The 54,458-nt window shown below is 69.3% G+C and carries 55 protein-coding genes, 1 tRNA gene and 5 pseudogenes (2 of these 61 running past the window's edge); 29 read left to right on the forward strand and 32 right to left on the reverse strand.

Going from position 1 to position 54,458, the window contains the following annotated elements:
* The 3 genes from ACZ6ZQ_RS25665 to pyrE all read right to left on the reverse strand — a co-directional run.
* A protein-coding gene (locus tag ACZ6ZQ_RS25665) for a MalY/PatB family protein (protein ID WP_469770858.1) crosses the window boundary here: on the reverse strand, positions 1-1,057 show its 5' portion. It extends 134 nt beyond the left edge of the window; only the first 1,057 of its 1,191 coding nucleotides appear in the window; its start codon is at positions 1,055-1,057; its stop codon lies off the left edge, out of view.
* A gap of 70 nt (positions 1,058-1,127) precedes the next feature.
* Complete coding sequence (gene fbaA, locus ACZ6ZQ_RS25670; protein ID WP_469770859.1) at positions 1,128-2,150, reverse strand: class II fructose-bisphosphate aldolase; 1,023 nt, start codon at positions 2,148-2,150, stop codon at positions 1,128-1,130.
* Between the two features lie 178 nt (positions 2,151-2,328).
* The gene (pyrE, locus tag ACZ6ZQ_RS25675; protein ID WP_469770860.1) at positions 2,329-2,868 is read right to left on the reverse strand and encodes an orotate phosphoribosyltransferase; all 540 of its coding nucleotides are present in this window, start codon (positions 2,866-2,868) and stop codon (positions 2,329-2,331) included.
* A gap of 168 nt (positions 2,869-3,036) precedes the next feature.
* On the opposite strand from pyrE, the pseudogene ACZ6ZQ_RS25680 reads away from it, so the two are divergent.
* Positions 3,037-3,252: pseudogene (locus ACZ6ZQ_RS25680) on the forward strand (maleylpyruvate isomerase N-terminal domain-containing protein); the annotation flags it as partial.
* Positions 3,253-3,341: 89 nt separating this feature from the next.
* Here ACZ6ZQ_RS25680 and ACZ6ZQ_RS25685 read toward each other — a convergent pair.
* Together ACZ6ZQ_RS25685 and ACZ6ZQ_RS25690 are read right to left on the reverse strand one after the other, a co-directional pair.
* On the reverse strand, positions 3,342-4,214 hold the full coding sequence (locus ACZ6ZQ_RS25685) for an MOSC domain-containing protein (protein ID WP_469770861.1): 873 nt from the start codon (positions 4,212-4,214) through the stop codon (positions 3,342-3,344).
* A gap of 109 nt (positions 4,215-4,323) precedes the next feature.
* Positions 4,324-5,094 carry a methyltransferase domain-containing protein gene (locus ACZ6ZQ_RS25690; protein WP_469770862.1) on the reverse strand — a complete coding sequence of 257 codons (771 nt, stop codon included), beginning with the start codon at positions 5,092-5,094 and terminating at the stop codon, positions 4,324-4,326.
* Here ACZ6ZQ_RS25690 and ACZ6ZQ_RS25695 point away from each other — a divergent pair.
* Positions 5,093-5,653, forward strand: coding sequence for a MerR family transcriptional regulator (locus ACZ6ZQ_RS25695; protein ID WP_469770863.1), 561 nt, complete (start codon positions 5,093-5,095; stop codon positions 5,651-5,653). The two genes, ACZ6ZQ_RS25690 and ACZ6ZQ_RS25695, sit on opposite strands and share 2 nt — an antisense overlap.
* Here the strand turns inward: ACZ6ZQ_RS25695 and ACZ6ZQ_RS25700 are convergent.
* The 5 genes from ACZ6ZQ_RS25700 to ACZ6ZQ_RS25720 all read right to left on the reverse strand — a co-directional run bounded on the left by ACZ6ZQ_RS25700 (position 5,595) and on the right by ACZ6ZQ_RS25720 (position 10,276).
* On the reverse strand, positions 5,595-6,395 hold the full coding sequence (locus tag ACZ6ZQ_RS25700; protein ID WP_469770864.1) for an aldose epimerase family protein: 801 nt from the start codon (positions 6,393-6,395) through the stop codon (positions 5,595-5,597). The genes ACZ6ZQ_RS25695 and ACZ6ZQ_RS25700 overlap by 59 nt on opposite strands.
* A 27-nt stretch (positions 6,396-6,422) precedes the next feature.
* Entirely contained in the window at positions 6,423-7,460 is a 1,038-nt protein-coding gene (locus ACZ6ZQ_RS25705; protein WP_469770865.1) for an SRPBCC family protein, read from the reverse strand.
* 70 nt (positions 7,461-7,530) lie between these two features.
* Positions 7,531-9,063, reverse strand: coding sequence for a polyamine aminopropyltransferase (locus ACZ6ZQ_RS25710; protein ID WP_469770866.1), 1,533 nt, complete (start codon positions 9,061-9,063; stop codon positions 7,531-7,533).
* An 84-nt stretch (positions 9,064-9,147) separates the two neighbouring features.
* Entirely contained in the window at positions 9,148-9,666 is a 519-nt protein-coding gene (locus ACZ6ZQ_RS25715; RefSeq protein WP_469770867.1) for a DUF2617 family protein, read from the reverse strand.
* Between the two features lie 367 nt (positions 9,667-10,033).
* Complete coding sequence (locus ACZ6ZQ_RS25720; protein WP_469770868.1) at positions 10,034-10,276, reverse strand: hypothetical protein; 243 nt, start codon at positions 10,274-10,276, stop codon at positions 10,034-10,036.
* Positions 10,277-10,391: 115 nt separating this feature from the next.
* Here ACZ6ZQ_RS25720 and ACZ6ZQ_RS25725 point away from each other — a divergent pair, with 115 nt between their 5' ends.
* The gene (locus tag ACZ6ZQ_RS25725) at positions 10,392-11,582 is read left to right on the forward strand and encodes a pyridoxal phosphate-dependent aminotransferase (RefSeq protein WP_469770869.1); all 1,191 of its coding nucleotides are present in this window, start codon (positions 10,392-10,394) and stop codon (positions 11,580-11,582) included.
* Between the two features lie 255 nt (positions 11,583-11,837).
* Positions 11,838-13,055 carry a mannosyltransferase family protein gene (locus ACZ6ZQ_RS25730; protein WP_469770870.1) on the forward strand — a complete coding sequence of 406 codons (1,218 nt, stop codon included), beginning with the start codon at positions 11,838-11,840 and terminating at the stop codon, positions 13,053-13,055.
* Between the two features lie 26 nt (positions 13,056-13,081).
* On the opposite strand, the gene ACZ6ZQ_RS25735 is transcribed toward ACZ6ZQ_RS25730, so the two are convergent.
* Together ACZ6ZQ_RS25735 and clpB are read right to left on the reverse strand one after the other, a co-directional pair.
* The gene (locus tag ACZ6ZQ_RS25735; RefSeq protein WP_469770871.1) at positions 13,082-13,627 is read right to left on the reverse strand and encodes a type III secretion system chaperone family protein; all 546 of its coding nucleotides are present in this window, start codon (positions 13,625-13,627) and stop codon (positions 13,082-13,084) included.
* Positions 13,628-13,768: 141 nt separating this feature from the next.
* A complete protein-coding gene (clpB, locus tag ACZ6ZQ_RS25740) occupies positions 13,769-16,360 on the reverse strand; it encodes an ATP-dependent chaperone ClpB (protein WP_469770872.1) in 2,592 nt (863 codons plus the stop codon).
* A gap of 121 nt (positions 16,361-16,481) precedes the next feature.
* Here clpB and ACZ6ZQ_RS25745 point away from each other — a divergent pair, with 121 nt between their 5' ends.
* On the forward strand, positions 16,482-16,895 hold the full coding sequence (locus ACZ6ZQ_RS25745; protein WP_469770873.1) for a pyridoxamine 5'-phosphate oxidase family protein: 414 nt from the start codon (positions 16,482-16,484) through the stop codon (positions 16,893-16,895).
* Positions 16,896-17,008: 113 nt separating this feature from the next.
* Here ACZ6ZQ_RS25745 and ACZ6ZQ_RS25750 read toward each other — a convergent pair whose 3' ends face one another.
* Positions 17,009-17,329, reverse strand: a complete 321-nt coding sequence (locus ACZ6ZQ_RS25750; protein WP_453668623.1) for a (2Fe-2S)-binding protein — start codon at positions 17,327-17,329, stop codon at positions 17,009-17,011.
* Between the two features lie 298 nt (positions 17,330-17,627).
* On the opposite strand from ACZ6ZQ_RS25750, the gene ACZ6ZQ_RS25755 reads away from it, so the two are divergent.
* Positions 17,628-18,638, forward strand: a complete 1,011-nt coding sequence (locus ACZ6ZQ_RS25755; protein ID WP_469770874.1) for a helix-turn-helix transcriptional regulator — start codon at positions 17,628-17,630, stop codon at positions 18,636-18,638.
* Positions 18,639-18,851: 213 nt separating this feature from the next.
* Here ACZ6ZQ_RS25755 and ACZ6ZQ_RS25760 read toward each other — a convergent pair whose 3' ends face one another.
* The 4 genes from ACZ6ZQ_RS25760 to dnaK are packed head-to-tail and all read right to left on the reverse strand — an operon-like array spanning position 18,852 to position 23,030.
* A complete protein-coding gene (locus tag ACZ6ZQ_RS25760) occupies positions 18,852-19,313 on the reverse strand; it encodes a heat shock protein transcriptional repressor HspR (protein WP_453667316.1) in 462 nt (153 codons plus the stop codon).
* 4 nt (positions 19,314-19,317) lie between these two features.
* Positions 19,318-20,493 carry a molecular chaperone DnaJ gene (gene dnaJ, locus ACZ6ZQ_RS25765; RefSeq protein WP_469770875.1) on the reverse strand — a complete coding sequence of 392 codons (1,176 nt, stop codon included), beginning with the start codon at positions 20,491-20,493 and terminating at the stop codon, positions 19,318-19,320.
* A 30-nt stretch (positions 20,494-20,523) separates the two neighbouring features.
* Positions 20,524-21,177 carry a nucleotide exchange factor GrpE gene (gene grpE / locus ACZ6ZQ_RS25770; RefSeq protein ID WP_469770876.1) on the reverse strand — a complete coding sequence of 218 codons (654 nt, stop codon included), beginning with the start codon at positions 21,175-21,177 and terminating at the stop codon, positions 20,524-20,526.
* Positions 21,177-23,030, reverse strand: a complete 1,854-nt coding sequence (gene dnaK, locus ACZ6ZQ_RS25775) for a molecular chaperone DnaK (RefSeq protein WP_469770877.1) — start codon at positions 23,028-23,030, stop codon at positions 21,177-21,179. The genes grpE and dnaK overlap by 1 nt, the downstream gene beginning before the upstream one ends.
* A 356-nt stretch (positions 23,031-23,386) precedes the next feature.
* On the opposite strand from dnaK, the gene ACZ6ZQ_RS25780 reads away from it, so the two are divergent.
* The 6 genes and pseudogenes from ACZ6ZQ_RS25780 to sulP form a co-directional block, all read left to right on the forward strand.
* Complete coding sequence (locus tag ACZ6ZQ_RS25780; RefSeq protein ID WP_469770878.1) at positions 23,387-23,917, forward strand: sugar transferase; 531 nt, start codon at positions 23,387-23,389, stop codon at positions 23,915-23,917.
* Positions 23,918-23,998: 81 nt separating this feature from the next.
* Complete coding sequence (locus ACZ6ZQ_RS25785; RefSeq protein WP_469770879.1) at positions 23,999-26,269, forward strand: (Fe-S)-binding protein; 2,271 nt, start codon at positions 23,999-24,001, stop codon at positions 26,267-26,269.
* Positions 26,270-26,472: 203 nt separating this feature from the next.
* Positions 26,473-27,621, forward strand: coding sequence for an FG-GAP repeat domain-containing protein (locus ACZ6ZQ_RS25790; protein WP_469770880.1), 1,149 nt, complete (start codon positions 26,473-26,475; stop codon positions 27,619-27,621).
* A 103-nt stretch (positions 27,622-27,724) separates the two neighbouring features.
* On the forward strand, positions 27,725-28,642 hold the full coding sequence (locus ACZ6ZQ_RS25795; protein ID WP_469770881.1) for a Yip1 family protein: 918 nt from the start codon (positions 27,725-27,727) through the stop codon (positions 28,640-28,642).
* A 713-nt stretch (positions 28,643-29,355) separates the two neighbouring features.
* The gene (locus tag ACZ6ZQ_RS25800; protein WP_469770882.1) at positions 29,356-30,378 is read left to right on the forward strand and encodes a polyphosphate kinase 2 family protein; all 1,023 of its coding nucleotides are present in this window, start codon (positions 29,356-29,358) and stop codon (positions 30,376-30,378) included.
* Positions 30,275-32,860, forward strand: a pseudogene (gene sulP, locus ACZ6ZQ_RS25805) (sulfate permease); the annotation flags it as partial. The gene ACZ6ZQ_RS25800 and the pseudogene sulP, both read left to right, overlap by 104 nt.
* A 119-nt stretch (positions 32,861-32,979) precedes the next feature.
* On the opposite strand, the gene ACZ6ZQ_RS25810 reads toward sulP, so the two are convergent.
* The 3 genes from ACZ6ZQ_RS25810 to ACZ6ZQ_RS25820 all read right to left on the reverse strand — a co-directional run bounded on the left by ACZ6ZQ_RS25810 (position 32,980) and on the right by ACZ6ZQ_RS25820 (position 34,453).
* On the reverse strand, positions 32,980-33,489 hold the full coding sequence (locus tag ACZ6ZQ_RS25810) for a phosphoribosyltransferase (RefSeq protein WP_469770883.1): 510 nt from the start codon (positions 33,487-33,489) through the stop codon (positions 32,980-32,982).
* Positions 33,490-33,495: 6 nt separating this feature from the next.
* Entirely contained in the window at positions 33,496-34,071 is a 576-nt protein-coding gene (gene dcd / locus ACZ6ZQ_RS25815) for a dCTP deaminase (protein ID WP_453667923.1), read from the reverse strand.
* Between the two features lie 181 nt (positions 34,072-34,252).
* Entirely contained in the window at positions 34,253-34,453 is a 201-nt protein-coding gene (locus tag ACZ6ZQ_RS25820) for a hypothetical protein (RefSeq protein WP_469770884.1), read from the reverse strand.
* Positions 34,454-34,674: 221 nt separating this feature from the next.
* Here ACZ6ZQ_RS25820 and ACZ6ZQ_RS25825 point away from each other — a divergent pair.
* The 5 genes and pseudogenes from ACZ6ZQ_RS25825 (at position 34,675) to ACZ6ZQ_RS25845 (ending at position 37,202) form a co-directional block, all read left to right on the forward strand.
* Positions 34,675-34,748, forward strand: a tRNA-Gly gene (locus ACZ6ZQ_RS25825).
* Between the two features lie 177 nt (positions 34,749-34,925).
* On the forward strand, positions 34,926-35,432 hold the full coding sequence (locus ACZ6ZQ_RS25830) for a hypothetical protein (protein ID WP_469770885.1): 507 nt from the start codon (positions 34,926-34,928) through the stop codon (positions 35,430-35,432).
* 88 nt (positions 35,433-35,520) lie between these two features.
* Positions 35,521-35,718: pseudogene (locus ACZ6ZQ_RS25835) on the forward strand (glycosyltransferase); the annotation flags it as partial.
* Between the two features lie 84 nt (positions 35,719-35,802).
* Positions 35,803-36,579: pseudogene (locus ACZ6ZQ_RS25840) on the forward strand (serine hydrolase domain-containing protein); the annotation flags it as partial.
* A 398-nt stretch (positions 36,580-36,977) separates the two neighbouring features.
* Positions 36,978-37,202 carry a twin-arginine translocase TatA/TatE family subunit gene (locus tag ACZ6ZQ_RS25845; RefSeq protein ID WP_469770886.1) on the forward strand — a complete coding sequence of 75 codons (225 nt, stop codon included), beginning with the start codon at positions 36,978-36,980 and terminating at the stop codon, positions 37,200-37,202.
* Between the two features lie 127 nt (positions 37,203-37,329).
* Here ACZ6ZQ_RS25845 and ACZ6ZQ_RS25850 read toward each other — a convergent pair whose 3' ends face one another.
* Together ACZ6ZQ_RS25850 and ACZ6ZQ_RS25855 are read right to left on the reverse strand one after the other, a co-directional pair.
* Entirely contained in the window at positions 37,330-38,355 is a 1,026-nt protein-coding gene (locus ACZ6ZQ_RS25850) for a hemolysin family protein (protein ID WP_469770887.1), read from the reverse strand.
* Complete coding sequence (locus ACZ6ZQ_RS25855) at positions 38,352-39,686, reverse strand: hemolysin family protein (RefSeq protein ID WP_469770888.1); 1,335 nt, start codon at positions 39,684-39,686, stop codon at positions 38,352-38,354. The genes ACZ6ZQ_RS25850 and ACZ6ZQ_RS25855 overlap by 4 nt, the downstream gene beginning before the upstream one ends.
* A 366-nt stretch (positions 39,687-40,052) precedes the next feature.
* On the opposite strand from ACZ6ZQ_RS25855, the gene ACZ6ZQ_RS25860 reads away from it, so the two are divergent.
* On the forward strand, positions 40,053-41,096 hold the full coding sequence (locus ACZ6ZQ_RS25860; protein ID WP_469770889.1) for a sporulation protein: 1,044 nt from the start codon (positions 40,053-40,055) through the stop codon (positions 41,094-41,096).
* A gap of 362 nt (positions 41,097-41,458) precedes the next feature.
* A complete protein-coding gene (locus ACZ6ZQ_RS25865; protein WP_469770890.1) occupies positions 41,459-41,998 on the forward strand; it encodes a redoxin domain-containing protein in 540 nt (179 codons plus the stop codon).
* Between the two features lie 132 nt (positions 41,999-42,130).
* Here ACZ6ZQ_RS25865 and ACZ6ZQ_RS25870 read toward each other — a convergent pair whose 3' ends face one another.
* A complete protein-coding gene (locus ACZ6ZQ_RS25870) occupies positions 42,131-43,060 on the reverse strand; it encodes a M56 family metallopeptidase (protein ID WP_469770891.1) in 930 nt (309 codons plus the stop codon).
* 4 nt (positions 43,061-43,064) lie between these two features.
* The gene (locus ACZ6ZQ_RS25875; protein ID WP_469770892.1) at positions 43,065-43,496 is read right to left on the reverse strand and encodes a BlaI/MecI/CopY family transcriptional regulator; all 432 of its coding nucleotides are present in this window, start codon (positions 43,494-43,496) and stop codon (positions 43,065-43,067) included.
* A 148-nt stretch (positions 43,497-43,644) separates the two neighbouring features.
* On the opposite strand from ACZ6ZQ_RS25875, the gene ACZ6ZQ_RS25880 reads away from it, so the two are divergent.
* From ACZ6ZQ_RS25880 to ACZ6ZQ_RS25900, 5 genes are all read left to right on the forward strand, one after another.
* Positions 43,645-44,220, forward strand: coding sequence for a TerD family protein (locus ACZ6ZQ_RS25880; protein WP_469770933.1), 576 nt, complete (start codon positions 43,645-43,647; stop codon positions 44,218-44,220).
* Between the two features lie 39 nt (positions 44,221-44,259).
* Positions 44,260-44,841, forward strand: a complete 582-nt coding sequence (locus ACZ6ZQ_RS25885; protein WP_469770893.1) for a TerD family protein — start codon at positions 44,260-44,262, stop codon at positions 44,839-44,841.
* Between the two features lie 93 nt (positions 44,842-44,934).
* Positions 44,935-45,390 carry a tellurite resistance TerB family protein gene (locus ACZ6ZQ_RS25890; protein ID WP_469770894.1) on the forward strand — a complete coding sequence of 152 codons (456 nt, stop codon included), beginning with the start codon at positions 44,935-44,937 and terminating at the stop codon, positions 45,388-45,390.
* 719 nt (positions 45,391-46,109) lie between these two features.
* Positions 46,110-46,457 (forward strand): transcriptional regulator, encoded by a 348-nt coding sequence (locus tag ACZ6ZQ_RS25895; protein WP_469770895.1) that lies wholly within the window; start codon positions 46,110-46,112, stop codon positions 46,455-46,457.
* On the forward strand, positions 46,454-47,125 hold the full coding sequence (locus ACZ6ZQ_RS25900; RefSeq protein ID WP_469770896.1) for a nucleotidyl transferase AbiEii/AbiGii toxin family protein: 672 nt from the start codon (positions 46,454-46,456) through the stop codon (positions 47,123-47,125). The genes ACZ6ZQ_RS25895 and ACZ6ZQ_RS25900 overlap by 4 nt, the downstream gene beginning before the upstream one ends.
* A 47-nt stretch (positions 47,126-47,172) precedes the next feature.
* On the opposite strand, the gene ACZ6ZQ_RS25905 is transcribed toward ACZ6ZQ_RS25900, so the two are convergent.
* The 6 genes from ACZ6ZQ_RS25905 to ACZ6ZQ_RS25930 all read right to left on the reverse strand — a co-directional run bounded on the left by ACZ6ZQ_RS25905 (position 47,173) and on the right by ACZ6ZQ_RS25930 (position 50,967).
* Positions 47,173-47,997 carry a methyltransferase domain-containing protein gene (locus ACZ6ZQ_RS25905; RefSeq protein ID WP_469770897.1) on the reverse strand — a complete coding sequence of 275 codons (825 nt, stop codon included), beginning with the start codon at positions 47,995-47,997 and terminating at the stop codon, positions 47,173-47,175.
* Positions 47,997-48,224 carry a zf-HC2 domain-containing protein gene (locus ACZ6ZQ_RS25910; protein ID WP_385423717.1) on the reverse strand — a complete coding sequence of 76 codons (228 nt, stop codon included), beginning with the start codon at positions 48,222-48,224 and terminating at the stop codon, positions 47,997-47,999. The genes ACZ6ZQ_RS25905 and ACZ6ZQ_RS25910 overlap by 1 nt, the downstream gene beginning before the upstream one ends.
* Positions 48,221-48,433 (reverse strand): sigma factor-like helix-turn-helix DNA-binding protein, encoded by a 213-nt coding sequence (locus ACZ6ZQ_RS25915; RefSeq protein ID WP_469770898.1) that lies wholly within the window; start codon positions 48,431-48,433, stop codon positions 48,221-48,223. Before ACZ6ZQ_RS25915 ends, ACZ6ZQ_RS25910 begins: the two co-directional genes overlap by 4 nt.
* Before the next feature lie 19 nt (positions 48,434-48,452).
* Positions 48,453-48,740 (reverse strand): RNA polymerase sigma factor, encoded by a 288-nt coding sequence (locus ACZ6ZQ_RS25920; protein ID WP_469770899.1) that lies wholly within the window; start codon positions 48,738-48,740, stop codon positions 48,453-48,455.
* 896 nt (positions 48,741-49,636) lie between these two features.
* Positions 49,637-50,185 carry a carbonic anhydrase gene (locus tag ACZ6ZQ_RS25925; RefSeq protein ID WP_469770900.1) on the reverse strand — a complete coding sequence of 183 codons (549 nt, stop codon included), beginning with the start codon at positions 50,183-50,185 and terminating at the stop codon, positions 49,637-49,639.
* A 575-nt stretch (positions 50,186-50,760) separates the two neighbouring features.
* Positions 50,761-50,967 (reverse strand): hypothetical protein, encoded by a 207-nt coding sequence (locus ACZ6ZQ_RS25930; protein WP_469770901.1) that lies wholly within the window; start codon positions 50,965-50,967, stop codon positions 50,761-50,763.
* Between ACZ6ZQ_RS25930 and ACZ6ZQ_RS25935 the strand changes: the two are divergent.
* Positions 50,911-51,070: pseudogene (locus ACZ6ZQ_RS25935) on the forward strand (IS110 family transposase); the annotation flags it as partial. The gene ACZ6ZQ_RS25930 and the pseudogene ACZ6ZQ_RS25935 sit on opposite strands and share 57 nt — an antisense overlap.
* A gap of 24 nt (positions 51,071-51,094) precedes the next feature.
* A complete protein-coding gene (locus ACZ6ZQ_RS25940) occupies positions 51,095-51,247 on the forward strand; it encodes a hypothetical protein (protein ID WP_469770902.1) in 153 nt (50 codons plus the stop codon).
* 59 nt (positions 51,248-51,306) lie between these two features.
* Here the strand turns inward: ACZ6ZQ_RS25940 and ACZ6ZQ_RS25945 are convergent, their stop codons facing one another.
* Positions 51,307-51,588, reverse strand: coding sequence for a MafI family immunity protein (locus ACZ6ZQ_RS25945; RefSeq protein ID WP_469770903.1), 282 nt, complete (start codon positions 51,586-51,588; stop codon positions 51,307-51,309).
* A gap of 337 nt (positions 51,589-51,925) precedes the next feature.
* Here ACZ6ZQ_RS25945 and ACZ6ZQ_RS25950 point away from each other — a divergent pair, with 337 nt between their 5' ends.
* Positions 51,926-52,471 (forward strand): GNAT family N-acetyltransferase, encoded by a 546-nt coding sequence (locus tag ACZ6ZQ_RS25950; protein ID WP_469770904.1) that lies wholly within the window; start codon positions 51,926-51,928, stop codon positions 52,469-52,471.
* Between the two features lie 138 nt (positions 52,472-52,609).
* Entirely contained in the window at positions 52,610-53,065 is a 456-nt protein-coding gene (locus ACZ6ZQ_RS25955) for a hypothetical protein (RefSeq protein WP_469770905.1), read from the forward strand.
* 175 nt (positions 53,066-53,240) lie between these two features.
* Here the strand turns inward: ACZ6ZQ_RS25955 and ACZ6ZQ_RS25960 are convergent, their stop codons facing one another.
* Complete coding sequence (locus ACZ6ZQ_RS25960) at positions 53,241-53,999, reverse strand: DUF6928 family protein (RefSeq protein ID WP_469770906.1); 759 nt, start codon at positions 53,997-53,999, stop codon at positions 53,241-53,243.
* Between the two features lie 336 nt (positions 54,000-54,335).
* On the opposite strand from ACZ6ZQ_RS25960, the gene ACZ6ZQ_RS25965 reads away from it, so the two are divergent.
* Positions 54,336-54,458, forward strand: partial view of a hypothetical protein gene (locus ACZ6ZQ_RS25965; RefSeq protein ID WP_469770907.1) — the 5' end (the start) only. 192 nt of this gene lie beyond the right edge of the window; only the first 123 of its 315 coding nucleotides appear in the window; its start codon is at positions 54,336-54,338; the stop codon falls past the right edge of the window.

A 54,458-nucleotide genomic window follows, 5' to 3' on the forward strand; every position in this document is an offset into this window, starting at 1 on the left:
GTTCGATCAGCTCCCGCTGCAGCGCGTCGTCGCTCACCCCCAGCGCCCGCAGGTCGACCCACGCCAGATACCCGGCCTGCGGCGGCTCCCAGCCGAGCGCGGGGAACGCGGAGTCCAGCCGCTCCGCCAGCATCGCCAGATTCCCGGCGACGTACCCCCGCGCCGCGTCCAGCCATGCCGCGCCCTCCCGGTACGCGGCGATGTGCGCGGTCAGCGAGAGCACCGACGGCGAGGCGAGCCCCTCACCCGTCTCCATGCGGCGGATGAACGCCGCACGCTCCTGCGGATCGCCGATGATCCCGTACGAACCCGTCAGCGCGGGAAAGTTGAAAGCCTTCGACGCGGACGTGATCACCGCCCATCGCCCGTCACGCGCGAACCGTGTCCACGGCAGATGGCAGTACCCGTCGTGCACGAAGTCCGCGTGGATCTCGTCGGATATCACGGCGACGCCGTACGCCTCCGCCAGCCGTGCCGTCTCCACCAGCTCGTTCTCCGTCCACACCCGCCCCGTCGGGTTGTGGGGCGAGCACAGGATCAGGACCTTCGCGTCCGGCCGGGCCAGCTCCCGCTCAAGACCCACGGGGTCACCCACCGGCACACCGCGCAGCTCCCGTCCGAGACCGGTGACCGCCTTGCGGAAACCGTCGTACGTGGGGGTGTGCACGACCACGCCGTCACCGGGCTCCGTCCACATCCGCAGTAGCTGTGAGAGCTGGTTGAGCACCGACGGCCCGTACACGATCCGCTCCCGGTCGAGCGTGGTGCCGTACCGCGTCGCGTACCACTCGCGTATCGCCTCGCGGAAGTCGCCCAGCCGCCAGTCCGTGTACCCGAACACCCCGTGTGCGAGGCGCTCCCGCAGCGCGTCCAGCACCTGCGGCGGCGACGGAAAGTCCATGTCGGAGATGGTGAACGGCAGCAGCCCGTCCACCCCGAAGCGATCGGCGACACCGTCCCACTGCACAGACGCGGTACCGCGCCGGTCGACAGCACTGTCGAAGTCGTACTCGTGGTCGTAGCCGCGCTCGTAGCCGTACTCGTAGCCGTGCTCCACGATGATCCTCCGAAGGACATACCGAGGGCCCGGCACCGAGGTGGTGCCGGGCCCGTCGGACCATGAACGCTTACTTGAGCTTCGTGCCCGTCGAGCGCAGCGCCGCACACGCCTCGGTCACGCGCTTCGCCATGCCCGCCTCGGCCAGCTTGCCCCAGCTGCGCGGGTCGTAGGTCTTCTTCGAGCCGACCTCGCCGTCGACCTTCAGCACACCGTCGTAGTTCTTGAACATGTGGTCCGCGACGGGGCGGGTGAAGGCGTACTGGGTGTCGGTGTCGAGGTTCATCTTCACGACGCCGTTCTCCAGCGCGGTGGCGATCTCCTCGGCCGTGGAGCCGGAGCCGCCGTGGAAGACGAAGTCGAACGGGTCGGCCTTGCCGTACTTGGCGGCGACGCCGGCCTGCAGGTCCTTGAGCAGCTCGGGGCGGAGCACGACGTTGCCCGGCTTGTACACACCGTGGACGTTGCCGAAGGACGCGGCCAGCAGGTAGCGGCCCTTCTCACCCAGACCGAGCGCCTCGGCGGTGCGGATGGCGTCCTCGACGGTGGTGTAGAGCTCGTCGTTGATCTCGTGGGTGACGCCGTCCTCCTCGCCACCGGTCGGGGTGATCTCGACCTCAAGGATGATCTTGGCGGCGGCGGCCTGGGCAAGCAGTTCCTGGCCGATGGCCAGGTTGTCGGCGAGGGTCTCGGCGGAGCCGTCCCACATGTGCGACTGGAACAGCGGGTCCTGGCCCTTGGCGACGCGCTCGGCCGAGACCGCGAGCAGCGGACGTACGTAGCCGTCCAGCTTGTCCTTGGGGCAGTGGTCCGTGTGCAGCGCGACGGTGACGTCGTACTTGGCGGCGACGATGTGCGCGAACTCGGCGAGGGCGACCGCGCCGGTCACCATGTCCTTGCTGTACTGGCCGCCCAGGAACTCCGCGCCACCGGTCGAGATCTGGATGATGCCGTCGCTCTCGGCCTCCGCGAAGCCGCGCAGCGCAGCGTGCAGGGTCTGGGACGAGGTGACGTTGATGGCCGGGTAGGCGAACTTGCCTGCCTTCGCCCGGTCGAGCATCTCGTTGTAGACCTCGGGGGTTGCGATGGGCATCTGTCCGCTCCTTGTGATGTGCGGTTTGAGTTGCTTGGCCCTGACCTGGGGGCGACGTCATCGTCGCACCTATCTTTCCAGACGCCGAGAGGGGCTCCAGGGGTGAAGGCGGGACGTTTCACGTGAAACTCCCGCCGCTCAGAGAAACCGCAGGTCAAACTGTGACCGGCGCCGGGTGTCAGTCGAGGTCGAGGTCCGCGAGCCGGTAGCCGGTCAGATAGCTCAGCCCGGCCTCGGCGATGGCACCGGCGGCGCCACGGTCCACGATGGTCGCCACGGCCACGACCTCACCGCCCGCCTCGCGAACCGCCTCGACCGCGGTCAGCGGCGAGCCGCCGGTCGTCGAGGTGTCCTCGACGACGAGGCAGCGACGGCCCTTGACGTCGGCACCCTCGATCCGACGCTGCATGCCGTGCGCCTTCTGGGCCTTCCGTACGACGAAGGCGTCCAGGCGCTCACCGCGGGCGGCCGAGGCGTGCAGCATCGACGTCGCGACGGGGTCGGCGCCCAGCGTGAGGCCGCCCACGCAGTCGTAGTCCAGCTCGTTGGTCAGATCGAGCATGACCTGACCGACCAGCGGTGCGGCCTCGCCGTCCAGCGTGATCCGGCGCAGGTCGATGTAGTAGTCGGCCTCACGACCCGAGGAGAGGGTCACCTTGCCGTGCACCACGGCCTTGTCCTTGATCTGCTGGAGCAGCTCAGCGCGTACGTCAGTCATGCTCAGCAGCTTAGGGCCTGTCTTCCGGATCTTGCCGGGCTCGCGTGCCCTGGCACCGCACCTCGCCGCGTTGTCGCGCTTGCCGCGTGGCTGCGAAAACCGCTGTCCGGTTGCCGGAGCACGGTGATACGCACCCGGAGTGGAAAGACTCTGGAGTTCCCCGATCTGCTGCGGCTGATCGACGAACGGTCGACCGCCTTCCGAGCCGCGGTCGCCTCCGCGCCCAGCCTCGACGTGCAGGTGCCGACCTGCCCCCAGTGGACGCTGTTCGATCTGGTGCAGCATCTGGGCGAGGGGCGCCGCAAGTGGGCCGCCATCGTCGCCGCAGGACCTGCCGACGCTCCCCCGGCCAAGTCCGCAGGGGGCACCTCGGCTGCGCCTCGGGGACTCCCTGAAGGTCGACGGCGACCGGCGTCTCTTCGACCAGCTCCTGGCCTGGGACCCGGATGAGTAGGACGTGACCCTGCGCCTTCTTACAGTTCGGCCTCGCCCCACTCCTGGACGACCACCTCGTCGCCGACAGACAGCTTGCCCGGCCGCACCACGGAGAACTTCGCGCCGAACACCACGCCTCCGCTCGCCGCTCGCCGGTAGCTTGCGAGCGTACGCAGCGGCTCCCGCCCCTGCCGCGCCCCGGCCTCCTGGTCGACCAGGGTGACCGCGCAGCGCACCGCGAGCTTGGCATAACCCAGTTCGGCCCCGCCGATCCTGATGCCGCGCGCGCGGTCCTCGGCGTGCGGTACGGCCGCCCAGTCGCCACCGTCATGGCCTTGGCCGGGGCCGCTGTCGACGACAATGTTCGGACGGAAGCGGTTCATCGGCAGGGGCGGGGAGCCGCGCTCGGCCATCCGCCGGTTGAGGAGGGTGAGGGAGGACCGGGACAGCAGGTGTACGGCGCTGCTGTCGGCGTAGCCGGAGGGGCCAGGGGTCAAGCCGTCGGCGACCCGGTCGTGCTCCGGGGGAACGCGGACCAGGCGGCTGGGGGTGCCGAGGACCTCCGAGAGCCAGGCAGCGGCTTCGTCGCCCTGGTCAATCCCCTGGAAGGCGGCGCCGAACAGGTCGACGTCGCGTCGCGGCGCGGACGTGGTGACGTTGAGGCGCACCGTGCCGTAACGGCCCGTTGTGTCGGTCGAATCGAGCGTGAGCCGGCTGCCGTCGGCGCTGACTGCGGGTCGGACCAGGGCGAGGCGGGGATGGCGGCGCTGGGTGCGGTAGACCCCGTCTTCGCTGATCACCATGAAACTGCGGTCGTGCGCGAGTCCCGCCGGGGTGAGGAGCGCATCGCTTGTCGACGTGCCCGCACATCCCTTGACGGGGTAGCAGATGAGTTCTACGACGTCGGCCATGTGCCGCCTCCTTCGATCGACGGCCAGACTAGAACGCCAGTCCTGATGGGGTGTTGTCATCAGTCTCGGAGTGATCCAACTCCTTTGAAGGTCATTTCGTCAGGAGTTCTCAGGCGGAGGCGGAGGCCACGAAAAACGGAATGGCGACGAGGAAGCGGCCGGCCTCGGCGCGTCGGCGCTGTTCGGCGAGCCACTCGTCCGCCTGGTCGCGGCCGACGGCGCCGCTGGCGCAGGCCGGCTCGGCGAGCCTCGCGAGCAGTGACAGCGTCGCGGGGTCGGTGAACACGCTGGTGTGCACCTCGACCGTGACATCGTCGAAGCCGCCGGCCAGGAGCAAACTGCGGTACTGACGGCCGGCGCGGGGCGTGCCCAGGAGGTCGGCGCGGGCGTGCACGATCGTGCGGGTGAGCGCCGCGTCATCGGAGTCGATCATGATGGCGTCCCAGTCCTGACCGACCAGGACGATCCTGCCGCCCGGGCAGAGGACCCGTCGTGCCTCCGCCACCGCGCGCCCTGGCTCCTGAAGCACGTGGAAGACCTTGTCGGCACGGTAGCCGCGCACGCTTCCGTCGGCGAACGGCAGATCCTCCGCCCCCGCCTCCCGGAACTCGGCCTCCGGCCACCGCTCCCGGGCCGCCGCCAGCATCCACGGGCTGGGATCCACGCCCACCGCGTGGACGCCGCGTTCGGCCAGCTCGGCGACGACTCGTCCGGCGCCGCAGCCGACGTCCACGACGGTCGAGCCCGGGACGAGAGAAAGCAGTTCGTAGGAGCGGGCCCGCAGCCGAGTGGCGCTCGGCATCCGGTCCGCAGCGTCGAGGACGGCCAGCAAGTCTTCGGTGTCGCGGTGCTCTTCCACCGCTTCGTGATCCTTGGACATGGACCTCATGCTGCGACTTAATGTCGGCATGAAGTCAAGCGAAGACGGCGGCGCCGGCACGTTGAGCATCGGCGCCGTCGCGGCACGGTTCGGCCTGGCCACGCACGTGCTGCGACATTGGGAGGCGATGGGCCTGCTGCACCCAGGACGGGACGCCGGCGGGCGCCGGCGCTACGGTGCGGACGACCTCACCCGCGTGGCGACGATCCTCATCCTGAAGGAGGCCGGCCTTGGCCTGAACACCATCAGGACCCTGTCCGCAACCGTCGACCGCGCCACCCGGCACGAGATCCTGCGTCCTGCGGCCGAGGAGCTCCGGTCGAGAATCGCAGCGGCCCAGGCCTCATTGGATCTCATCGAGGGCGGTCTGAGCTGCGAGTACGAGGACGTCACCCAGTGTCCGAACTACCGGCGGCTCATCGCTGAGCGGGCAGGCTCCCGAAGTCCGGCCGGAGAGCCAGTGATCAAGGCCGTGGCACCAACCTCCCCGGACAGAACACCTAGGCGAGCCTCCGCCAGCTCCACGTCGTGGCGACTTCCAGGGGGTCGATGGGCGTGACCAGACGCGGGAGGGTGTTGAGCCCGTTCGGCGGGCCGGACTGCGGCTCGACGCAGACCGCATCCTCCGGCTCGTCGTAGACGACGACCCACTGGGCGCGGCTCTTCACGGTGAGTTCCAGGTGCTCCGGCCAGGTGAGGGTGACGTCGACGCCGTCCTCCATGCCGAAGCAGTCGTCCCAGGGCCCGGGAGTGGGACCGATCCGGTGCCCGGTGGGGAGGTGGTCCTCGCCGCGCTCCTCCTGCCAGTCGGGGATGAAGTCCAGCCGGACCGGCTTGCCGCCGGGGAAGGCGTTGCGCAGGAACCAGGGGTGCCAGCCGGCCTGGGCGGGGAACGACACGTCGTACGTCTCGATGCCGAGCTGGAGCGTGAGGGAGTCCTCGGTCAGCACGAACATCTGGGTGACGATTCCGGTGTACGGCCAGGGATCGCCGAGTACGTAGGTGAACACGGCCTCGGTCGGACCGGTGCGGGCGGTACGCCAGGAAGCGTCGCGGCCGGTGCCGTGGATGGCGTGCGGCGGCGAGTTGACGGGCAGCTCGTGGGTGACGCCGCCGGTGCTGAAGCGGCCGTTCGCGGTCCGTCCGCACCACGGCACCATCGGGAAGCAGCCGTAGTGCTCGCCCTGCCGCAGCAGCTCGGTCCCGCCGATACGGAGACTGCTGATGCGGCAGCCGTTCGCCGGGTTCACGGTCAACTCGACGTCTCCGGCGGTGAGCCGGACGCTCTCTTCGCTACTCACACCCGAACCCTACTGGCCCTGTGGACGCTACCTGCGGCGTCGCAGGGCACGTCCGACCACCACGGCGGAGGCGATCGCGAGCGCGGCGGCCGGCGCGACCCAGCGCAGCGTGCCGCCCGCTGCGGCGGCCTGCGGCGGCGGAACCGGCGCGTACCGCCCGCGCGGCGGCGCGTGGTCGACCTCTTCCGCGCTCCGCCCGATCATCGTCCGCCGCGCGTGTGCCGCCTCTGCCGGGGGCTCGTCGCCCGCACCGAACCCCTCATCGGCGAGCGGATCCAACGCCGACGACGGCACGTCCACATCGAACACGGACGCGGCGCTGTCGTCCTCGTCGCCCTCGTCGCCTGCGTCGCCGGACGTGCCGTCCACCGACGCCGCAGCCGCATCATCCGCCGTGTCGCCGGCCTGCGCCGACTCGTTCGTCGCGTCCATCGCCTCCGCCGCCTCCGCCGTCTCCGCGCCGGAGTCACCCACGGACGAGCCGGGCAGGTCGCCCTGCGCCTCCGTCGTAGCGTCGGCACCGGCCCCGTGCTCCGCCGTCCCTCCGGTGGGGCCGGGCTCCGCGTCCCGCGTCGAGGTGTCGCCCTCGGGCGTGCCCGAGACGTCGGGTGCCTCGTCGCCACCGCCCGCGTCCGGGACCGGTCCCGCGGACACGAGGGAGGAGGTGAAACGGTCGAGGAGACGTGTCGCCGCCTGCTGTGCCGTGGCGGGGGCGGCCTCCGCGAGGCGGCCGTCGGCGTGGGCCGTTCCGGTGAATGTGAGGGTCGTGCCTCCCTCGACCGGGGTGAGGCGGAGCGTCAGGGCGAGCTTGGCGGAGCCCGAACCGCGGGCCTCGGTTCCCTCGCCCTCGACCGCGAAGTCGCCGCCTTGCTCGGTGATCCGCAGGGCGCCGCGGTAGGTGATGGTGTGGCCGCCCACGCGGATCTTCAGCCGGCCGGCGAGCGGGCCCGCCGACGCGTCGGCGTCCTGTTGGAGCCCGGGCACGCAGCGCGCGACGCGCGCGGGGTCGGCCAGCGTCTGCCGGAGGGTCTCTGCCGGAACCGGAACGAACACCTCATGCTCCATGGGAACCGAGCCTACTCAGCCCGGGCCCGGACGGCGCCCTTCTGCGCGGAACCGGCACAGTTCACGGCGCTCACTCGGCGTACCGCGGGCGCAGCAGCGTCGACGGCGGCACACCCCGCGGCCGTTCGTGCTCCATGCCCACCACCCCGGGCCCCGGCGCCGGCGACGGGGTGCCACGCACCGCGAGGACCCCGAGGACGAACCCCCGGTCGGGCCGGCCCGGTGCGCGGTACGGGCGGGTCGCGAACCCGGCCGCGCGGATCGTGGACTCCACGGTCCAGTACGTACGCGACCGCTCCGCGGGCGGTCCGGCGTGCACCGCGAGCCGCCCGCCCTTCGCGAGGACACCCGCCGCGAGCCCGTAGAACTCCTGTGAGTACAGCTTGGTGCTGGCTGTTTCGCCCGGGTCGGGCAGGTCCGAGATCACCACGTCGTACGCGCTCTGCGCCGCCTCGGGTCCCCTCAGCCAGCGGAAGGCGTCCGCGTACACGACCTTGAGCCGTGGGTCCCGGTACACATGCCCGTTGAGCGCCGCCAGCGCCGGGTCCGTACGGGCCAGCCGCACCATGCCGGGGTCGAGCTCGACGACGGTCACCGACCGCACTCCGGGGTGCCGGAGCACTTCGCGCGCCGCCAGCCCGTCACCCCCGCCGAGGATCAGCACGCGTGCGTGCGGTCCCCGGCTCATCGCGGGGTTCACCAGCGCCCTGTGGTGCCGGCCTTCGCGGCCCCCGCTGACCTGCAGCCGGCCGTCCAGGAAGAGATCGACCGGACCGTGCTCCGCCCCGGTCAGCACGACTTCCTGCACCTCGGTCCGTACGGCGACCCGCACGGGCTCGCCGTACACCGCCCGGCGCGCGGCCGCCTCGAATTCGGCGACCAGCGCGGTCGCGGTGGCCAGGACGGCCAGCACCGTCAGATTCGCCGCGAGCAGCCACCAGCGCTCCCGCGCCGACAGATCCCGCCGGAACAGCCACAGCACGAGAGCCCCGCCCGCCACCGCGTTCACCGCGCCGGTGAGCAGTGCGCCCGTGAGCTGGCCGAGCCACGGCAGCAGCAGGAAGGGAAAGGCGAGCCCGCCGACGAGCGCGCCCACATAGTCCGCCGCGAACAGATCCGCGACCGTGCCCGCGGCATCCTCGTCGGCCCGGCCGCCGCGCCGGGAGGCCCGCTGGATCAGCGTCATCAGCAAGGGGATCTCCGCGCCGATCAGCACGCCGATGGCGAGCGAGAACCCCACCAGCGCGTACCGCGCCTCGCCGAGCCAGGCGAACGCCGCGTACAGCACGAGCGCCGAACAGCCGCCGATCAGCGCGAGCGCCGCCTCCACCAGACCGAAGCCGACGGCCGCGTGGCAGCGCATCCGCTTGGCGAGCAGGGAGCCGAGCCCCATCGCGAAGACCATGACGGAGAGCACCACGGAGGCCTGGGTGACCGAGTCACCGATCAAGTACGAGGCGAGGGCCACGAGTTCGAGCTCGTACACCAGTCCGCAGGCGGCGCAGACGAAGACCACAAGGAGGACGAGGAACCGGCCCGCCCCCGGACGGACGGGCAGCCGCACCCCGCCCTGGACCGGTTTTGTCATTGGCGGGTCGATCATGTCGTAACGCTACGTCACATATCCGTCGCATCATGTCACCCACACGGGTGCAACTGCCGCAAAATGCCGCAGAGATGCATGGACTCAGCGCGCAGCGGGCATTCGTGCGCCGACGCGTGTACGGGTCACGACGAGCTGACCCTCCTGCGGATACGCGTGCCAAGTCCGCCACCGCACCTGGCCTTCGAGCCGCTGTGCCACCATCGCCGTGAACGCGTGCGGCGAGCCGGGAAACGTACCGGCGAGCCCGTTCGGATGGTCCGCGACCAGCGCGAGGAGCTCTTGCGCGCGCCCCGCGAACGAGCCCTTCGACAGCATCTCGACGCGCGCCGCGAACTCGTAGTCCCACTCCCCGAGCCGCTTGGCGATCCCCAGCGGCAGCGGAGTGCTGCTGCCCGGCATGCAGGCGACGGTCTCGGAGCAGGTGCCGTGATCCTCCTCGAGCAGCACCTGATGGGAGGCGCCCAGAAGTCTCAACTGCAGCTTTGCACCCGCCAGTTCGAGGTCGAGCGCGGCAAGGGCGGGCAGCGGCTCCCGACCCAGCGCCCAGGCCAGATCGGCCGCGCGGGTATCGGTGTAGGAGGTCTTCAGGGTCGTGAGCATGGGTCGGCTCCGCAAAGCACGCGTAACGGGATTGACAGGGCGATCCGGGGCGCCCCGGAGGATGCACAGAGGAGATGGGGATCGCCTGCTCGGGTCCACTGGAGGCCCGAGGGCTGGATGTTCTCAACAGCGAGGGAATCATGAAGTGCGCGGCGCTCACAGCGCTTTTACCCAACTTGACGTGCTTTCCATCCCCTCGGGGGCCTGACGGTTCAACTGTTCAACAGAAACCCATCGAGACGGTGCACAACCGCGCCTGATACGTGCATCGCGCGTCAACAGAAAGGCGCCCGACGGGAGTTCGTCCCGTCGGGCGCCTTCGGTCGGGCGGACCGGCTGCCCCGTGTCAGCCGCCTCCGCCACTGCCTCAGCTGCCGCCGCCCCCGCCGCAGCCGCCCCCGCCGCCACAGCTGCTGCCGCCACCACACGACGACGAACCGCCGCAGCCACCCCCACCGTCGCCGCCACCCCCGGCCCACCAGCTGCTCCCGCTGCTCCCGCTGCCTCCGCTGCGCCGCCCCGACCTCTTCCGGCGGGCGCTCCTGACCGAGGCGGCGTTCGCCAGCACGACGATCGTGATCAGCACGAGCGCGATGAGAATGATTTCCATCGACCTCACCTTTCCTTCGTCCCCCGAAGCGAGGCTGCTTCTGGTGTGCCTGGGGGATGCCCTCGGCCATCCGGGCCCAAAGCAGACTTGAGCAAGTCCAGAGGTTGCGCGCAGGATGGCCGCCATGACCTCCAGCGCGCGCCCCCTCCTCAACCGACGCCTCGCCGAGTTCGGGACGACGATCTTCGCGGAGATGTCCGCGCTGGCCGTGCGGACGGGCTCGATCAACCTCGGGCAGGGCTTCCCGGACACCGACGGACCGCAGGAGGTGCGGGAGGCGGCGGTGCGCGCGCTGCGCGACGGCCGCGGCAACCAGTACCCGCCCGGCCCCGGCGTGCCCGAGCTGCGCACCGCGATCGCCGGTCACCAGCAGGAGCGGTACGGCCTCGGCCACGACCCCGACACCGAGGTGCTGGTCACGGCCGGCGCGACCGAGGCGATCGCGGCCGCGCTGCTCGCCTTCGTCGAGCCCGGCGACGAGGTGATCGCGCTGGAGCCGTACTACGACTCGTACGCCGCGTGCATCGCGATGGCGGGCGGGACACGCGTACCGGTGACGCTCCGCCCCCGGGACGGGGCGTACCACCTGGACCTGGACGAGCTGCGGGACGCCGTCACCGACCGCACGCGCCTCATCCTGCTCAACACCCCGCACAACCCGACCGGGACCGTCCTCACCCACGAGGAGCTGGCGGCCGTCGCGGCGCTCGCCGTCGAACGCGATCTGCTGGTCGTCACCGACGAGGTGTACGAGCACCTGGTCTTCGACGGCGCGCACACACCGATCGCGTCCTTCCCCGGGATGCGCGAGCGCACGGTCACCATCGGCTCGGCCGGCAAGACGTTCTCGTTCACCGGCTGGAAGGTCGGCTGGGTGACGGCGTCCGCTCCGCTGGTGGGCGCCGTGCGCTCGGCCAAGCAGTTCCTCACGTACGTTTCGTCGGGACCCTTCCAGTACGCGGTCGCCGAGGCGCTCGCGCTGCCGCAGACGTACTTCGACGGGCTCCGGGACGATCTGCGCGCCAAGCGGGATCTGCTGGCCTCGGGGCTCGCGGCGGCCGGATTCGAGGTCTACCGGCCGGCCGGGACGTACTTCGTCACCACCGACATCCGCCCGCTCGGCGAGGACGACGGCTTCGCGTTCTGCCGCGCCCTGCCGGAGCGCTGCGGGGTGGTCGCGATCCCGAACGCCGTCTTCTACGACCACCGCGAACAGGGCGCGCCCTTCGTGCGGTTCGCCTTCTGCAAGCGGGTGGAGGTGCTGGAGGAGGCGGTCTCCCGGCTGAAGGGTCTGACGGCGGGCTGAGGGCCCCGGGCCGGGACTGCGGGCCGGAACTGCGGGCGGGGACCGGGCGGGCCGGGGCTGCAGGCAAGGACGCCAGGCAGGGACTCCGGGCCGGGGCGCCTTGTGGATCGGCCCGGCGCGATCCGCACCGGCACCCGTAGCGGCCGACCAGGCCGCTGTCACGGCGACACGCGTGCACGCGGCGGCCCGCGGGCGCATTCCACCCGGGCGGCTGCCCAGCGCTCGCGCCGCGTACATGCGCCGACGATGGTCGGGTTGAACGATCACGCGCGCGCACGGAGGTGCCCCCTGTCCGCCGAGACCTGCGACAAGACAGCACCGCCCGTCGACGCCTCCCGGTCCGTTCCGCCGCTGCGTGCCGCCCTGCTCCGGGCCGCCCCCGCGCTCGGGCTGTTCGCGGCGGCCCGGCTCACCGGGATGGTGCTGCTGGCTCTGTGGGCCTGGCACATCGGCCAGTCCCCCCGGGCGCTGCTCGCCACCTCCTGGGACTCCGACTGGTACGCCCGTATCGCCGCGCACGGCTATGGGCGGACGCTGTACTGGCCGGACGGCGCCGTCCAGTCCGACCTGGCGTTCTTCCCGCTCTACCCCGGTCTCGTCCGGGCCGTGACGGCGCTCGTCCCGGTGGCGGGGGGCACGGCGGGTCTGGCGCTGTCGTGGATCGCCGCGGGGGCCGCGGCGTGGGGCATCTACGCGGTCGTCGAGCGGCTGCACGGCCGGACCGTCGCCACCCTCGTCGTGCTGCTGTGGGGGCTGCTGCCGCACTCGATCGTGCTGTCCATGGCGTACACCGAGCCACTGTTGACGGCGTTCGCCGCGTGGTCGCTGTACGCACTGCTGACGGGCCGCTGGATGTGGGCCGCCACGCTGGCGGCGCTCGCCGGACTGACCCGGCCCAACGGCATCGCGGTCGCGGCGGCGGTGTGCGTCATGGCGGGGCGCGAGCTGTGGCGGCGGCGCGGCACGGCCGCCGGCCGGGCCAGGATCTGGGCGGCTGCCGTGCTGGCGCCCGCCGGGTGGCTCGGCTATCTGCTGTGGGTGGGGGTGCGCAAGGGCGATCCGCTCGGCGGGTACTTCGCGGTGCAGAGCGGCTGGACGTCGCGGTTCGACCTGGGGCGCGGCTCGCTGGAGGTGGTGCGCAGCATCGTGACCGAGCCCGCCTACTTCGGCTTCCCGATGGCACTGGTGATCACCGGTGCGGGCGTGCTGCTCTTCGCCCTGTTCACGCTGGACCGGCCGCCGCCGGCGCTGTTCGTGTACACCGCGGTACTGGTGGTGATCACGGTCGGTGGATCCGGCTTCTTCGAGTCCAAGCCGCGTTTCCTGCTGCCGGCGTTCCCGCTGCTGCTGCCCCTGGCGTCCGCACTGACGAAAGCCCGGCCCAGGGCGGCGATCACGGTGATCGTCGCCCTGGCCGGGCTGTCGTTCAGCTACGGGGCGTACGTCCTGACGCTCGCCCCGATGGCGCTGTGAGTGCTGCTGAGGGCTTCGCGGCCCGCTCAGGCCTCGTCGGCGGGCTTCTCGTCCGCCGGCTTCTCTTCGGCGGTGGCCAGACCGAGCTGCTCCGCCAGCCACTTGTCGAACTCGATCGCCGCGCGCACCCAGCTGACCGTCGAGGACACGAAGTGCTCCAGGCTGACGCCGGTGCCGATCAGCATCTGGGCCTCGCCGATGAGACGGACCGAGGCGGGCTCGCCCTCCTCCTCGTGGGTGTGCGTGTAGACCTTCGGCCACAGCGTGCGGCGGTTCCAGTCGTCGATCGCGTCGAGGATCTTCGCCCGGTCCTCGAGCGCGTGGGGACGGTCGTAGAACGTCCGCACCGAGAAGACCTGCTGCTCCTCCTCGCCGCGGAACATGAAGTACGTACGGAACTCCTCCCACGGCGCCGCGAGGTCACCCTCGTCGTCGACGACGTACTTCAGTTCCATCTGGTCGAGAAGCTGCTTGACCAGGTCCTGGTCGGGGATGACCGGGCCCGCCGGTCCTGCGGCCTGAGGCTGGGGCTGGCCCCCGAAATTCGGAATCGAGGACGGGTCGATGCTCACCGGGTGTTTCCCTTCGTACGGATACGGCCATCCTCCCCCATCCCGGGCGGGGGGTGGCAACCCCCGCCGGGCCTTCGGCACGACGTGTCCGGATCTCTGCGCCGGGCCGGGGCGCGGGACGGAGCCCCGCGCCCCGGGGCGTCACTGTGCGGGGCCCACGATCAGGCCGTTCTCGAAGCGGTCCACACGGACCGTGTCGCCGTCCTCGATCTCGCCCGAGAGGATTTCCTTGGCGAGGCGGTCGCCGATCGCGGTCTGGACGAGGCGGCGCAGGGGCCGCGCGCCGTAGGCCGGGTCGTTGCCCTCCTCGGCCAGCCACTCCAGTGCCTCCGGGGTGACGTCCAGGGTCAGCCGGCGCTCGGCGAGCCGCTTCGCGAGGCGCCCGATCTGCAGCTCGGCGATGTGCACCAGCTCGTCCTTCGACAGGGCCGAGAAGACGACGATGTCGTCCAGCCGGTTGAGGAACTCGGGCTTGAACGAGACCCGCACGACCTCCAGGACCTGCTGCTTCTTCTCCTCCTCGCTCGTCAGCGGCTCGACCAGGAACTGGCTGCCGAGGTTGGAGGTCAGGATCAGGATGGTGTTGCGGAAGTCCACCGTCCGGCCCTGGCCGTCGGTCAGCCGGCCGTCGTCGAGGACCTGCAGCAGGATGTCGAAGGCCTCGGGGTGCGCCTTCTCCACCTCGTCGAGCAGCACCACGCTGTACGGCCGGCGCCGCACCGCCTCGGTGAGCTGGCCGCCCTCCTCGTAGCCGACGTAACCGGGAGGCGCGCCGACCAGGCGGGCGACGCTGTGCTTCTCGCCGTACTCGCTCATGTCGATGCGGACCATCGCCCGCTCGTCGTCGAAGAGGAAGTCCGCGAGGGCCTTCGCCAGTTCGGTCTTACCGACACCGGTCGGGCCGAGGAAGAGGAAGGAGCCCGTCGGGCGGTCGGTGTCGGCGATACCGGCCCGCGAGCGGCGCACCGCGTCCGACACGGCCCGTACGGCCTCGGTCTGGCCGATGAGCCGCTTGCCGAGCTCGGACTCCATGCGGAGCAGCTTCTGGGTCTCGCCCTCCAGCAGCCGGCCGGCGGGGATCCCGGTCCAGGAGGCGACCACGTCCGCGATGTCGTCCGGGCCGACCTCCTCCTTGACCATGGTGTCCTTCGCGGCCTCGTGCTGGGCCTCGGCCTCGCTGGCCGCCTCCAGCTCCCGCTCCAGCGTGGGGATCTCCCCGTACAGCAGCTTGGACGCGGTGTCGAAATCACCGTCGCGCTGGGCACGTTCGGCCTGGCCGCGCAGCTCGTCGAGCCTCTCCTTCAGCTCACCGACACGGTTGAGGGACTCCTTCTCCTTCTCCCAGCGTGCGGTGAGCCCGCGCAGCTCCTCCTCCTTGTCGGCGAGGTCGCGGCGCAGCTTCTCCAGGCGCTGCTTGCTCGCCTCGTCGGTCTCCTTGGAGAGCGCGAGCTCCTCCATCCTGAGGCGGTCGACGGAGCGCTGCAGCTCGTCGATCTCGACCGGCGAGGAGTCGATCTCCATACGGAGCCGGGACGCGGACTCGTCGACGAGGTCGATGGCCTTGTCGGGCAGGAAGCGGGAGGTGATGTACCGGTCGGACAGGGTCGCGGCGGCGACCAGGGCACTGTCCGCGATCTGCACCTTGTGGTGGGCCTCGTAACGGCCCTTGAGTCCGCGCAGGATCGCGATCGTGTCCTCGACCGTCGGTTCGGCGACCAGCACCTGCTGGAAGCGCCGCTCCAGCGCCGCGTCCTTCTCGATCCGCTCGCGGTACTCGTCGAGCGTCGTGGCGCCGACCATGCGCAGCTCACCGCGCGCGAGCATCGGCTTCAGCATGTTGCCCGCGTCCATCGCGGAGTCGCCGCCGGCGCCCGCGCCGACGACGGTGTGCAGCTCGTCGATGAACGTGATGATCTGGCCCTCGCTCTCCCTGATCTCGGAGAGGACGGTCTTCAGGCGCTCCTCGAACTCGCCCCGGTACTTCGCACCCGCAACCATCGCACCCAGGTCGAGGGAGACCAGTCGCTTGTTCCGCAGCGATTCGGGGACGTCGCCCTTCACGATCCGCTGGGCGAGGCCCTCGACGACGGCGGTCTTGCCGACGCCGGGCTCACCGATCAGCACGGGGTTGTTCTTGGTGCGGCGCGACAGGACCTGGACGACGCGGCGGATCTCGTGGTCACGGCCGATGACGGGGTCGAGCTTTCCGTCCCTGGCCGCGGCCGTGAGGTCGGTGCCGAACTTCTCCAGGGCCTTGTACTGCCCCTCGGGGTCGGGTGTGGTCACCCGGCGCCCTCCTCTTGCCTTCTCGAACGCTTCCTGAAGCTTCTCCGCGGTGGCGCCCTGCCGGGACAGCACCTCGCCCGCTCGCCCGCCCTTGGCGGCGACACCGATGAGCAGATGCTCGGTGGAGAGGTAGTCGTCGCCGAGCTCCTTGGCGCGCTGCGCGGCGTCGGCGATGACGGCGAGCAGCTCGCGGTTGGGCTGCGGCGGGGCGACGGTGGACCCGGTCACGCTGGGCTGGTCGGCGAGCACCCGCTCCGCCCCGGACCGTACCGCGGCCTGGTCCGCGTCGGTCGCGGCCAGCAGATCGGTGATGTTCTCGTTGTCCTGGCCCGCGAGCAGGGCCAGCAGCAGATGCGCGGGGGTCAGGTCGGGGTGCCCCTCGGACACGGCCCGGGTGGTGGCGGCGTTGAGCGCGTCCCGGCTCCTGTTGGTCAGCTCTGCGTCCACGTGCGGTCTCTCCTCCTCCGAATCGCCTTTGACTCACACAACCTACATAAAGTTGAGTCTATTCCACTCAAGGCGCTGTCCAGGGTAGTACGCCGAAGCCGCCCGCAGGTAGGTTCCGGGCATGGCCATCGACCCGCGACACCCCGACACGTCCTATCTCAGCTTCTGGCGCGAGTACCACATGTGCACGCTCACGACCCCGCGCCCCGACGGCAGCCCGCACGTCGTCGCGGTGGGTGTCACCTACGACCCGGAGGGCGGCGAGAAGGGCATCGCCCGCGTGATCACCAACAAGCACAGCCACAAGGTCGCGAACGTCCTGGCCGCGGGCCCGGAGGGGGCACGGGTCGCCGTCTGCCAGGTGGACAAGGGCCGCTGGGCGACCCTGGAGGGGCGCGCCACGGTCCGTACGGAGCCGGAGGTGGTCGCGGACGCCGTCGCCCGTTACGCGGATCGCTACGGACGCACCCCGGCCCCGAACCCGGACCGGGTGGTCATCGAGATCGCGCTCACCCGCGCGATGGGCCGGGCCTGACCCGGGGCCCCGGAGAAAGCGCAAAGCACAGCGGCGCCATCGTGTTTCAGGTCCACGATGGCGCCGCTGTGTGGGGGAAGCGCCTGAGCGATCTTGAACGACGGGGGAACCGCTCAGGCACTGCGGGGGGTGGCGGTGGTGGTCTCTGGCTCGACCAGCTGGTGGTCCCGCTGATCGAGATTGACGAAGATCATTCCGTACCTGATGGCGCAGCGAACGGGTCGTGGGGCCCCCCGGGGCCGGCGAAGGCACCGGTAGGCGCGGACGTCCTCGTCGTCCTCGCGGGCGACGACGATCGGCTCCCCGAAGAGAGTGACCATCAACGAATCACCACGGTGGGGGATGGCCGTGACGAGATCGATGAAGTGCCACCCGGATCGGTACGCGGTCGCCATCTCACGCCGGAAGACACGGTCGTCCGGGGGAACGCTCATGCGTCGGTACCAGCCGGAGCGATGTCCCATGAAGGCTCACCTGGAGCCGCGATCACCTTGAGCGCCGGTGCAGTGTCCCACGAGGGCTCCTCGCTGCCGCCCAGAGCACCGAGAGCACCGAGAGCAGCCGCAACGGCTATAGCGCTAAGTGCGCGAACCATCCTGGTCATGACCGATCTCCACCTCTTTTGGTCCTTACCTCCTCCCCCGCGCCTAAGACGATGGCTCACTCAGAACGCTTCCACCAGCGGAGGCAGGCATCATGTTCCTGTAATTCAGGACCCTGAGGGGGGTGCAAATGATGTCAAAGAGGGGCGATCACCGACATCAGCATGGTCCGGATGAGCTCTGCCCGGCCGGCAAGGACCTCTACGCGGCCGCTCTGCGCACGGGACGGACAACCCGGTCCGAGATCGGGGCCGCTCCCTGCCTCGTCGATCTCGCACTGTTGCACCCGGATCCGGACGATCCGGAGCTGTTGCGGCCGGTCGCTCCGTCCATCGCGCTCAATCAGCTGATACACCCAATAGAGCGGGAGATCCAGCAGCGGCGACAGCGCACTATTGCGCTGGCCGACACGTTTGAGCCATTCATGGCCATCACCGCCCAGGATCCGCCCTCGACCAGCGCGATCACCGTTCTCGAGGGCCTCGAACTCATCAACGCGACGCTCGACCGCGTGACGTCCGAGTGCACCGAGGAGATGCTCACGGTGCAGCCGGGCAGCGGTCGCCGACCGCACATCCTGCAGGAGGCCCTCCGCCGCGTCGAGCCCCTGCTCGACCGTGGCATCCGAATGCGCACCCTGTACCAGCACACGGCCCGCCACCACTCCTCGACGCTGGCCTATGTGGAACGGATCTCCCCGTTCGGCCTCGAGGTGCGCACCCTCGAGGAGATCATCGACCGGCTGATCATCGTTGACCGGAAAGTTGCCTTCGTACCCGCGCGCAGCGACCGCCGTGTCGCCCTCGAACTACGACACGAGGGCCTCGTCCAGTACCTCGTCGGCGTCTTCGACCAGTTCTGGCTGCACGGCATACCGTGGGAAGAGGAAGTCGTCGCGTACGCCCCCGTCCCGGACGGCATCAGCGGCGTCCAGCGCTCCATCGCCAAACTGCTCATCGAAGGCCATGTCGACGAGGCGATCGCGCGCCGCCTCGGCATGAACGTCCGCACCTGCCGCGCCCACATAGCCAAGCTCGCCTCCTCCCTCGGCAGTGGTTCGCGCGCGCAACTCGGCTATCTCATCGCCCAGTCCGGAATCCTGGAGCAGGACCAGTCCACCCCCTGCCCGGAAGAGGCCTGACGGAGAGGCCCGGCAGGACGAGGCCGTCTGCGCCACGGCCGCCGCCATCGGCGCGGCCACTGCCGGACTCGCCACAGCCCTGGCAGACCGTCCCCGGCGGCTATGTCACCGCCACCGAGCCCGGGGAGCCGGCGCCGGAGGAATGAGCCGGACGGCACACAGCACGACGGCCCTCCCCGCGATCGCGGGGAGGGCCGTCGTCCGACCGGACTGCTACTGGTCGCGCTTCGGCCGCCACACCACCAGTGCGCTCGTCTGCTGCACATCCTGGTACGGCACCAGATCGCGCCGGTACGACGCGTGCACCTGCGCCTCACGCTGCTGCATCGCCGCCGCCGCGCTCTCCACCGCCGCCGAGAGCTCCGCAACGCGCTGCTGGAGCGCCGCGACCTGGTTCTCCAGCTCGATGATGCGCTTGATACCTGCCAGGTTGATGCCCTCGTCCTGCGACAGCGCCTGCACCTGCCGGAGCAGTTCGATGTCGCGGGCCGAGTAGCGCCGGCCGCGCCCGGCGGTGCGGTCCGGGGAGACAAGACCGAGGCGGTCGTACTGCCGCAGGGTCTGCGGGTGCAGACCGGACAGCTGAGCCGCGACCGAGATGACGTACACCGGCGTCTCGTCGGTCAGTTCATAGGCCCTGCTACCGAATCCGGGCTGTCGACGTCGACCGTCCATCGCGTCATGCTCCCTTCGCAGCCTGGAACAGTTCTGCCCGCGGATCCTCGCCCTCAGTCACCTTGCGGTAGGCCTCCAGCGCCTCACGGGCCTCGTCCCCGAGGTCCTTCGGCACCGCCACCTCCACGGTGATGAGCAGATCGCCGCGGGTGCCGTCCTTGCGGACCGCACCCTTGCCACGGGCCCGCATCGTACGGCCGTTCGGCGTACCGGCGGGCAGTTTCAGCGTGACCGGGGGGCCACCGAGCGTCGGGACCTTCACCTCGCCGCCGAGCGCCGCCTCCGCGAAGGAGACCGGCACGGTCACGGTGAGGTTGTCGTCCCTGCGGCCGAAGACCGGGTGGGAGTCGACATGGACCACGACGTAGAGATCGCCGGCCGGTCCGCCGCGCTCGCCCGGGGCGCCCTTGCCGCGCAGCCGGATCCGCTGGCCGTCACTCACCCCCGCGGGGATGCGGACCTGCATGGTCCGGGACGACTTGGCGCGGCCACTGCCGTGGCAGACCTCGCAGGGGTCCTGGGCGATGAGCCCGCGGCCCTTGCAGTCCACGCACGGGTCGGTCAGCGAGAACGAGCCGCTGCCGCCGCGCGAGACCTGGCCGGTGCCGACGCAGGTCGGGCACACGCGCGGTGTGCCGTTCTTGTCGCCGGTGCCCGAACAGGCCTTGCAGGGCTGCTGGCTGGACATCCGGAGCGGGACCGTGGCCCCGTCGACGGCCTCGGTGAAGCTGAGCGTCACCTCGGACTCGATGTCCTGGCCACGGCGCGGCTGCGTACGCGTCCCGGTACCGGCACCACGGTTGAACAGCCCGCCGAAGACATCCCCGAGTCCGCCGCCGAAGCCGCCGGCACCGCCCCCTCCGCCCTGGGTGCCCCCGAAGAGGTCACCCAGGTCGAAGTTGAAGCTGCCGCCGGCGCCGGGCCCGGCCCGGAAGCCACCGTTGCCGAAGAGGGAACGCGCCTCGTCGTACTCCTTGCGCCGCTTGGGGTCGCCGAGCACGTCGTTGGCCTCGGAGATCTCCTTGAAGCGCTCCTCGGCCTTGGCGTCGCCCTTGTTGGCGTCCGGGTGGTTCTCGCGGGCGAGCTTCCGGTACGCCTTCTTGATCTCCGCGTCGGTGGCGTCCTTGGGGACGCCGAGGACCTTGTAGTAGTCCTTCTCGACGAAGTCCTTCGTGCTCATCGACGTCCCTCCTTCCGGTACGTCACTGCGTCAGCCCTCGTCCGGGCCACCGCTCTCCTCGTCCGGCGCCTGCTCCGCCTGGTCCTTCGGCTGGGCCCCGGGCTGGGGCTCGGCCACCGCGACACGGGCGGGGCGGATGGTCCGCTCGCCGATCCGGTACCCCGGCTGCAGGATCGCGACGCAGGTCGTCTCGGTGACGTCCGGCGCGTACGAGTGCATCAGGGCTTCGTGGATCGTCGGGTCGAAGGGCTCGCCCTCCTTGCCGAACTGCTGCAGGCCCATCTTGGCGGCGACCGTCTCCAGCGATTCGGCCACCGACTTGAAGCCGCCCACCAGTTCGCCGTGCTCCCGGGCGCGGCCGATGTCGTCGAGGACGGGCAGGAGCTCGGTCAGGAGCTGCGCGACGGCGATCTCCTTGACCGTGATCCGGTCCCGCTCCACGCGGCGACGGTAGTTCTGGTACTCGGCCTGGAGCCGCTGGAGGTCCATCGTGCGCTCGTTGAGCGCGGTACGGACCTGGTCCAGCTGGGCCGTCAGGCCTGCCTGAGCTGCGGTCTGTGCTGCGTCCCCGGCCGGGGCCGCCCCCTCCTCGACGGAGGGGGAGGCGGCCTGCGCCGCTTCGTCGGGAGTGGCGCCGGAGGGGACGTCGGGCTTCTCCTCGAAGCCCGGGGTCTCCTCCGTCATCAGGCAGCGCCGCCCTTCGGCTTCTCGTCGTCGACGATCTCGGCGTCGACGACATCGTCCTCGGCCTGCGCACCGGCACCGGCGCCCGGTGCGTCGGCACCGCCCGCGGCCTGCTGGGCCTGCGCGTCGGCGTACATGGCCTGGCCGAGCTTCTGGGAGACGGCCGCGACCTTCTCGGTGGCGGTACGGATCTCCGCGGTGTCCTCGCCCTTCAGCTTCTCCTTGAGCTCGGTCACCGCCGTCTCGACCTCGGTCTTGACATCGCCCGGGACCTTGTCCTCGTTGTCCTTGAGGAACTTCTCGGTCTGGTAGACGAGCTGCTCGGCCTGGTTGCGGGTCTCGGCGGCCTCGCGGCGGCGGTGGTCCTCCTCCGCGTACTGCTCGGCCTCCTGGCGCATCCGGTCGACCTCGTCCTTGGCGAGCGAAGAGCCGCCGGTGACGGTCATCTTCTGCTCCTTGCCCGTGCCCAGGTCCTTCGCGGTCACGTGCATGATGCCGTTGGCGTCGATGTCGAAGGAGACCTCGATCTGCGGGACGCCGCGCGGGGCCGGCGGAAGGCCGGTCAGCTCGAACATGCCGAGCTTCTTGTTGTACGCCGCGATCTCGCGCTCGCCCTGGTAGACCTGGATCTGCACGGACGGCTGGTTGTCCTCGGCCGTCGTGAAGATCTCGGACCGCTTGGTCGGGATCGTGGTGTTGCGCTCGATGAGCTTGGTCATGATGCCGCCCTTGGTCTCGATACCGAGGGACAGCGGGGTCACGTCGAGGAGCAGGACGTCCTTGACCTCACCCTTGAGGACACCGGCCTGGAGGGTGGCGCCGATGGCGACGACCTCGTCCGGGTTCACACCCTTGTTGGCCTCCTTGCCGCCGGTCAGCTCCTTGACGAGCTCGGCGACGGCCGGCATACGGGTCGAACCACCGACGAGAACGACGTGGTCGATCTCGGAGAGCTGGATGCCCGCGTCCTTGATGACGTTGTGGAACGGCGTCTTGCAGCGCTCCAGCAGGTCGGCGGTCAGCTGCTGGAACTGGGCGCGCGTGAGCTTCTCGTCCAGGTGCAGCGGGCCCTCGGCGGACGCCGTGATGTAGGGAAGGTTGATCGTCGTCTCGGTCGAGGACGACAGCTCGATCTTCGCCTTCTCCGCGGCCTCGCGGAGACGCTGGAGAGCCATCTTGTCCTTGGACAGGTCGACGCCGTGACCGTTGGCGAACTGCTTCACCAGGTAGTCGACGACGCGCTGGTCCCAGTCGTCACCACCGAGGTGGTTGTCACCGTTGGTGGCCTTCACCTCGACGACACCGTCGCCGATCTCCAGCAGCGAGACGTCGAAGGTACCGCCACCGAGGTCGAAGACGAGGATGGTCTGGTCGTCCTTGTCGAGGCCGTAGGCCAGGGCGGCGGCCGTCGGCTCGTTGACGATGCGCAGGACGTTGAGGCCCGCGATCTCGCCGGCCTCCTTGGTGGCCTGACGCTCGGAGTCGTTGAAGTACGCCGGGACGGTGATGACCGCGTCCGTGACCTTCTCACCCAGGTACGACTCGGCGTCCCGCTTCAGCTTCTGCAGGATGAACGCGGAGATCTGCTGCGGGTTGAAGTTCTTCCCGTCCAGCTCGATCTTCCAGTCCGTACCCATGTGGCGCTTCACGGACCGGATGGTCCGGTCCACGTTGGTGACCGCCTGACGCTTCGCGACCTCTCCGACGAGCACCTCACCGTTCTTGGCGAAGGCGACGACGGACGGCGTGGTCCTGGCGCCCTCGGCGTTGGTGATGACGGTGGGCTCACCGCCCTCCAGAACGCTGACGACGGAGTTAGTCGTGCCCAGGTCGATGCCGACCGCACGTGCCATTTCGATTCCTCCAGTGGGCTGGACTTGAGAACTGCACTTCCCGGGGACCGTGACATCGGCGACTTCGCCGCCGGCACCCGGACCCCAGCCGGCAAAGACATTGCGGCTGAGGCACCCACCCGGCCTTCCGGGGATAAACCTGAGCGGGACACGCTCAAGGATGCATCACAGACCTCATCGAGTCAACAGACCTGAGTCAAGGCGACTCAACTATGGTGCGCCGCCTCTGAGGCACCTGCCCGGCGCGGCCTGCGCTCTCCCCCGCCCCCACCGTGCCATCGTTCTACAAAGCACGCGAAAAGTTCACAGACGCGGCAGATATCGACAGAGAACGACAGAACGGTCAGGTGAGAGCCGTGCACGCCGTGCAGCCCAAGCGCCTTCTCGATCTGACCCTCGGCACCGCCCTGCTGATGCTCGCCGCACCCCTGCTGGCCGCGGCGGCCTGCTCGACGGCCCTGAAGCGCCGGCCCGGCGGCGTGTTCGTACGGGAACTCAAGACCGGACAGCACGGCTACCCGTTCACGGTCCGCTCACTGCGCACCCGCCGCCTCCGGCTGGATCTGCTGTCCCGGCTGCCCCATGTCGTACGGGGCGAGATGTCCCTGGTCGGCCCGGCGGCGCTGGCGCCCGACGACCCTCGCGCGGCACGGCCCTGGCGGCAGACCGTCAAGCCCGGCCTCACCGGCCCCGCACAGCTCCGCCGCCATTCCACGCTCCCGTGGGACGAGTCCGAACTGCTCGATCAGCACTATGTGGAGCACTATTGGATCGGGCTGGATCTGGCCGTTCTCCTGCGTACCATTCCAGCCCTGCGACCGGCTCGCAGTCAGGGTGACCTGAGCGACGCAGATCACCGCTCGCCTGGCTACAGTGCGGCGGAATAAGTGGGTAGTCTCAGCACGGACTGAATAAGTTACCGCTTAGTAAGTGCTGATTCCCCACCTCGCAGGCCCGAGGAGCCCCCAATGCAACTCGCCGCGATCATCGTGTCGCTGGTCCTGACCGTGGTCGGCGTTGCGCTCATCGCCCGAGCCGTCGCGCAGATCTACCGGTTCGTGAAGCTCGGTCAGCCCGTACCCGCAGGCAGCCGGACCGACAGTCCCAAGGCGCGCACGGTCACCCTGGTCAAGGAGTTCCTCGGCCACACCCGGATGAACCGCTGGGGGATCGTGGGCTTCGCCCACTGGTTCGTCGCCATCGGCTTCCTGACGCTGCCCCCGACGCTCGCACAGGCGTACGGCCAGCTCTTCCAGGCCGACTGGACCCTGCCGATCATCGGCGGCTTCCTGCCGTTCGAGATGTACATCGAGTTCATCGGCGTGATGACGATCGTCGGCATCGTCGTCCTGATGGCGATCCGGCTGCTGAACCTGCCCTCGCGCGCCGGCCGCAAGTCGCGGTTCGCGGGCTCCAAGGCCTGGCAGGCGTACTTCGTCGAGTACGTCATCCTCACCATCGGCCTGGCGATCTACGTACTGCGCGGCCTGGAAGGCGCGCTCCACCACGTGGAGCACTACGAGGCGGCGTACTTCGCCTCGTACCCGCTGGTCCTGGCCTTCAACGGGCTGAGCGTCCCGACCCTCCAGACGCTGGTCTACTTCGTCGCGATGATCAAGATCGGCACGTCGCTGATCTGGATGATCACGGTCTCGCTCAACACCAACATGGGTGTGGCCTGGCACCGCTTCCTCGGCTTCCCGAACATCTGGTTCAAGCGCAACGCGGACGGCTCCACCGCTCTGGGCGCGCTCCAGCCGATGACCAGCGGCGGCAAGGAGATCGACTTCGAGGACCCGGGCGAGGACGACGTCTTCGGCGTCAGCCAGGTCGAGCAGTTCTCCTGGAAGGGCATCCTCGACTTCTCGACGTGTACGGAGTGCGGCCGCTGCCAGTCGCAGTGCCCCGCCTGGAACACCGGGAAGCCGCTCTCCCCGAAGCTGCTCATCATGTCGCTGCGCGACCACGCGCACGCCAAGGCCCCGTACCTGCTGGCCGGCGGCGGCAAGACGATGGAGGGCGAGGAGAAGGCGTCCGAGGAGCAGCTGAAGGACGTCCCGGCTGCTGCTCTGGCCGAGGCCGAGCGCCCGCTGATCGGCACGGTCGAGGAGAACGGCGTCATCGACCCGGACGTGCTGTGGTCCTGCACCACCTGCGGTGCGTGCGTGGAGCAGTGCCCGGTCGACATCGAGCACATCGACCACATCGTCGACATGCGCCGCTACCAGGTGATGATCGAGAGCTCCTTCCCGTCCGAGGCGGGCACGATGCTCAAGAACCTGGAGAAGAAGGGCAACCCCTGGGGCCTGGCCAAGAAGCAGCGCCTGGAGTGGACCAAGGAGGTCGACTTCGAGGTCCCGGTCGTCGGCAAGGACGTCGAGGACCTGTCCGAGGTCGACTACCTCTACTGGGTCGGCTGCGCGGGCGCCCTGGAGGACCGCGCCAAGAAGACCACCAAGGCCTTCGCGGAGCTGCTGCACATGGCGGACGTCAAGTTCGCGATCATGGGCGGCGACGAGAAGTGCACCGGTGACTCCGCCCGTCGCCTCGGCAACGAGCCGCTGTTCCAGCAGCTCGGCCAGGAGAACGTGGCGATGCTGAACATGGCGTTCGGCGAGGACGACGAGGACGAGTCGACGAAGAAGCCGAAGGCTTCGAAGAAGATCGTGGCGACCTGCCCGCACTGCTTCAACACCATCGCGAACGAGTACCCGCAGCTGGGCGGCGAGTACGAGGTCATCCACCACACCCAGCTGCTCCAGCACCTCATCGACGAGGGCCGCCTCGTCCCGGTGACGCCGGTCGAGGGCCTGATCACGTACCACGACCCCTGCTACCTGGGCCGCCACAACAAGGTCTACACGCCGCCGCGCGAGATCATGGACAAGGTCCCCGGCCTGCGCCAGCAGGAGATGCACCGCCACAAGGAGCGCGGCTTCTGCTGCGGCGCCGGTGGTGCGCGGATGTGGATGGAAGAGCGGATCGGCAAGCGCATCAACACCGAGCGCGTGGACGAGGCGCTGTCCCTGAACCCGGACATCGTCTCCACCGCCTGCCCGTTCTGCCTCGTCATGCTCTCCGACTCGGTCAACGGGAAGAAGGGCGAGGGCAAGGCGAAGGAGTCGCTCCAGGTCGTGGACGTGGCGCAGCTGCTGCTCGACTCGGTCAGGACGCCCGTGGACCCGGGGTCCGATGACACGGAGGCCGAGCCGGCTCCGGAACCGGAACCCGTGAAGTAGTCGTCTTCGTAGAAAACCAGTGAGCGGCCGGATCTGCCTCGGGGGCAGGACCGGCCGCTTCTGTCATCACCGGGCCCGTCTGTTCTGTCGTCACCGGCTCTGCCTGCACGAAGCTACGAGCACGTGGGCCATTACGCACCGCGCAACCATTGGCCCATGCGCCTGACAGGAGCATGATGAGGCGGCTGGTTCCCGGGATACCGATGGATACGGATGGGGTGTGTGCCGCGGTGGTGCCTCGAATACGCAGCTTCGCGCTGGTCGCTGTGGGCGCGCTGGTGCTGGCGCCGCTGGCGGGCTGCGGGCCCCAGGGGGAGCACGGCGCCGGGCGGACGACGACCGCTCCCGGCGTCTCCTCCCTCGCGGGCAAGGCCGCCCCGCCGGCCCTCCCTGTGCCGCACGGTGACGGCAGCCGCGTCCCGGACGACTTCAACGGCGACGGCCACCGCGATCTCGTCCTCGACGACCTGGTCAAGGCGCCTGGCGCGGGCCACGACGACGACGCGGGCATCGGAATCGTCTACGGCTCCGCCAAGGGCGTCCCGACCCCCTCGGTACGCCGCCTCCTCACCCCCCGCGCGAACGGCGCCCGCGTCACCGGCACACTCCCCTCCGCCTTCGACGCCGCGACCTCCTGCGACCTCGACAAGGACGGCTTCAGCGACCTGATCGTGGCCACGGACCCCCCGTACAACGGCATCGGGCGCCCGCCCGTCCCCCTCCAGCTGCTCTTCGGCGGCCCGGCCGGCCTCGGCGGCAAGGCGGTCGTCCTCCGCATCCCGGAGCAGGCGCGGTACGGCAACGAATGGCCCGACCACCCCGTGTGCGGCGACTACGACGGCGACGGCGCCGAGGACCTGGCGGTCACCGCGAGCGGCGGCCAGGTCAGCTATCTGCGCGGCCCCTTCACCCGCGCCGGCTCCCCGCGCGCCGCTGAGCCCCCGGTCCCGGGCGCCGGCCCCGTACTCGCCGCGCCCGCCCCCGACGCCGACCCGAACGGCGACGGCTACGACGACCTCGTCCACTCCACCCGCCCCCTCACCCCCGGCACGGCGGCCAGGGGCAAGCTGCTGCTGGGCGGCCCGGACGGCCCCGGCCGCCCCGGCGGTACGTACCGATTCCGGGCCGTCAGCCTGCCGCCCGCGCCCCCGCTCCCGGCCGGCGAGGCCGCCGCCGTCACCGAGCTCCTCCGGTACGCGGACTTCGACGGCGACAAGCGCGCGGATGTCGTGACGCGCACGCACAGGGGCGAGAACGCCGACGTCATCGCGGTCTACCCGGCGTCCGGAGACCGCACCCACCCCTTGATCACCTTCAGCACGTCGATCTTCCTCGCGCCGGCCTCCGGCTGACCCCCCAGGGTTCCCCTAGGGGATGTCACAGGTCGGCCGCAAAGGCCCCCGTCTTCCCCGGCCCCGGACACCGGACACCGCGGGAACGGGTACGTTCGAATGCGTGGCTGGATTCAGGATCGGACGCGGCCGGGACAACAACCGCACCCCGCACCCGCAACAACAACCGCAGCAGGCAGCGCCTCCGCCGCCGTACGGACAGTACGGCCAGTACGGAGGCGGCCAGGCCGCGCCCCCGTACCCACCGCAGCAGCAGTGGCCACAGACGGGCGGCGGGCAGCAGCAACCCCACGGCGAGCCGGAGTACTTCGGCGACCCGTACCCGCAGCACCAAGGACCGCAGGGCGGCGCCCCGTACGGCCCCGGCCCCGGTGACCCGTACGCCAACAACCCCGGTCACACCCAGGCCTTCAGCATCGACGAGGACCCCTACGGCGGCGGCTCCACCTACCGCGCCGGCACCGCTCCCGCGCCCGCGGGGCCGCGCCTGCACTGGAAGGAGCTGCTGAGCGGCATCGTGCTGCGCCCGGGCCCCACTTTCCTGCAGATGCGGGACTACCCGGTCTGGGGTCCGGCGCTGGTCGTCACGTTCGTCTACGGCCTGCTCGCGATCTTCGGCTTCGACCAGACCCGCGAGGAGGCGATCAACGCGCCGTTCTCGACCGCGCTCGTCTCCGTGCTCGTCACGGGCGTGGCCTTCGTCATCGGCAGTCTGATCCTCGGCGCGGTCACCCACACCCTGGCCCGCCAGCTCGGCGGCGACGGCGCCTGGCAGCCGACCGTCGGCCTCTCCATGCTGATCATGTCCCTCACGGACGCCCCGCGGCTGCTCTTCGCCCTCTTCCTGGGCGGCGAGAACTCGCTGGTGCAGGTGGTGGGCTGGCTGACCTGGCTGGCGGCGGGCGCGCTGTTCACGTCGATGGTGAGCAAGTCGCACGACCTGCCGTGGCCGAAGGCGCTGGGCGCGTCGGCGCTCCAGCTGATCGCGCTGCTGTCGATCATCAAGCTCGGCACGATCTGAGCCGGAGAACGACGGAAGGGCCCCGCCGCAAGGCTGGGGCCCTTTTTCATATGCGTGTTCCACGCGCACGGGGCTGCGTCCCGAAACTCTCGGGACGATCGGGAGAGGGGCATGCTCGGCGTCGCGCGTCGGCGAACCGCGGGCAGCGCAACCGGCAACCAGTAACCGGCAACCGCTGGAAACCCGGTTTCCAGGGCACGACGCACACCTGCCGGCGCTCGCTCGCAGATTGAGCGCCGGCGTGAGAGGCCCAGGGGCGATCTTGACCCATCGGCCGGAGAATGGGCGTGGCGGACTCGCTCTCAGGCGACGGCGTGCTCCGAGGTTCCGGGGTCTGGAGGTCGTGGGCCATGCAGTCTGTGACATTCCCGAACGGAGCCCCGGATGCCGAACCGGCACGGCCATGACGGCCGACGATGCGCGGCTGAGAGCCGCATGCCCCCGGGCCGCCATCGTCGAGGCGACGGTCTGGACCGCGTACGGCTCGTTCCCTCACTCCGGGGTCAGGGCCTGTGTCCACTCCGGGGTCAGGGCCTGCGTCCACTCCGAGGTCAGAGCCTGCGTCCACTCCGAGGTCAGAGCCTGCGTCCCGACCTGGTCGAGCGCCGGGCCCGGACGGTGCTCGACGACGCCGCCTGCCGCGCGTCCGCGACGGTGGTGAGGGCCCGGGAGGCGCGGGGCTCACCGTGACCGGAGAGAAGGGCTGATCGGTGATGGCGGACGAACGAGCCGAACGCATCACGGAGTTCATCAGGCCACTGCGGGTGAAACCGGGCTCGACGGTGAACCTCGGCCGGGACTTCGATCCCCGCTACAAGGCCGGCCTGAAGAAGCGCGACGCGGTCGAGCTGCTGCGGACCGGGGTGTCCCTCCTGGCCGAGTACCAGGAACGGCTGGCCGCCCAGGACACATACGGCGTACTGCTCTGTCTCCAGGCGCTCGACGCCGGGGGCAAGGACGGGACGATCCGCCACGTCATGAGCGGCGTCAATCCCCAGGGCGTGCGGGTCAGCAGCTTCAAGGTGCCCTCCAACGAGGAACTCGACCACGACTACCTGTGGCGTTACGCCCGCCGGCTCCCCGCGCGCGGAGAGATCGCCATCTTCAACCGCTCGCACTACGAGGAGGTTCTCGTGGTGCGTGTGCACTCCGAGAACCTCGTCCGGCAGAAGCTGCCGGACGACGCGCGCGGGCCGGACGTATGGGACCGCCGCTACCGGGAGATCAACAACTGGGAGCGCTACCTCACGGACAACGGGTTCAAGGTGGTGAAGATCTTCCTGAACCTCTCCAAGGAGGAGCAGCGCACCCGCTTCATGAAGCGGATCGACCTGCCGGAGAAGAACTGGAAGTTCTCCGCGGCCGACGTCCGGGAGCGGCGCCGGTGGGACGACTACCAGCACGCGTTCTCCGAGATGTTGTCGGCAACCAGTACGAAGTGGGCGCCCTGGTACGTCGTGCCGGCGGACCGGAAGTGGTTCGCGCGGGTATGCGCGGCGGCGGTGCTCGCGCACACCCTGATGGACATCGACCCCCAGTACCCCGAGGTCGGGGAGGAGACCCGGAGGGATCTGCTCACAGCCAAGCGGGAGCTGGAGCAGGAGGCCCCCGCAGGGGCCCCGGCCGACCCGTATGCCTCCCGGCATCCGGCGGCCGCCAGGGCCGGGAGAGACATGCCGGCGGGTGGCACGCGCGCACACGGCGCCGGTCGGCCGGCGAAGAAGAAGCGCGGCTAGGACCCGGCGGACCGGCGGGGGCCGACGGACCGGCGCAGACCCGACGGCAGCGCGGCTCGGCCAGGTCGCCCCGGTCGGACCGGCCAGACCGGCCAGACCGAGACCGGCCGGACCGGATCGGAGGCACGACGATGACGGTGCAGTCAGACGCCGGGGGAGAGCGGCCCACAGCTCCGGAGGACGGCTGGTACGCCCGTTCTCCCGAGGAGGTCGTGGCGGCATTCGGCGTGGATCCGGCGGTCGGCCTCCCCACGGCACGGGCCGCCGAACTCCTCGCCGCGCACGGCCCGAACGCACTGCCCGAGGAGAAACGGACTCCGGCCTCGCGCCGGTTCCTGAATCAGTACCGCAGCTCCATGCAGATCGTCCTCATGGCCGCGGCGGTCGAGCTCGGTCAGGCCCACTTCGGCAGCACCGGGGTCGGTCAGTCGATCGCGTTCACGGCCTTCGCGCTCTGTCTGATCGTGGCCGCTTTCGAATGCCGCAGCGAGACGGATTCAGTGCTGACGACGTCCACCTTCGACAGCAAGCAGATGAACTGGGTGGCGGTGGGACAGTTCGTGCTCGCGGTGGCCGTGACCCAGATGGACGGGTTCCGCCGCATCCTCGGGACGACCGAGATCAACGCTCGCCAGTTCGGCTGGGCGCTGCTGTCCGCCGTCGTGCTCCTGGTGCTGTGGGAGCTGGGCAAGCTCCTCGCCCGCCGGTCGAGGGGCACAGGGTGACCCGTCGCTTTGCCCTGCCCCGTGCGCCGGGCCTCGTCGTCCTCAAGGGATACCGGCGTGACTGGCTGCGCGGCGACCTCGTGGCCGGGGTCACCGTCGCGACCTACCTCGTGCCGCAGGTCATGGCGTACGCGAGCGTCGCCGGTCTGCCGCCGGTGGTGGGGCTGTGGGCGATCCTGCCGGCCATCGTGCTCTACGCCTTCCTCGGCTCGTCACGGCTGCTGTCGGTCGGCCCCGAATCGACGACCGCGCTGATGACCGCCACGGTGGTGGGGCCGCTCGCCGGGGGTGATCCCGCGCGGTACGCCGTCCTCGCATCGGCGCTCGCCGTCGCGGTCGGCCTGATGTGCCTGGTGGCGTGGGCCGCGCGGCTCGGCTTCGTGGCCGATCTGCTCTCGCGGCCCATTCTGATCGGCTATCTCGCCGGCGTCGCACTGATCATGATCGTCGACCAGCTGACCAAGCTCACCGGTGTCCCGACGGAGGGCTCCGGCTTCTTCCCACAACTGCTGTCCTTCCTGGGGAACCTGGGCAAGGCACATGCGGCGACGGTGATCTTCAGCCTCGCGGCCGTGCTCTTCCTCTTCCTGGCGGCCCGCCTTCCCCGCGCCGTCCCCGGTCCGCTGCTGGCCGTCGTTCTCGGTACGGCGGTGGTGGCGGCGTTCGGCCTGGAGGACCGCGGCCTCCCGGTGATCGGGAAGATCCCGGCCGGGCTGCCGGGCCCGGAGTTCCCGGCACTGGTCGACCTGCCCCAGTTGCTGCTGCCCGCGGTCGGTGTCCTGCTCGTCGGCTACACCGACTTCATCCTCACCGCGCGTGCCTTCGGCACCGACGACGGCGGGCCGCGCCTGGACGCGAACCAGGAACTCCTCGCCCTGGGCGCCGCGAACCTCGGTGCCGGCACGCTGCAGGGGTTCCCGGTGAGCAGCAGCGCCAGCCGGACCGCGCTCGCCCAGTCGGCCGGAGCACACACCCAGGGGTACACGCTCGTCGCGGGCACCGCCGTAGTGGCGGTGCTCCTGTTCCTCAGCCCACTGCTCAAGAGCACACCCACGGCCGTACTGGGCGCACTCGTCGTCTACGCCGCCGTACGGATGATCGACCTGGCGGGCTTCCGCCGGCTGGCCTCCTTCCGGCGCAGAGAACTCCTGCTGGCCCTCGGCTGTCTCCTGGGGGTCCTCGTCCTGGACATCCTCTACGGCGTGCTCGTGGCCGTGGGCCTGTCCGTCGTCGAGCTGCTGAGCAGGGTGGCGCGACCGCACGACGCCGTCCAGGGGCTGGTGCCCGGCCTGGCCGGCATGCACGACGTGGACGACTACCCGCAGGCGCGGATCGTCCCCGGACTGCTGGTCTACCGCTACGACTCCCCGCTGTTCTTCGCCAACGCGGAGGACTTCAGGCGCCGAGCCCTGGCCGAGGTGGCCGAGGTGGCCGAGCAGAAGGGCCCCGTCAGGTGGTTCGTCCTCAACGCGGAGGCCAACGTGGAGGTGGACATCACCGCGCTGGACGCGCTGGACGCACTGCGACGGGAACTGACCGGCCGCGGCATCGAATTCGCCATGGCGCGCGTCAAACAGGACCTGCGCGACGAACTGGACGCGTACGGACTCATCCGGTCCGTGGGCGAGGACCGGATCTTTCCCACCCTGCCGACGGCGGTGGCCGCGTACCACGCATGGTGCCGGGAGAACGGGGACGGGGACGAGAACGGGGACGGCGGCAGGCACCCGGCCGACGGGGCCCCCGGCACCAGCTAGAACGCTTCGTTCGCCGTGCGACCAGCAGCCGGCACGGAACGGGTACGTGGAGGGTTCACAGGGCTACACCCTGTGCCCAGCGCTGCGCTCGCCGGAAGCTGACCGCCGCCCCTCAGCGGCTACAGCGCCTCCCGGGAAGGCGTAATAGGCTCGCCCGGCTTACGCACGGGAGGCAAGACACTCCAGGGGAAGTTGATCCACTCGTCGGTGCGCTTCCAGACGTACTCGCACTTCACGAGGGAATGCGACTTCTCGTAGATCACGGCGCTGCGGACCTCGGCGACATGGTCGACGCAGAAGTCGTGCACGAGCTTCAGCGTCTTGCCGGTGTCGGCGACGTCGTCGGCGATGAGCACCTTCTTGTCCGAGAAGTCGATCGCGTTGGGCACCGGCGCGAGCATGACGGGCATTTCCAAGGTGGTGCCGACCCCGGTGTAGAACTCGACGTTCACCAGGTGGATGTTCTTGCAGTCGAGCGCGTACGCCAGCCCGCCGGCCACGAACACCCCGCCGCGGGCGATGGAGAGCACGATGTCCGGCTCGTACCCGTCATCGGCGATGGTCTGCGCGAGCTCGCGGATCGCGCCGCCGAACTTCTCGTACGTCAGGTTCTCTCGTGCTTCACCCATGGCTCGTCACACCTGCGTCCGATGGAAATTCACAAACGACCTGGAGGCCGTCGGCCCGCGCTGCCCCTGGTACCGGGAGCCGTACTTCTCCGAGCCGTACGAATGCTCCGCCGGCGAGGTGAGCCGGAACATGCACAGCTGCCCGATCTTCATACCCGGCCACAGCTTGATCGGCAGTGTCGCCAGATTCGACAGCTCCAGGGTCACGTGGCCGGAGAACCCGGGGTCGATGAACCCGGCGGTCGAGTGCGTGACCAGCCCGAGCCGCCCGAGGGAGCTCTTGCCCTCCAGCCGGGAGGCGAGATCGTCGGGCAGCGTGATCACTTCGTACGTCGACGCGAGCACGAACTCGCCGGGGTGCAGGATGAACGCCTCGTCCCCCTCCGGCTCGACCAGCCGCGTCAGGTCCGCCTGCTCGACGGCGGGGTCGATGTGCGGATAGCGGTGGTTCTCGAACACCCGGAAGTAGCGGTCGAGCCGCACGTCGATGCTCGAGGGCTGCACCATCGATTCGTCGTACGGGTCGATACGGACCCGCCCGGCGTCGATCTCGGCCCGGATGTCCTTGTCTGAGAGAAGCACGCCCCGAGGATACGCAGAGCGCGCGGGCCCGCCCCAATCGGGCGGATCCCGCGCGCCTCCCCCACGGCTTGCCGACACGGCTTGCCGATCGTGCCGATCATGCCGCTACCGCTGATCCCACCGATCTCACCGGTCTCGTTCGCTGATCGTGCCGATCATGCGGCGGACGCCGATCGCACCGCTATCGCTTCGCCGGCTCCACCGGCACCGCATGCCGCAGCCGCGCGCACCGTGGGCACCGGATGAGCCGCCCGGGCCCGATCCGCCCGGCACCGAGCTGCTGCATCGGGAACGACGAGGTAGTGAAGACATGCCCTTCGGCACAGCGGACCGCAGTGCGCTCCAGCGAGTCGCCGCGGTCCATGGAGTCCATCGAGTCCATCAAGTCCCTTCCCCAACAAGCGTGGACGAGATAGCCACATTAGGGGATGAACAGGACACCACTCCACGCGGCACTCCGCCCCCAAAGCTACGCCTCCCACCCCCGCCCCGCAGTCGGATCCGGCCACCCGCGCACGACGAAGACCCTCGGGGTAAATACACCGAGGGCCTCTGATGGGGTACAGTGTGCGACGATGCGGATCTGATCAACCGGTCCGCTACGCGGGTGTAGTTTAATGGTAGAACATGAGCTTCCCAAGCTCAGAGCGCGGGTTCGATTCCCGTCACCCGCTCCACGACGAAGGCCCAGGTCACAGACCCGGGCCTTGTTTGTTGTCCAGACCTGTTGAGCCCTGTCGTGCCCTCCGCGTGCCCCAACTCGCACGAATGCCCTGCTTGGAGGCGCACCGGCGCACCACACGCGTCGCGCAGGGCAGGCCGCCGCCCCGAAATGCGCCGATGCGTTCCCTCGCGTGAACGCCGAACCTTCGGCCGAACTCGGAGCCCTGCATGAGGACATCAGAACCATCGGTGAACAGCTGGCCGCACAGCTCGGCACCATGGCCGACACCTACCGCCACCGGTCCCCCGACCGCCGAGACGTGCTCACCGAAGTGGCCACCCGGCTGCACACCGGCCTCGGCGCGGAAGCGGTCGTCCTGAACGAGACCAGCCTGCGATCCACCCGGCTCGGCGACACCCTCACCCTCGGCAGCCTGCTGGCAATCGAGCCCTTCGGCAACCAGCTCGTCCACGCCCACCTGCCCCCGGGCCACGCCGACCTCGATGCCCTGCTCAGGCACCTGACCGAGCTGGTCGGGCCCCTGGTCATGGCGCCTCATCCGTTACCGACAGGCATCCGCACCGTACTGACCACCGGCTATCTCGCCGACACCTTCCTCGGCGGCCGCACCCACCAGGCAGCCCTTCGCCTCGGCCAAGCCCTCCAGCATGTCCTGACCGAAGGAGAGAAACGGTGATCCTCACCGGACCCGAGATCGCCACGGCCGCAAGCGACGGACGCCTGCACATCGCCCCCTTCGACACAGCACAGGTCAACCCCAACGCCTCACCGAAGCCCTCGCCTGCAGTGGCCTGGTCACCGACTTCACCAACCCCGCCACCCTCGCCCGGGACCTCAACCGTCTCCGCACGACCCCGGGGCTCCTCAGCGCCCTCCAGCAGGAAGGCCGGAAGAACGCCGCCCGCTACCCCCTCAGCACCACCGCGGCCGGCCTGGCCGACCTCAGCAAGCAGCTCACCTGACACACCCATGGCGCAGCCAGGTCGCTACCGGTCGGATCACTACCCTGACCGGCGGGACACCGCACGCCACACGATCGGGAGACCATGACGCTCAACACGGACCTCATCGAGAAGCTCCTCCGCGACGGCGTGCGCGACAAGGTCTACCCAGGTGCCGTCTGGGCCGTCGGAGACGCTGACGGCACCCACGCCAGCGGCGCTGTCGGCCTTCTCGACCCCACCCGGCCCGACGAACCGATGCGCCTCGACACAGTCTTCGACGTCGCCAGTCTCACCAAGGTCCTTGCCGTCTGGTCCACCATCGGCACTCTGGTCGAAGACGGCAAACTCCAGCTCGACGTACCACTGGGAACGTTCTGGCCCGAAGTCGAGAGCTACCCCCTCGGCCAGGTCAATGCCCACCACCTGCTCACCCACACCGCCGGCGTCCCGCTCCGCGCCAACCTCAAAGCCCTCTACGGCACCGACCCCCAGGACATCCGCGACGGTGTCCTCCACGAAGCCCTCCACCGCCCGCCCGGCGAAGCCGTCGAATACACCGACCGCGCCGCCCTGATCCTCGGGTACCTCGCCGAACATCTCGTCGGCCAGACGCTCGACCAGTTCGCTGCCACCCGCGTATGGCAGCCGCTCGGCATGGCCGAGACCCGCTTTGGCCCCCTCCCAGCCGAGACCACCGCGCGCTGCGCGCCCACAGAACTCGACGAGGCAACCGGCACCCACCTGCGGGGCACCGTCCACGACTTCTCCGCACGCCTCCTCGACGGCGTCTGCGGCATCGCCGGAGCCTTCTCCGCACTCAACGACGTCGCGACGTTCCTCCGGTACCTCGTCAATGCCGCGACAGCGCAGAGGCGGTCTTCTGCTGAGGCAGTCGGTAAATACCCCTGTAATCCTTCGAGCGACCTATGCAGGGACCAGATCACCCGATAGCCCACGCAGGCCAGTACCGGTAGTCGCTGCGGCTTGGGCTACCTGTCGTAGCCCATCGCTCCTCAAGCACCGGCAGCGGCGCAGAGGGCACTGAGAGGCCATGGGCACATTGAAGGGCACAGGGTCAGTTCCGGTCGCGGGGCGCGTGAGTCGCGGTTCATCACGCTGGTCGGGTCAGCAGCCGCCGCCATTCCGCGCCTGCCAGGTGCCGGTTGACGCGTCGGACTGCGGCGATCCAGCAGCGCGAGCACTCTACAGTCCTGTAGATTTTACGCGCGTTTGCCAACCGCTGCTGCCCTGCCGGGCGCGACAGAAAGCAAGGGTCGATGTTCGGGATAAGTGAGCTCGCGCTGCTGCTCATCGTCGTCATCGTGCTGCTGGGGGCCAAGAGGCTCCCGGATCTAGCCCGGTCCGCGGGCAAGGCAGCCAGGATCCTCAAGAGCGAGAAGCAGGCCATGAAGGCCGACGACGCCGGCACTGCGAACCCAGCGTCGCCCCATGTCATCGACGGCAAGACCATCGCCCGCCCCGACAGCCCCTCGCGCGACTGAGGGCATCGTCAGGTCCTGCACCCGCCCATCGCCGCGCTGTGAGGGCGAAGGCGGGGGCGGGCCGGCCCGCACGGCAACGGCCGGCACCCGGAGACGGGTGCTGGCCGTTGCTCTGGCTCCTGGCGTGTCAGGCGACGGTGCCGGGGGTAGGGCCGACGAGTTCCTCCAGGACGTCTTCCATCGTGACGAAGCCGATGACAGTGCCCTTGTTGCCGGTGACGGCGGCGAGGTGGGTGCCGGCCGCGCGCATGGCGGTCATGGTGTCGTCGAGAGGAGTGTCGATGGCGACCTTGGTGATCGCGTGCAGGGCTTCGCGCGGGAATGGCCGGGTACGGTCGGCGGCGCCGAGGGCGTCCTTGATGTGGAGGTAGCCCAGGATCTCCTCGCCGGCTCCGACGACCGGGAGTCGGGAGAAGCCGTTGGTGGCCGCCACCCGTTCCAGACCCTGCGGCGTGATGTCGTGGCCGACGGTGACAACCCTGTCGAGCGGCACCATCACTTCGCCGACCGGGCGGGTGCCCAGTTCCAGGGCGTCCTGGAGCCGTTCGCCGTCGTCGGGGTCGAGCAGGCCAGCAGCGCTGGCGTCCTTGACCAACCGGGCGAGTTCGTCGTCGGTGAAGACGGAGGCGACCTCGTCCTTCGGTTCGACCTTCATCAGCCGCAGCAGGGCGTTGGCGAACGCGTTGATCCCGAAGATCACGGGCCGCAGGGCGCGCGTGAGGGCGACCAGCGGCGGGCCGAGGAGCAGCGCGGTCGGTGCCGGGGCGGCGAGCGCGATGTTCTTCGGGACCATCTCGCCGACCAGCATGTGCAGATACGTGGCCAGCGTCAGGGCGATGACGAACGCGATCGGGTGGATCAATGCGTCGGGCACGCCGATCGCGTGGAAGGGCGGTTCCAGCAGGTGCGCGATGGCCGGTTCCGCGACCGCGCCGAGTACCAGGGAGGAGACGGTGATGCCGAGCTGGGCGGTGGCCATCATCGCGGACAGGTGCTCCAGGCCCCACAGCGCGGCCTTGGCGCGCCGGTTGCCCTTGAGCGCGGCCGGTTCGATCTGGCTGCGGCGTACGGAGATCAGGGCGAACTCGGCGCCGACGAAGAAAGCGTTGGTGACGAGGGTGAAGGCGCCGATCAGAAGCTGGAGCGTGGTCACAGGGTCTCCTCCACGGTCTCCGTGGTGGCGGCAGGTGCGGTGATGCGGATCCGGTCGGCGCGGTGGTGCTGAACGTGGAGGACGGCCAGCTGCCAGCCGTCGACGTCGAGGCGGTCGGCGACGGTCGGGATGCGCTCCAGGCGGGTGGCGATCAGGCCGGCGAGAGTCTCGTACGGGCCGTCGGGGGCGGTGAAGCCGATCTCTTCGACTTCGTCGAGCCGGACGCTGCCGTCGGCCTCCCACACCGCACGCCCGTCCGGAGAGGGCTGCGCAGGAGCCAAGTCGGGTATCTCGTGGGGGTCGTGCTCGTCGCGAACCTCGCCGACGACCTCCTCGACGATGTCCTCCACGGTGGCCACACCGGCGGTGCCACCGTACTCGTCGATGATCACCGCCATCGTGCGGGCCTTGCGCAGCCGGCCGAGGAGCTTGTCCACCGGCAGGGAGTGCGGCACCAGCAGTGGCTCCGTCGCAAGGTCGGTGACCGGACTGAGCGAACGCTTGGCCTCGTCCAGGGCGAGTACGTCGCGGACGTGAACGGTGCCGATCACATCATCCAGGCTGTCGCGGTACACCGGGAAGCGGGAGAGGCCCGTGGCCAGCGTCAGGTTCGCGGCGTCCGCAGCCGTTGCGTGAGCTTCGAGCGCCTGGACGTCGACGCGGGGCGTCATGACGTTCTCCGCGGTCAGCTCGCCCAGGTGAAGAGTACGGACGAACAGCTCGGCCGAGTCCGCCTCGATCGCCCCCTCGCGGGCGGAGTGCTGCACGAGGGCGACCAGCTCTTCCGGAGTGCGGGCCGACGCCAGCTCCTCGGCGGGCTCCAGGCCGAAGCGGCGCACCAGGCGGTTCGCGGTGTTGTTCAGGTGATGGATCAGCGGTCCGAACGCGGCCGTGAAACCGCGCTGCGGACCGGCGACGACCCTGGCCACGGCGAGCGGACGGGAGATCGCCCAGTTCTTCGGCACCAGCTCGCCGACCACCATCAGCACCACGGTGGATATTGCGACGCCGAGGAGAGTGGCCACCGACGAGACAGCCCCCGCGGGAAGACCCACGGCTTCGAGCGGGCCGCGCAGCAGGGCCGCCACCGACGGCTCGGCGAGCATGCCGATGACCAGCGAGGTCACGGTGATGCCGAGCTGGGCACCGGACAGCTGGAACGTCAGCCGCTTAGCGGCCTTCAGGGCACTCTCGGCGCCGCGCTCGCCGGCCTCGGCGGCGCGTTCCAGCTCACTGCGCTCGACCGTCGTCAGCGAGAACTCGGCCGCGACGAACACGGCACACGCCAGCGTGAGCGCGAGAGCGAGGAGCAACAACAGCACTTCGGTCACCGTGCCACCCCCGGTCCCTCAGTGGTGAGCGGGCGGGATGTGGCACGGCTGGGACTGGGAGGTTCACCCATTGCGGGTCTGCTGCTCCTTCGTGACTGGTGGTGAGGTGGACGCGGCGGTCCAGGTGGCTGGTTCGTGGCGGAGAAGTGTCCGCGAAACTATGGTAAAGGGTCGGTAAAGTACCTGGCCATCCCCCTTGGCTGGTCCTCCCGAGAGCTTTTCGGACTTTCCCGCTCGACCCCCGAGTCGGCCGCCCACGGGGAGCGCGCCGCCCCTATGCTTCTACATGCCTGTAGATAACGCCAGGGCCATCCGGGATGTTCCCGGCTGTTACCCGCGCGCATCAAAGAAGGAGCGAACGCCACGATGGTGTTCAAACGACTGCTCGGTTCACTCGGCGTCGGCGGCCCCGCCGTGGACACGATCCTCGCCCCGGGAGCCGTCCAGCCCGGCGGCAGCCTCACCGGCGAGATCCACCTCAAGGGCGGCGACGCCGCCGTTGACATCGAGCACATCACCCTGGAACTCGTCGCCCGCGTCGAGGCGGAGACACACGACGGGGAGCACGAAGGCGTCGTCCTCTTCGACCGGTTCACCGTCGGCGGCGGCTTCCGCCTCGCCGAGGACGAACAGCGGGCTGTGCCGTTCGCGGTGACGCTGCCGTGGGAGACCCCGGTGACGGAGCTGCACGGCCAGTCGCTCGGCATCGTCCTCGGCGTACGCACAGAGCTCGGCGTGGCTGGGGCGAAGGACAAGGGTGACCTCGACATGCTCGCCGTGCGACCACTGCCCGTGCAGGAGGCGGTCCTGGAGGCGTTCGGGCAGCTCGGGTTCGGGTTCAAGTCCGCCGACCTCGAGTACGGCCGCATCGGCGGCACCGGCCAGCAGCTGCCCTTCTACCAAGAGATCGAACTCACGGCGGCTCCGCAGTATGCGCATGCGATCAGCGAGTTGGAGGTGACGTTCCTCGCCCTCCCCGGCGGCATGGAGGTCGTCCTGGAGGCCGACAAGCGGGACGGCCTGTTCTCCGAAGGCCACGACGCGCTGACCCGCTTCACCGTGGGCCAGGAAGGCGTCGAGCACATCAATTGGAACGCCGAGGTCGACAACTGGGTACGCCGACTGATCGAGCACCGCGCCTCCTACAGCACCCACAGCTCTTACGGCCACGGCGACCCGCACGCTTCGGGACACGGCCACGGCGGCCACCACCACGACGTTCATCACCACGACAGCCATCACGGCGGCCGCCATGGCTCCGGCCCCGGCATGGGCACGGCCGTCGCCGCCGGAGCGGCCGGTGTCGCCGTCGGCGTCGTCGGCGGCATGGTCGCCGCTGAGGTCGTCGATGAGATCGGCGACGCTTTCGAGGGCGAGGACGAAGGCGAAGAAGAAGGCGACGAGGGCTAGAGCGCCTGTGGGGCGCCGGCCCCAGCAGCCGTCAGGGCCGGCGTTCCCGGCCCTGACACCTCCCGCCAAGCCGTCGCAAGCCTGGCGGTGGTCACCTATCGCGCAGGACTAGAGCATGGGCCGCTGGCGTTCGAATGACCCCGGTCGGCCCTTCGGCATGTCACAGCCAGCCGACTTCTACATATGCGTAGATTCTGAGCTCCGAGGCGCTCGCCTTCCGGGACGAGCGGAAGGCACTGCCCCAGCCTGCGCCCACCCGTCACCAGGAACGGTGCCGGCTGGGGCGCGAGCGCCCGGGATTCCGGGCCGACAGGCGGCCGCCGGCTCCCACAGCCGGTTTCGTCCTCGCCAAGGAGCACACGATGCGAGCCCACCCCCTTGCCGCAGCTCTGCTCGTCACCCTCGCGCTGACCGGCTGTGGATCGGACCGCGGGACGCCTGACACGGCCCCGGGAGCGTACGGACCGGACATCGGCGGCGCGGGACCGGCCGCTGTACCGGACGTTCTCCGCTTCAGGACCACGACCCTGGACGGCAAGCCGTTCGACGGCACGACTCTCGCCGGCAAACCAGCTGTTCTGTGGTTCTACGGACCGTCATGCGCCAAGTGTCACGAGCATGCACCCGAGATCGCGACTTTGGCCGACCAGTACCTGGGAGCGGTGAACGTCGTCGGGGTGACCGAGCCGGGCAGCAGGGAGCACCTACGCGACTTCGTCTCCTCGGCCAACGCTGCTGACTTCCCGCACCTCGTGGATGCACGCCACGAGATCCGCAAACGGTTCAAGGTCGCGGAAGAGAACACGTACGTCTTTCTCGACAGAAAGGGCAAGACGGTATTTCGTGGCGCCGACCTTCAAGGCCGGCGTCTGGCCGACACCTTCGAAGTCGTCGCCCGCTGACCGATCCTGGGCTGGCACGCGAACTCCCATCGCCGCCCGCGCTCACAGCGTCAGCACGGCAAGAATCGATGCGGCCCAAGCCACGCGTAGAAGCACGAGACACGTTCCCCGGAACACAAGGGCGGGACCTGCCTACAACGGCGTCGCCGCCTTGAGGACGAGGAACAGTGCCACGGCGGAGTTCGCCGAGGACAGGGCCGAGGCCGTCGCTCCGGCGGCGGCCGTCCAGATTGCAGCGCCGGCCACGGTGAAGGCGGGCGGCCACGCCCGAGCCGGGGGCACGGGGCCGAGCAGGGCCGCGACGCGCCGCGGAACGGGCCCGGCCGCGAAACCGGCCAGGGTCGGCGAAGGGGTCCCCCGGGAGACCAGGGCGGCCTTGCCAACAGCACGTGCCATCACCTTGCGGTTGCCGATCGCCTCGGCGGCCTCCTCGTCCGCCCAGCGTTCGGCGCTGTAGGCGACCGCGGTGTACAGCGGGCGCAGGAACGGATTGGCCTGCGCCGATAGTTGCGCCGCGAGGAGGTGGCGGTGATGGCGCGCGGCCAGATGGGCGCGCTCGTGGGCGAACAGCGCCCGGCGCTCGCGTGAGCCCAGGCGGGCCAGCATGCCCGTGGACACCACGATCCGGCCCCGGCGGCCACCGGGCAGGGCATAGGCGTACGGCTCCTCGTCGGGCAGCACCGCCACGGGCGACGGACGAAGTCCGTCCAGGGCGCATTCGGCGCGGCGGCGGATCCGGTGGTGACGCCACACCGTCCGGGCGGCGGCCACCGCGACGGCGATCAGCGCGGGGATCGCTGCCTTGCCGGCGACCTCGTCGTAGGGAACCGCCTCGCGCACCTCGGGGTCGGACCAGCTGTCCGGCAGCGGGTTTCCCGGCAGCTGCGCGGTTCCCACCACCATGATCAGCGCCAGGCACACCGTGCTGCACAGGGCCATCACCGCACTCACCCCGGCGAGGAGCCGGGTCGCGGTGCGCGGATGGAGGTGCTGCTCGGCGAGGCGCGCTATCGGCCATGCCGTTAAGGGCAGAACCAGCGGCAGGAAGACGAAGACGCCCACCCGGTCACTCCTCCGGTTCGTCGTCCGTGTGGCTGAGCAGTTCGCGCAGCACCTGCTCGTCCTCGGGCGACAGAGACGTGATGAAACTGGTCAGCACTGCTTCCCGGTCTCTCTCCCCGTCCAGGACACGGCGCATGCGCAGGGCCGCCAGCCCTGCCTGGTCGGCGGTCGCCTGCCAGGCGAAGGACCGCCCTTCCCGCTGCCGCGTGACGGCGTTCTTGACCTGCAGCCGGGACAGGATGGTCATGACGGTGGTGTAGGCGAGGTCTCCAGGCAGGCGCTCCTGTACCCAGGCAGCGGTCACGGGGCCGGGTGCGGTCCGCAGCACAGACAGCACCTGCGCCTCGAGTTCGCCCTGACCGCGTCGGCGGCCCCCGCCGCCCGTAGGGAGCGAGCCAGATGTTCCCCGGTTCCTCAACTCCGTCTCCCTCCGCATTCGTCCGCGCGTTCCGCGGCCTCATCGTACTGAGTCGTGGCGCTGCACCCCCGCGGCTTCTACAGTCCTGTAGATTTTGATGGCAGTGATCGAAGTGGCCGGGCACCAAGACGCCCGACGCACACAGGTATAGATGAGGAGCAACAACATGGGTGTGAGCCTCGCCAAGGGCGGCAACGTTTCACTGAGCAAGGAGGCCCCGGGACTGAGCGCAGTGCTCGTCGGGCTCGGCTGGGACGTACGCACGACCACCGGCACCGACTTCGACCTCGACGCCAGCGCCCTGCTGGTCAACGAAAACGGCAAGGTCGCCTCCGACAAGCACTTCATCTTCTACAACAACCTCAAGAGCCCCGACGGCTCGGTCGAGCACACCGGCGACAACCTCACCGGCGCGGGCGAGGGCGACGACGAGCAGATCAAGGTCGACCTCGCCGCCGTACCGGCCGACGTCCAGAAGATCGTGTTCCCGGTGTCGATCCACGACGCCGACGCCCGTAGCCAGAGCTTCGGTCAGGTCCGCAACGCCTTCATCCGCGTGGTCAACCAGGCGGGTGGCGCCGAACTGGCCCGCTACGACCTCTCCGAGGACGCCTCCACCGAGACCGCCATGGTCTTCGGCGAGCTGTACCGCAACGGCACCGAATGGAAGTTCCGCGCGGTCGGCCAGGGGTACGCGTCCGGACTCGCCGGCATCGTCTCCGACTTCGGCGTAGGCATCTGACGCCACCGTCCCGACACTTCACGGGGAGAACTCATCAGCATGAGCGTCGATCTGACCAAGGGCCAGCAGATCAGCCTGACCAAGACCAGCGGCGACACTCTCACCCTCATCCGGATGGGTCTCGGCTGGAAGTCCACGGTCCGCAAGGGCTTCCTCGCCCGGCTGACCGCCCGCGACGTCGACCTGGACGCCTCCGCGGTCCTCTTCTGCGGCGACAAGCCGACGGACGTCGTCTTCTTCCGCCACCTGACCAGTGACGACGGCTCCGTGCACCACAGCGGGGACAACCTCACCGGCGGCACCGGCCAGGGCGAGGAGGACGAGTGGATCCTCGTCAACCTGGAGCGGGTGCCGACCCACATCGATCAGATCGTGTTCGTCGCCACCTCCTTCAGCGGCCAGACCTTCGACGAGGTCGACAGCGCCTTCTGCCGCCTGGTCGACGAGACCACCGGCGAGGAACTGGCGCGCTACACCCTCAGCGGCGGAGGGCGCCACACCGCCCAGATCATGGCCAAGGTCCAGCGCTCCGGCACCGGCTGGACCATGACCGCCATCGGTTCGCCCGCCGGCGGCCGGACCTTCCAGGACCTGATGCCCGCGATCAGCGACCACCTGTAAGCCGCTTGGCCCACCCGCGTAGCGGACTGCAGGCGTACGCGTCCAACCACCCACCCGACTCCAACGCACTCATCGCATCCAAGGAGAAGGCTCATGGCCCTGTGGGACCGCATAAAGGAATCCGCATCGACGATGCAGACCCAGCTCAACGCCAAGAAGAACGACCTCAAGAGCGGTGCCTTCCGCGATGCCAGCATGGCGATCTGCGCCCTCGTCGCCGCCGCGGACGGCACGATCGACCCGTCCGAGCGCCAGCGCGTCGCCCAGCTCATCGCCACCAATGAAGTCCTGCAGAACTTCCCTGCGGACGACCTTCAGCGGCGCTTCGAGGAGAACCTGAACAAGCTCACCGCCGACTTCGACTTCGGCAAGGTCAGCGTCCTCCAGGAGATCGCCAAGGCCAAGAAGAAGCCGGCCGAGGCCCGAGCCGTCATCCAGATAGGGATCGTCATCGGCGGCGCCGACGGCGACTTCGACAAGACCGAGCAGGCCATCGTCCGCGAAGCCTGTTACGCCCTCGACCTTCCGCCCCACGAGTTCGACCTGTAAGCACAGGCTGCAGGGGGCGTGCCGACCCCATACGGCACGCCCCCTCTGCACCACGCATGGCCGGTCATACGGCGCAAGCTCTGGCAGACCATGCCGCGGACTGCCGAGCTCGTGAAGGCGCCCCGGGAGCGCAAGTCGAAACCGCACACCAGGGCCGTCGGCGCGCTGAGGCTCCACTGCTCGCACAAGCAACCCAGCCGGAGGAGCCCAGCAGCTCGGGTGCCCAGCGCAGGCGCACGCGGTCAGAATCGTCCAGACCGGCTCCCCATCACCTCCGTGCCCCATCCGTGCCCTTCAGAGTGGTCTACAGCGGTCACCAGGGGTACAACCAGGCCGCCCCCGTCCATCTCCGCAGCACACGTTTCCGCAGGTCAGCAGCCGAATCCCTGCTTCCAGATCCGTTGATTCCCAAGCTCAGAGCGCGGGTTCGATTCCCGTCACCCGCTCCATGACAAAGCTCCAGGTCGGCGGCCTGGAGCTTGTTTGTTGTTCAGGTGGACCCACCACTTGAACGCCGGAATCGCCCCCTTTGCAACCCCGAGATGGGGCACGCGAAGGGCACGAGCTGCGCGTTGATCCCTCCGGTTCGTCCGCGCGTGCACCCCTGACCTGTGCCTACGCCGTCCGTGCCCTCACTTCTACCAGGCTGAAGCCCTGAGCCCGGCGTTCCTTGTGCAGGAATCACCTGGCCGCCAGGTCTCCTGCGGAATAATCAAGGCATGGCAGCCACGCCCAGCGTCTCAGAACTACGCCGCGCCAGATTCGCCCGGCGACTTCCCGCCGAGCTCGCAGAACTCGACGGCCCCGCACACGGCACGGTCGACCTCCCGCTGCACCTCGCGTGGTCCGGTCTGTCCCAGTTCGGTATCGACCAGCCGCGGCTGCGGATGAGCTGCTACAGGATCGTTCTGGCCGAGGGACAGCACGATGATCTGGTCCGCTACCTGAACCGGGAACTGCTCATCGGCATGTGGCCCGTCCTGCGCACGCTGATCAGCCGGGACATCCGAGACGTCTGGGAGAGCGCCTTCACCGAGCTGGCGTCCAGCGCCCAGGCCGCCGCGTGAACCTCACGCAACTGCACCGCCGCCTGCTCGCGGACGTCCTCGCAGTCGGCAACGCCTACCCGCTCGTACTCACCGGCGGCTACGCCGTCCAGGCGCACGGACTGGTCAACCGGCTCAGCCAGGACCTCGATGTCGCCACCGAGAATCCGGAGCCGATGGAGCACATTGCCGCCAACGTCCGTGACGGGCTGGAAGAACGTGGTTGGGGCGTCCGGGCGTTGGAGGCAGATCCGCTGTCCGCGCGGCTGATCGTCACCGACCCCGCCACCGGAGAGGAATGCGAGGTCGACATCCTCAAGGAGGCGCTCTGGCGTCCCCCTGTGGAGACCGAGCACGGGCTGGCGCTTTCCCTGGAGGACGTGGTCGGCACGAAGGTACGCGCACTGGCCGACCGGGGCCTGGCCCGTGATCTCATCGACGTCCGAGCCGCGGCCGACCGCTGGAGTCACATCGAACTCGAAGAGCTCGGCCGCCGCCACGCACGCGACACCTTCGACCTCACAGACCTCCAAGCCCGCCTCTCCGGAGCCGACTGGATCGACGACACCGAGTTCGCTGCCTACGGACTCGACGACGACACAATCACCGAACTGCGCCGGTGGGCTCAGGCTTGGTCCGATGACATTGCCGAACGGCTCCAAGAACTGGAAGACCCGTTTGAAGACTGATCAACTGTGTTGTACATCAAGGTGCATCCGCCCACTGCGCGCGGATGTCACTCATGGACGTGCAGGCGAGGGCCGCTCCCCGCGGACTCCGCCCGAACGACGATCGAGACAGCCACAGCCTGCTGCCGCTCCGCCCGGATGAGGTCCCTCATCAGCTGGATCGTCTCCGGGCTGAAGAGGGGGTACAGCGCGCAGTCGTCTACGCTCATCGGCTGCCGGTACGGCACGTGGATGTCCCGACAGCCCGCCCGCTCAAGCTTTCGTACGAACTCCTCCTCAGCCAGCGCGCCAGCCACGCACCCCGCCCATGCGGTCGGCTGCGTCAGGATCTCCGGCGGGAGCTCGTCCTGTCCGACCGTGAGGTCCGAGACGCAGAGCCTCCCTCCAGGGCGGAGAACCCGTGCGCACTCGGCCACCACCCTCGCCTTCCTGGGCGACAGGTTGATGACGCCGTTGGAAATGATCAGATCCACCTGATCGTCCCGGAGCGGGATGGCCTCCATCTCTCCCTGCAGCATCTCCACGTTGTCCAGGCCCGCCTCGGCCACCGCACGGGCGGTGCGTCGGAGCATCTCGGGCAGGAAGTCGAGAGCGACCACCCGGCCGGCGGGGCCGGTGCGCTGAGCGGCAAGAATGGTGTCGATACCACCGCCACAGCCCAGGTCGAGGACGGTCTCACCGGGGTGGATCGCGGCGAAGCGGAGGTGGTCGGCCACGCCGAGGGCACAGTCGATCGCGCGCTGGGGAACCTGGGCCAACTCCTCAGCGCTGTAGAGCTTGTGGGCCACGGCGGCCGTAGTGGCGGGGATGTTCCGGTAGGCGTCCTGGACCAGTTGCTTCACTTCGGCGCTGTGCATCAGGTCCCGGCTCATCAGTCCAGCTCGTTCAGAGTCTGGTTCAGGCGCCGCATGACGTCGTCCGGGATGTCCCTGCGACCCGATGCGGCCAGGAGCCGCCGCAGCTCGACGGCGAACTCCAGCTCACCACAGCAGCGACGGCACAGCGACAGGTGTTCGTCGACCTCCTCGTGCTCGGCCTGGCCGACCGTGTCATCGAGGTACTCCCAGAGCCGCTTCACCGCATCCGAGCAGCTGATCAACGCACACTCTCCTTCAGCAGTCCGTTCTCCTGCGCGTAGTCCCACATCTGCTTCTCGAACAACTTCCGCCCCCGATGCAGCCGCGCCAGCCCGGTTCCCGGGGGCACCTGGAGGATCGCGGCAGTCTCCTTGACCAGGAAACCGTCCATGTGGACCAGGACGAGTGGGACCCGGTAGAGCTCGGGCAGCCGGCGCAGCACAGCGTGCACGTCCTCCCGCCCGAACTCCTCAAGAAAGTCCAGATGCAGTGAGTCCGAGTAGGGGAATGGACCCGAAGAGGGAGAACTTCTCGGCCTCCTCGAAGTCCACCGAGTCCGGCTGCCGGGCAGTGGCCCGAAGGCGGTCGCGACAACAGTTGACCAGGATGCTGCGCAGCCATGCGGCGCCCGCCGAAGGATCGTTCAACTGATCAAATCTCTCGAACGCCTTGACCATGCAGTCCTGCACCGCGTCCTCGGCATCGTCGCCGACCAGAGCCCGGGCCACCCAGTAGAGGCGGGGAAGCTGCTCTCGCACCAGTTCGCGAAAGCCTTCCCTTCGATCCGCCCCGACGACCTGTACTAACGCTTGAAGCCAAGGTCAAGGACCTCTACCGGCATGTGGCCGAGGAGCCGCAGCGCCCCTGTCACTTCGAGATGGGCCCGCAACTCGCCGACCGCCTCGGCTACCCCGCCGACCTGCTCGACCAGGTCCCGGCAGAAGCGGTCGAATCCTTCGCCGGCGTCGGCTATTTCTTCGACCTTGCCGCTCTCCGGCCCGGGGAAGACGTGATCGACCCGGGCAGCGGTTCAGGAATGGACGCTTTCTGCGCCTCACTGCAGACCGGGCCGGGTGATCAGCATCGACTTCGTCCTCGAGCAACTCCGCAAAGCGCGACGGCCGGCCGGACTGGGCCTCGGCACCGAACCCTGCAGCGGCCCCACGGACGACGCCGACCTGTGGGCCTCGTGCATCGGCGGAGCCGCTCAGCAGGACGCCTACCGTCACATGATCGAGGACGCAGGACTGAAGGTCCTCAGGGTCCGCAAGATCCCGTACGCCTTCCTCTCCTCACGGGCGCGCGGGGCGCGCGCTCGGTGCGGGGTCAGAAGCATCTCGCTGCTCGCGGCCAACCCGGGCCGTGGACCACTTCTTCCGCCGACCGACCGCCGAGGAGGCAGCCATGACCAACATCATCCACCAGACCACGACCCCGGCCACGACGAGCCCGGGCGCGCTCCGTCTCGGCTCCGGCCTGATGGCGCTCGCCGGCCTGGCATTCATCGGATACGCGGTGATCTTCTTCATCCGCAACCTCACCGGATCGTTCCTGGAGCTGGGCATCGGCCCAGGCGAGGTCGAGACACGGACCCGACCGCGCTCCCGCACCGAGCTGGCTGCGGGAGCGCGGCCGTCCCGGTCATCCGACCGGTTCAGGAGGGCGCGCCGGTCAGGACTTCCACCTGGCCGGTGTCGAGCGAGTAGTAGGCGCCGACCACGGCAAGGGCACCCTTCTTCACGAGGGGGGCGAGGTCCTGGTTGGAGCGTAGATCGGCCGCGGTCAGCCTGACCTGGGCGCGGGCCATGGTCTCGACCGGGTCGGCACCGCGTTCCTTGACTGCCTGCTCGTACGCCGGCCGCAGAGCCTTGGCGATCGCCTCCAGGTTGCCGGACAGCGGTTCGCCGTCACGGATGGACTGGTACGCCGCCTCGACGGCGCCGCAACGCTGATGCCCGAGGACCACGATCAGCGGGGTGCCACTCGTCATGGGCCCGTACTCCACGGAACCGATCACCACCGGGCCGACCGCCTGCCCGCCCGTGCGCATCACGTAAAGGTCACCCAGCCCGGTGTCGAAGAGGAGTTCAGGCGGCACCCGGGAGTCGATGCACGAGAGGATCACCCCGTGAGGTTCCTGCTTCTCGGCTACGAGCTGGCGCCGGTTCGGATCCCGGTCGGGATGCCGGAGGTCTCCACTCACCCAACGCTTGTTGCCGTCCACCAGTCTCGCGAAGGCTGCCTCCGGCGTGGTCGGCCGCGCATCCGTCGTCGGGGCGGTCGTCGCCCCCGGGGATGCGCTCGTCGATGAGCACGCCGTCAGCGCGCCTGCGGCGACCGCGAGGCCGCCGGCAAGCAAAGCCCTCCGATGCGGCTGTCCTGCGCTGTCCATCGGTCGTTCCCCTCGATGCCGCTGAGACACGTCCGTACGTCTTGCCCCTGGTGACTATTCAGCGTGGTGTGGGTGATCTGGTGGCAGGCACAAGCGGACGCGGGCTCCCGTACCCACGGACGGCCCACAGAAGTGGCTGCCGCTCGCACCCCCCACCGTCGCGTGCCCGATCCGTGCCCTTCGGAGCGGTGAACAGCGGTCAATACCGGTGCGCCAGGGCCCTCGCAACAGGCCCCCCAACCAAGCCATAGCAGCAGGTCAGAGGCCACAGGGCGCCCCGCGCACCGTTGCTTCCCAAGCTCAGAGCGCGGGTTCGATTCCCGTCACCCGCTCCACGCGAAAGCCCCAGGCCATCGGCCCGGGGCTTTGTTGTTGTCTAGACCGGATCAGGCTTCGTGTGCCCGTTCCGTGCCCGATCCCTGATCGTCGGGCACGTGGGCCTTCTCACGCTCGGCGCGGACGCGGGCGTCGATACCCCCGGCCACCTCCCTCTGCCGCTCCAGGTTCGAGTGCTGATAGATCAGCGCGGCCCGCTCGGAGGACGCCGCGACTACTACCTGAAGAAGCGAGCCGAGGGCTGCAAGCACGTCCAAGCCGTCATCGCACTTGCCCGCCGACGCGTCGATGTCTTGTGGGCCCTCCCTGCGCGACGGCAGACTCTTCACCCTCCGACCTCCAGCAGCTCACGCCCCCTAAATGGGCCAACACGGGTGCCATGGAGTGGAAGCCGTCTTCGTCACCATGGGCCTGTTGAGCTGCGATCTTGCCGAAGCCCAACGAGCCTTCTTCAGCGCCCCATGCCGTGACGCCGAACGCCGGTTCCACAACGATGCCCTGGACCTGCTCGCCAAGGCCGCCGACACTGACGCCTGACCGCACCGACAGTCGGCAGAGCCTTGACTCGGCCATTAAGACTCCACCGACCTCGTGCGTCATCCGTCGGCGGGATCACCCAGAGCGCGGCTCACACGAATCCGCGTCTCCTCAGGGAAGTCCGAGGCAAGGTCGAGCACCCGTACGCGATCGGCGGGCGCAACGAGCGCGGGGTCTTCGAGATCGCCGATCCAGTCGGCCAACGTTTCGACGGCGAGTCCATGCTCACCGGCCCTGAGGAAGTCGAGCACGTGGCCACGCAGGGGTTCTGAGTCGGAACCCATGAGGGACTCGACGAGGCCCCGTACGCGCTTCTCCCACGCGGCTTGTGATTGCACCATCCCGGCAACCTGGCACGCGCGCCCCTTGCGTGCCCGATCCGACGGGCAAGAGGAGGGAGCCACGGGGAAGGACAGACAGGGCACCGCTCCCCCGCAGGTCAGCGAACGCGCAGGTCAACCGGAAGCCACGTACGGGGTCTTCCAAACTAGCTAGGCGGGTTCGATTCCCGTCGCCCGCTCCACATGGCTCAGGGCCAGGTCGGAGGTTCATCCTCCAGCCTGGCCTGATGCGTTTCGGATCTTCGTTTTCGCCTACGTGCCCGGAAATTACTGGTGAGCCTTTGCCTCCCCCTGCTTATCCTGCCTCGTCCTAAACAGGCCAGGGAGGTCCCTCACCATGAGCAGCACCACGACGTCGTCCTTTCCCGAGCGGATCGAGCTCTCGGGTGAGGGGCTCGTCCTCCGCGACTGGACAGAGGCGGACCTTGCCGCCATGCCGGAGCTGTTTGACCACCCCGACATCGCGTACTGGACACCGATCGTCTCCCCATTCGACGAAGCTGCAGCCCGCGCACGGCTGGACCGGGACCGGCAGCTACGGGCGGAGGGCACAACCATCCTGCTCGCCATCACCGTCGACGGCGGCGCACCGCTCGGCGAGGTGATGCTGCGGCGTGCCTCCGAGGGCACGGAGCTCGGCTACGCGGTCGGCCCGGCGCACCGCGGCCACGGGCTGGCGGCGCGGGCGGTGCGGGTGATGGCCGCGTACGCCTTCGAGCAGCTGGGCGCGGGACAGGTGATCCTGGAGCTGGAGGCCGAGAATGCCGCCAGCGTCGCCGTGGCCACCAAGGCGGGCTTCCGACTGCTCGACGTGCCGCTGATCACGGGTGAGGAGAAGGGACGACCCTACGCCTTGCAGACGTGGGGTCTGAACCGCCCGTGACCCTCTGCCTCCACCAGGCTGTCAAGGGGGACAATGGCGACTGACATCAATGGCTGACACCAACTGGCACGAACAACAGCGGGCAAGGCCGAACCTCGGCGCGCGGCAAGGCATCCGGGCGTGCCGTGATACTTCGGCATGAGCAGATTCGCACAGGTCATCGTGCTCGCGCCGTACGCAGAGGAGGTCATGGAGCCTCTCACCCGCGATGACGAGGAGCGCAGTTGGCGGGGCCGGTTTGTACCGGTCGAAAGCCAATGGGTCGGCTCCTTCGGCATTGGATGGGCCACGGAGTTCGAGCGGATGCACTCGCGGTCCGGGCTGCTGAAGCATCTGGAATCACTTCCCTGGCCCTGGCCGGAAAGCGTGCAGGTCCTGATTCGCGACCAGGATGACGATTGCTTCGGCCTGTGGATGATCCACGACGGCAAGCTTGTGGAGATCCCTCTGCCGCGCACGCAACGGTTCCATGATCCGGCTCCGCCGAACGAAGATTACGCGCCAGACCCTGGACTTTTGTTGCGAACAGACACGGGGCGTGGTCTCCCTGAGCAGACCCCTCCTGCTCTTCGGGATCCGCGACCGGCCTGGTAGCGCTGTCGAGTTCGTTGACATCCACGACTGATATCAACAGCAGTGCACGACGGCGGAAGCGGACGGCTCGCAACAGCAAGCATCGGGCGTCCGAAGCCCACAACGGCCACACCCCGATCGAACTTGTAAAGCAGATGTCGTCGGCTCCGCCGGAAGGCTGAGCCGAGGACACGAGCTACAGGCTCTCGCGCTCGATCAGGGAGCCGTCGGGCCCCATCGAGTAAATGCGTGGAGGTCCCATGGCTTCCATGGCCCTCTTCAACGCTGCTTCCTTCTCCGCAGGATCGGGACCGTTCGGGTCCCGCACGAGGAAGCCGTGGAGGTCTATGCCGCCGGCGTCGACGTCGTCGGGTTCGGGTCGGCCCTCCTGGACGAACCCGCAGAGGGCACGCAGTGCGTCTTCACCGAGGTCGAGGGGGTGGAAGGGCAGCGGGTACGACTGTTCGTCCTCGCCCGGCCAGAGGATGACGTCTGCGGGGCGGTCCCCGGCCCAGTAGGGGAGCTCGAAGGGAAGCGGTTCGCCGATGTTCTCCATGATCCCGCCGTCCGGCGACAGGCTCAGGGAGCGGATGAGGTGGCCGTCCTCCCATATGGAGAACGCCAGCCAGTCGACCACGCTGTGCATGGCATGCAGGACCAGCCTTCGGCCGGCACTCGCCTCGACGAGGTGCCTCGGCAGCCGCGACGGGAAATCAATCATCACACGCCGATCACAGACGACCTCCACCCCGGGCCAGCTGGCTGCGTAGGCCGTCCCGTCAGGGGGATATACACCGTCCCAAAGATCCGAGCCCACCGCCTCCGCGATCTCCCAGTCGGGATAGAGGCGCCGCATCATGGCGAACGTCCGCTCCATGTCCGCCGCATCCACCTGCCGGAGCAGGTCTGGCACATCGCCGTCGGCATACACCAACAGACCGGTCTTGGCTCCCACGGCCCCTCCTCAAAGCGCATCGCCCAGTCGCGGCCAGACCATATCCGCCCGCTCTGACATCCTCAGCCGCGTACCAGGAGGTCATCCCACACCGCGGTCCGCCGTGCCCGAATCGTGCCCGTTAGGGCGGGGAACCACGGTCAACAGCGGGTGCTGAGGCAGGCTTTCAGGCTTGGCTCCAGCACCTGTTGTGCCTGATCAGGGGTAGATTCAACCGCCGAAGCTCGGTGATTCCCAAGCTCAGAGCGCGGGTTCGATTCACTGGTGCTCCGAAGCCCGAAGCGCCGGCACTGCGTAGCCACGTAGCCCCGCCCGACCGTCGCGCACCTTGACCGCGTGGACGAAGAACCGGTGGTCATCAAGCTCACGCACGACCAAACGTTCGTACTCTCGGACTGGCTCTACGAGGTGATGATGCAGTCCGACCAGCTCGATGCGATCGTCCCGGACCGCGCCGTC

The organism is Streptomyces sp. NPDC053673 (genome assembly GCF_055585225.1).

Bases quoted from the DNA above. Each gene is read 5' to 3' on its own strand.
- ACZ6ZQ_RS25880 (WP_469770933.1), top strand. From the start codon at position 43,645: ATGGGTGTGAGCCTCGCCAAGGGCGGCAACGTTTCACTGAGCAAGGAG.
- ACZ6ZQ_RS25715 (WP_469770867.1), bottom strand. From the start codon at position 9,666: ATGCTCACGACCCTGAAGACCTCCTACACCGATACCCGCGCGGCCGAT.
- ACZ6ZQ_RS25710 (WP_469770866.1), bottom strand. From the start codon at position 9,063: ATGATCGACCCGCCAATGACAAAACCGGTCCAGGGCGGGGTGCGGCTG.
- ACZ6ZQ_RS25705 (WP_469770865.1), bottom strand. From the start codon at position 7,460: ATGGAGCATGAGGTGTTCGTTCCGGTTCCGGCAGAGACCCTCCGGCAG.
- ACZ6ZQ_RS25885 (WP_469770893.1), top strand. From the start codon at position 44,260: ATGAGCGTCGATCTGACCAAGGGCCAGCAGATCAGCCTGACCAAGACC.
- grpE (WP_469770876.1), bottom strand. From the start codon at position 21,177: ATGACGGAGGAGACCCCGGGCTTCGAGGAGAAGCCCGACGTCCCCTCC.
- ACZ6ZQ_RS25810 (WP_469770883.1), bottom strand. From the start codon at position 33,489: ATGGGTGAAGCACGAGAGAACCTGACGTACGAGAAGTTCGGCGGCGCG.
- ACZ6ZQ_RS25845 (WP_469770886.1), top strand. From the start codon at position 36,978: ATGTTCGGGATAAGTGAGCTCGCGCTGCTGCTCATCGTCGTCATCGTG.
- ACZ6ZQ_RS25750 (WP_453668623.1), bottom strand. From the start codon at position 17,329: ATGAGCGTTCCCCCGGACGACCGTGTCTTCCGGCGTGAGATGGCGACC.
- ACZ6ZQ_RS25945 (WP_469770903.1), bottom strand. From the start codon at position 51,588: ATGGTGCAATCACAAGCCGCGTGGGAGAAGCGCGTACGGGGCCTCGTC.
- ACZ6ZQ_RS25875 (WP_469770892.1), bottom strand. From the start codon at position 43,496: ATGCGGAGGGAGACGGAGTTGAGGAACCGGGGAACATCTGGCTCGCTC.
- ACZ6ZQ_RS25685 (WP_469770861.1), bottom strand. From the start codon at position 4,214: ATGGCCGACGTCGTAGAACTCATCTGCTACCCCGTCAAGGGATGTGCG.
- ACZ6ZQ_RS25955 (WP_469770905.1), top strand. From the start codon at position 52,610: ATGAGCAGATTCGCACAGGTCATCGTGCTCGCGCCGTACGCAGAGGAG.
- ACZ6ZQ_RS25785 (WP_469770879.1), top strand. From the start codon at position 23,999: ATGCAACTCGCCGCGATCATCGTGTCGCTGGTCCTGACCGTGGTCGGC.
- ACZ6ZQ_RS25890 (WP_469770894.1), top strand. From the start codon at position 44,935: ATGGCCCTGTGGGACCGCATAAAGGAATCCGCATCGACGATGCAGACC.
- dnaK (WP_469770877.1), bottom strand. From the start codon at position 23,030: ATGGCACGTGCGGTCGGCATCGACCTGGGCACGACTAACTCCGTCGTC.
- ACZ6ZQ_RS25720 (WP_469770868.1), bottom strand. From the start codon at position 10,276: ATGGAAATCATTCTCATCGCGCTCGTGCTGATCACGATCGTCGTGCTG.
- ACZ6ZQ_RS25865 (WP_469770890.1), top strand. From the start codon at position 41,459: ATGCGAGCCCACCCCCTTGCCGCAGCTCTGCTCGTCACCCTCGCGCTG.
- ACZ6ZQ_RS25745 (WP_469770873.1), top strand. From the start codon at position 16,482: ATGGCCATCGACCCGCGACACCCCGACACGTCCTATCTCAGCTTCTGG.
- ACZ6ZQ_RS25950 (WP_469770904.1), top strand. From the start codon at position 51,926: ATGAGCAGCACCACGACGTCGTCCTTTCCCGAGCGGATCGAGCTCTCG.
- ACZ6ZQ_RS25800 (WP_469770882.1), top strand. From the start codon at position 29,356: ATGGCGGACGAACGAGCCGAACGCATCACGGAGTTCATCAGGCCACTG.
- ACZ6ZQ_RS25725 (WP_469770869.1), top strand. From the start codon at position 10,392: ATGGCCGCCATGACCTCCAGCGCGCGCCCCCTCCTCAACCGACGCCTC.
- ACZ6ZQ_RS25690 (WP_469770862.1), bottom strand. From the start codon at position 5,094: ATGTCCAAGGATCACGAAGCGGTGGAAGAGCACCGCGACACCGAAGAC.
- ACZ6ZQ_RS25860 (WP_469770889.1), top strand. From the start codon at position 40,053: ATGGTGTTCAAACGACTGCTCGGTTCACTCGGCGTCGGCGGCCCCGCC.
- dnaJ (WP_469770875.1), bottom strand. From the start codon at position 20,493: ATGAGCACGAAGGACTTCGTCGAGAAGGACTACTACAAGGTCCTCGGC.
- ACZ6ZQ_RS25755 (WP_469770874.1), top strand. From the start codon at position 17,628: ATGATGTCAAAGAGGGGCGATCACCGACATCAGCATGGTCCGGATGAG.
- pyrE (WP_469770860.1), bottom strand. From the start codon at position 2,868: ATGACTGACGTACGCGCTGAGCTGCTCCAGCAGATCAAGGACAAGGCC.
- fbaA (WP_469770859.1), bottom strand. From the start codon at position 2,150: ATGCCCATCGCAACCCCCGAGGTCTACAACGAGATGCTCGACCGGGCG.
- ACZ6ZQ_RS25895 (WP_469770895.1), top strand. From the start codon at position 46,110: ATGGCAGCCACGCCCAGCGTCTCAGAACTACGCCGCGCCAGATTCGCC.
- ACZ6ZQ_RS25790 (WP_469770880.1), top strand. From the start codon at position 26,473: ATGGATACGGATGGGGTGTGTGCCGCGGTGGTGCCTCGAATACGCAGC.
- ACZ6ZQ_RS25695 (WP_469770863.1), top strand. From the start codon at position 5,093: ATGGACCTCATGCTGCGACTTAATGTCGGCATGAAGTCAAGCGAAGAC.
- ACZ6ZQ_RS25905 (WP_469770897.1), bottom strand. From the start codon at position 47,997: ATGAGCCGGGACCTGATGCACAGCGCCGAAGTGAAGCAACTGGTCCAG.
- ACZ6ZQ_RS25820 (WP_469770884.1), bottom strand. From the start codon at position 34,453: ATGGACTCGATGGACTCCATGGACCGCGGCGACTCGCTGGAGCGCACT.
- ACZ6ZQ_RS25760 (WP_453667316.1), bottom strand. From the start codon at position 19,313: ATGGACGGTCGACGTCGACAGCCCGGATTCGGTAGCAGGGCCTATGAA.